Annotated in this window: 52 protein-coding genes and 4 pseudogenes (1 of these 56 running past the window's edge); 26 read left to right on the forward strand and 30 right to left on the reverse strand. The window is 62.6% G+C overall.

Translation table 11 applies throughout. The annotated features are described in order from the left end of the window. Entirely contained in the window at positions 1 to 1,071 is a 1,071-nt protein-coding gene (locus tag CCZ27_RS22470) for a tyrosine-type recombinase/integrase (protein WP_096452941.1), read from the forward strand. A gap of 635 nt (positions 1,072 to 1,706) precedes the next feature. On the opposite strand, the gene CCZ27_RS22475 is transcribed toward CCZ27_RS22470, so the two are convergent. The 6 genes from CCZ27_RS22475 to CCZ27_RS22500 all read right to left on the reverse strand — a co-directional run bounded on the left by CCZ27_RS22475 (position 1,707) and on the right by CCZ27_RS22500 (position 6,197). Further along, positions 1,707 to 2,486, reverse strand: coding sequence for a uracil-DNA glycosylase family protein (locus CCZ27_RS22475; protein WP_096452943.1), 780 nt, complete (start codon positions 2,484 to 2,486; stop codon positions 1,707 to 1,709). 53 nt (positions 2,487 to 2,539) lie between these two features. Continuing rightward, positions 2,540 to 2,812, reverse strand: a complete 273-nt coding sequence (locus tag CCZ27_RS22480) for a hypothetical protein (RefSeq protein ID WP_096452945.1) — start codon at positions 2,810 to 2,812, stop codon at positions 2,540 to 2,542. Beyond that, a complete protein-coding gene (locus CCZ27_RS22485; RefSeq protein WP_096452947.1) occupies positions 2,809 to 3,129 on the reverse strand; it encodes a helix-turn-helix domain-containing protein in 321 nt (106 codons plus the stop codon). The genes CCZ27_RS22480 and CCZ27_RS22485 overlap by 4 nt, the downstream gene beginning before the upstream one ends. After that, positions 3,126 to 3,875, reverse strand: coding sequence for a hypothetical protein (locus CCZ27_RS22490; protein ID WP_096452949.1), 750 nt, complete (start codon positions 3,873 to 3,875; stop codon positions 3,126 to 3,128). Before CCZ27_RS22490 ends, CCZ27_RS22485 begins: the two co-directional genes overlap by 4 nt. Positions 3,876 to 4,522: 647 nt before the next feature. After that, positions 4,523 to 5,155, reverse strand: a complete 633-nt coding sequence (locus CCZ27_RS22495) for a tyrosine-type recombinase/integrase (protein ID WP_096448561.1) — start codon at positions 5,153 to 5,155, stop codon at positions 4,523 to 4,525. Positions 5,156 to 5,300: 145 nt separating this feature from the next. After that, positions 5,301 to 6,197, reverse strand: a complete 897-nt coding sequence (locus CCZ27_RS22500; protein ID WP_096448559.1) for a LysR family transcriptional regulator — start codon at positions 6,195 to 6,197, stop codon at positions 5,301 to 5,303. Positions 6,198 to 6,301: 104 nt separating this feature from the next. On the opposite strand from CCZ27_RS22500, the gene CCZ27_RS22505 reads away from it, so the two are divergent. Then, positions 6,302 to 7,372 carry an alkene reductase gene (locus tag CCZ27_RS22505; protein WP_096452501.1) on the forward strand — a complete coding sequence of 357 codons (1,071 nt, stop codon included), beginning with the start codon at positions 6,302 to 6,304 and terminating at the stop codon, positions 7,370 to 7,372. Between the two features lie 65 nt (positions 7,373 to 7,437). Here the strand turns inward: CCZ27_RS22505 and CCZ27_RS22515 are convergent. Beyond that, positions 7,438 to 7,677: pseudogene (locus CCZ27_RS22515) on the reverse strand (Tn3 family transposase); the annotation flags it as partial. Between the two features lie 143 nt (positions 7,678 to 7,820). After that, positions 7,821 to 10,736, reverse strand: a complete 2,916-nt coding sequence (locus CCZ27_RS22520) for a Tn3-like element IS1071 family transposase (RefSeq protein WP_003049965.1) — start codon at positions 10,734 to 10,736, stop codon at positions 7,821 to 7,823. A 139-nt stretch (positions 10,737 to 10,875) separates the two neighbouring features. Between CCZ27_RS22520 and CCZ27_RS22525 the strand changes: the two are divergent. The 4 genes and pseudogenes from CCZ27_RS22525 to CCZ27_RS22540 form a co-directional block, all read left to right on the forward strand. Then, a pseudogene (locus CCZ27_RS22525) lies at positions 10,876 to 11,208 on the forward strand (MerR family DNA-binding protein); the annotation flags it as partial. A gap of 44 nt (positions 11,209 to 11,252) precedes the next feature. Further along, positions 11,253 to 12,053, forward strand: coding sequence for a pirin family protein (locus CCZ27_RS22530; RefSeq protein ID WP_096448556.1), 801 nt, complete (start codon positions 11,253 to 11,255; stop codon positions 12,051 to 12,053). Between the two features lie 69 nt (positions 12,054 to 12,122). Next, complete coding sequence (locus tag CCZ27_RS22535) at positions 12,123 to 12,707, forward strand: isochorismatase family protein (protein WP_096448554.1); 585 nt, start codon at positions 12,123 to 12,125, stop codon at positions 12,705 to 12,707. Positions 12,708 to 12,734: 27 nt separating this feature from the next. Continuing rightward, a complete protein-coding gene (locus tag CCZ27_RS22540; RefSeq protein WP_096448552.1) occupies positions 12,735 to 13,340 on the forward strand; it encodes an antibiotic biosynthesis monooxygenase in 606 nt (201 codons plus the stop codon). 354 nt (positions 13,341 to 13,694) lie between these two features. Here CCZ27_RS22540 and CCZ27_RS24455 read toward each other — a convergent pair whose 3' ends face one another. The 6 genes from CCZ27_RS24455 to traJ form a co-directional block, all read right to left on the reverse strand. Then, entirely contained in the window at positions 13,695 to 17,501 is a 3,807-nt protein-coding gene (locus CCZ27_RS24455) for a zincin-like metallopeptidase domain-containing protein (RefSeq protein WP_232516695.1), read from the reverse strand. Between the two features lie 4 nt (positions 17,502 to 17,505). Continuing rightward, on the reverse strand, positions 17,506 to 17,787 hold the full coding sequence (locus tag CCZ27_RS24460; protein ID WP_232516696.1) for a hypothetical protein: 282 nt from the start codon (positions 17,785 to 17,787) through the stop codon (positions 17,506 to 17,508). 105 nt (positions 17,788 to 17,892) lie between these two features. Continuing rightward, a complete protein-coding gene (gene traF / locus CCZ27_RS22560) occupies positions 17,893 to 18,417 on the reverse strand; it encodes a conjugative transfer signal peptidase TraF (protein WP_228111453.1) in 525 nt (174 codons plus the stop codon). Positions 18,418 to 18,476: 59 nt separating this feature from the next. After that, a complete protein-coding gene (locus tag CCZ27_RS22565; protein WP_096452953.1) occupies positions 18,477 to 20,381 on the reverse strand; it encodes a type IV secretory system conjugative DNA transfer family protein in 1,905 nt (634 codons plus the stop codon). Next, positions 20,378 to 22,711: a TraI/MobA(P) family conjugative relaxase gene (gene traI / locus CCZ27_RS22570; RefSeq protein WP_096452955.1), complete on the reverse strand. Its 2,334-nt coding sequence runs from the start codon at positions 22,709 to 22,711 to the stop codon at positions 20,378 to 20,380. The genes CCZ27_RS22565 and traI overlap by 4 nt, the downstream gene beginning before the upstream one ends. A gap of 18 nt (positions 22,712 to 22,729) precedes the next feature. Beyond that, on the reverse strand, positions 22,730 to 23,179 hold the full coding sequence (traJ, locus tag CCZ27_RS22575) for a conjugal transfer transcriptional regulator TraJ (RefSeq protein ID WP_269769102.1): 450 nt from the start codon (positions 23,177 to 23,179) through the stop codon (positions 22,730 to 22,732). 405 nt (positions 23,180 to 23,584) lie between these two features. Here traJ and CCZ27_RS22580 point away from each other — a divergent pair, with 405 nt between their 5' ends. From CCZ27_RS22580 to traM, 3 genes are read left to right on the forward strand one after another with little or no spacing between them, the layout of a single operon-like run. Further along, the gene (locus CCZ27_RS22580) at positions 23,585 to 23,962 is read left to right on the forward strand and encodes a TraK family protein (RefSeq protein WP_096452959.1); all 378 of its coding nucleotides are present in this window, start codon (positions 23,585 to 23,587) and stop codon (positions 23,960 to 23,962) included. Further along, positions 23,962 to 24,687, forward strand: a complete 726-nt coding sequence (locus tag CCZ27_RS22585) for a PRK13886 family protein (protein WP_096452961.1) — start codon at positions 23,962 to 23,964, stop codon at positions 24,685 to 24,687. Before CCZ27_RS22580 ends, CCZ27_RS22585 begins: the two co-directional genes overlap by 1 nt. Continuing rightward, positions 24,684 to 25,121 carry a conjugal transfer transcriptional regulator TraM gene (gene traM, locus CCZ27_RS22590; protein WP_096452963.1) on the forward strand — a complete coding sequence of 146 codons (438 nt, stop codon included), beginning with the start codon at positions 24,684 to 24,686 and terminating at the stop codon, positions 25,119 to 25,121. The genes CCZ27_RS22585 and traM overlap by 4 nt, the downstream gene beginning before the upstream one ends. A gap of 447 nt (positions 25,122 to 25,568) precedes the next feature. On the opposite strand, the gene CCZ27_RS22595 is transcribed toward traM, so the two are convergent. Both CCZ27_RS22595 and CCZ27_RS22600 read right to left on the reverse strand, forming a co-directional pair. Further along, positions 25,569 to 25,922 (reverse strand): KfrB domain-containing protein, encoded by a 354-nt coding sequence (locus tag CCZ27_RS22595; RefSeq protein WP_096452965.1) that lies wholly within the window; start codon positions 25,920 to 25,922, stop codon positions 25,569 to 25,571. 393 nt (positions 25,923 to 26,315) lie between these two features. After that, positions 26,316 to 26,885, reverse strand: coding sequence for a JAB domain-containing protein (locus CCZ27_RS22600; RefSeq protein ID WP_096452967.1), 570 nt, complete (start codon positions 26,883 to 26,885; stop codon positions 26,316 to 26,318). Positions 26,886 to 27,680: 795 nt separating this feature from the next. Between CCZ27_RS22600 and CCZ27_RS22605 the strand changes: the two genes are divergently transcribed. After that, complete coding sequence (locus CCZ27_RS22605) at positions 27,681 to 28,217, forward strand: phasin family protein (protein ID WP_096452969.1); 537 nt, start codon at positions 27,681 to 27,683, stop codon at positions 28,215 to 28,217. 137 nt (positions 28,218 to 28,354) lie between these two features. On the opposite strand, the gene CCZ27_RS22610 is transcribed toward CCZ27_RS22605, so the two are convergent. Then, positions 28,355 to 28,645 carry a hypothetical protein gene (locus CCZ27_RS22610; RefSeq protein WP_157748692.1) on the reverse strand — a complete coding sequence of 97 codons (291 nt, stop codon included), beginning with the start codon at positions 28,643 to 28,645 and terminating at the stop codon, positions 28,355 to 28,357. Positions 28,646 to 29,004: 359 nt separating this feature from the next. Here CCZ27_RS22610 and CCZ27_RS24810 point away from each other — a divergent pair, with 359 nt between their 5' ends. The 5 genes from CCZ27_RS24810 to CCZ27_RS23830 all read left to right on the forward strand — a co-directional run bounded on the left by CCZ27_RS24810 (position 29,005) and on the right by CCZ27_RS23830 (position 32,056). Further along, positions 29,005 to 29,433, forward strand: a complete 429-nt coding sequence (locus tag CCZ27_RS24810) for an SUMF1/EgtB/PvdO family nonheme iron enzyme (protein WP_157748693.1) — start codon at positions 29,005 to 29,007, stop codon at positions 29,431 to 29,433. 84 nt (positions 29,434 to 29,517) lie between these two features. Beyond that, entirely contained in the window at positions 29,518 to 29,790 is a 273-nt protein-coding gene (locus CCZ27_RS22615) for a CopG family ribbon-helix-helix protein (RefSeq protein WP_096452973.1), read from the forward strand. Then, positions 29,778 to 30,071 (forward strand): type II toxin-antitoxin system RelE/ParE family toxin, encoded by a 294-nt coding sequence (locus CCZ27_RS22620; RefSeq protein WP_096452975.1) that lies wholly within the window; start codon positions 29,778 to 29,780, stop codon positions 30,069 to 30,071. Before CCZ27_RS22615 ends, CCZ27_RS22620 begins: the two co-directional genes overlap by 13 nt. Positions 30,072 to 30,176: 105 nt before the next feature. Next, entirely contained in the window at positions 30,177 to 31,784 is a 1,608-nt protein-coding gene (locus CCZ27_RS22625; RefSeq protein WP_096452977.1) for a type I restriction-modification system subunit M, read from the forward strand. Then, on the forward strand, positions 31,781 to 32,056 hold the full coding sequence (locus CCZ27_RS23830; protein WP_157748694.1) for a hypothetical protein: 276 nt from the start codon (positions 31,781 to 31,783) through the stop codon (positions 32,054 to 32,056). The genes CCZ27_RS22625 and CCZ27_RS23830 overlap by 4 nt, the downstream gene beginning before the upstream one ends. 128 nt (positions 32,057 to 32,184) lie before the next feature. Here CCZ27_RS23830 and istB read toward each other — a convergent pair whose 3' ends face one another. Together istB and istA are read right to left on the reverse strand one after the other, a co-directional pair. Next, complete coding sequence (istB, locus tag CCZ27_RS22630; RefSeq protein ID WP_096452979.1) at positions 32,185 to 32,937, reverse strand: IS21-like element helper ATPase IstB; 753 nt, start codon at positions 32,935 to 32,937, stop codon at positions 32,185 to 32,187. Beyond that, the gene (gene istA, locus CCZ27_RS22635; protein WP_096452981.1) at positions 32,934 to 34,475 is read right to left on the reverse strand and encodes an IS21 family transposase; all 1,542 of its coding nucleotides are present in this window, start codon (positions 34,473 to 34,475) and stop codon (positions 32,934 to 32,936) included. The genes istB and istA overlap by 4 nt, the downstream gene beginning before the upstream one ends. 724 nt (positions 34,476 to 35,199) lie before the next feature. Between istA and CCZ27_RS22645 the strand changes: the two genes are divergently transcribed. Next, complete coding sequence (locus tag CCZ27_RS22645) at positions 35,200 to 35,850, forward strand: hypothetical protein (protein WP_002943440.1); 651 nt, start codon at positions 35,200 to 35,202, stop codon at positions 35,848 to 35,850. A 425-nt stretch (positions 35,851 to 36,275) separates the two neighbouring features. Here CCZ27_RS22645 and CCZ27_RS22650 read toward each other — a convergent pair whose 3' ends face one another. The 8 genes from CCZ27_RS22650 to CCZ27_RS22680 are packed head-to-tail and all read right to left on the reverse strand — an operon-like array spanning position 36,276 to position 40,526. Continuing rightward, entirely contained in the window at positions 36,276 to 37,691 is a 1,416-nt protein-coding gene (locus tag CCZ27_RS22650; protein WP_096452983.1) for an ISL3 family transposase, read from the reverse strand. 2 nt (positions 37,692 to 37,693) lie between these two features. Further along, the gene (locus CCZ27_RS23835; protein WP_157748695.1) at positions 37,694 to 38,059 is read right to left on the reverse strand and encodes a hypothetical protein; all 366 of its coding nucleotides are present in this window, start codon (positions 38,057 to 38,059) and stop codon (positions 37,694 to 37,696) included. A gap of 2 nt (positions 38,060 to 38,061) precedes the next feature. Beyond that, entirely contained in the window at positions 38,062 to 38,256 is a 195-nt protein-coding gene (locus CCZ27_RS22655; protein ID WP_096452985.1) for a hypothetical protein, read from the reverse strand. Continuing rightward, positions 38,253 to 38,573, reverse strand: a complete 321-nt coding sequence (locus tag CCZ27_RS22660; protein WP_096452987.1) for a hypothetical protein — start codon at positions 38,571 to 38,573, stop codon at positions 38,253 to 38,255. Before CCZ27_RS22660 ends, CCZ27_RS22655 begins: the two co-directional genes overlap by 4 nt. Then, complete coding sequence (locus CCZ27_RS22665; protein WP_157748696.1) at positions 38,570 to 38,914, reverse strand: hypothetical protein; 345 nt, start codon at positions 38,912 to 38,914, stop codon at positions 38,570 to 38,572. Before CCZ27_RS22665 ends, CCZ27_RS22660 begins: the two co-directional genes overlap by 4 nt. After that, complete coding sequence (locus tag CCZ27_RS22670; RefSeq protein ID WP_157748697.1) at positions 38,904 to 39,164, reverse strand: hypothetical protein; 261 nt, start codon at positions 39,162 to 39,164, stop codon at positions 38,904 to 38,906. The genes CCZ27_RS22665 and CCZ27_RS22670 overlap by 11 nt, the downstream gene beginning before the upstream one ends. Further along, the gene (locus CCZ27_RS22675; RefSeq protein ID WP_096452993.1) at positions 39,157 to 39,723 is read right to left on the reverse strand and encodes a DUF551 domain-containing protein; all 567 of its coding nucleotides are present in this window, start codon (positions 39,721 to 39,723) and stop codon (positions 39,157 to 39,159) included. The genes CCZ27_RS22670 and CCZ27_RS22675 overlap by 8 nt, the downstream gene beginning before the upstream one ends. A 2-nt stretch (positions 39,724 to 39,725) precedes the next feature. Beyond that, the gene (locus CCZ27_RS22680; protein ID WP_096453144.1) at positions 39,726 to 40,526 is read right to left on the reverse strand and encodes a Fic family protein; all 801 of its coding nucleotides are present in this window, start codon (positions 40,524 to 40,526) and stop codon (positions 39,726 to 39,728) included. A 178-nt stretch (positions 40,527 to 40,704) separates the two neighbouring features. Here CCZ27_RS22680 and CCZ27_RS22685 point away from each other — a divergent pair, with 178 nt between their 5' ends. Beyond that, positions 40,705 to 41,742 (forward strand): IS5 family transposase, encoded by a 1,038-nt coding sequence (locus CCZ27_RS22685; protein ID WP_096452995.1) that lies wholly within the window; start codon positions 40,705 to 40,707, stop codon positions 41,740 to 41,742. 133 nt (positions 41,743 to 41,875) lie between these two features. Here CCZ27_RS22685 and CCZ27_RS24595 read toward each other — a convergent pair whose 3' ends face one another. Further along, entirely contained in the window at positions 41,876 to 42,241 is a 366-nt protein-coding gene (locus tag CCZ27_RS24595) for a substrate-binding domain-containing protein (RefSeq protein WP_096452997.1), read from the reverse strand. A 794-nt stretch (positions 42,242 to 43,035) separates the two neighbouring features. On the opposite strand from CCZ27_RS24595, the gene CCZ27_RS22695 reads away from it, so the two are divergent. From CCZ27_RS22695 to CCZ27_RS22705, 3 genes are all read left to right on the forward strand, one after another. Further along, complete coding sequence (locus tag CCZ27_RS22695; RefSeq protein ID WP_157748698.1) at positions 43,036 to 44,055, forward strand: GGDEF domain-containing protein; 1,020 nt, start codon at positions 43,036 to 43,038, stop codon at positions 44,053 to 44,055. Positions 44,056 to 44,073: 18 nt separating this feature from the next. Further along, positions 44,074 to 46,026: a GGDEF domain-containing response regulator gene (locus CCZ27_RS22700; RefSeq protein WP_096453001.1), complete on the forward strand. Its 1,953-nt coding sequence runs from the start codon at positions 44,074 to 44,076 to the stop codon at positions 46,024 to 46,026. 291 nt (positions 46,027 to 46,317) lie between these two features. Further along, positions 46,318 to 47,115 carry a flagellar brake protein gene (locus tag CCZ27_RS22705; protein ID WP_096453003.1) on the forward strand — a complete coding sequence of 266 codons (798 nt, stop codon included), beginning with the start codon at positions 46,318 to 46,320 and terminating at the stop codon, positions 47,113 to 47,115. A gap of 563 nt (positions 47,116 to 47,678) precedes the next feature. Here CCZ27_RS22705 and CCZ27_RS24470 read toward each other — a convergent pair. Next, positions 47,679 to 47,780 (reverse strand): annotated as a pseudogene (locus CCZ27_RS24470) (tyrosine-type recombinase/integrase); the annotation flags it as partial. Positions 47,781 to 47,941: 161 nt separating this feature from the next. On the opposite strand from CCZ27_RS24470, the gene CCZ27_RS22710 reads away from it, so the two are divergent. From CCZ27_RS22710 to CCZ27_RS22735, 6 genes and pseudogenes are all read left to right on the forward strand, one after another. Beyond that, entirely contained in the window at positions 47,942 to 48,943 is a 1,002-nt protein-coding gene (locus tag CCZ27_RS22710; RefSeq protein WP_096453005.1) for a restriction endonuclease subunit S, read from the forward strand. A 12-nt stretch (positions 48,944 to 48,955) separates the two neighbouring features. Continuing rightward, a pseudogene (locus tag CCZ27_RS22715) lies at positions 48,956 to 51,798 on the forward strand (type I restriction endonuclease subunit R). A gap of 326 nt (positions 51,799 to 52,124) precedes the next feature. Beyond that, positions 52,125 to 52,421: a type II toxin-antitoxin system RelE/ParE family toxin gene (locus CCZ27_RS22720; protein ID WP_096453007.1), complete on the forward strand. Its 297-nt coding sequence runs from the start codon at positions 52,125 to 52,127 to the stop codon at positions 52,419 to 52,421. Between the two features lie 15 nt (positions 52,422 to 52,436). Beyond that, positions 52,437 to 53,555 (forward strand): HigA family addiction module antitoxin, encoded by a 1,119-nt coding sequence (locus tag CCZ27_RS22725; RefSeq protein WP_096453009.1) that lies wholly within the window; start codon positions 52,437 to 52,439, stop codon positions 53,553 to 53,555. Between the two features lie 88 nt (positions 53,556 to 53,643). Then, a complete protein-coding gene (locus tag CCZ27_RS22730) occupies positions 53,644 to 53,793 on the forward strand; it encodes a hypothetical protein (protein WP_232516698.1) in 150 nt (49 codons plus the stop codon). Between the two features lie 46 nt (positions 53,794 to 53,839). Then, complete coding sequence (locus CCZ27_RS22735) at positions 53,840 to 55,099, forward strand: hypothetical protein (RefSeq protein ID WP_096453011.1); 1,260 nt, start codon at positions 53,840 to 53,842, stop codon at positions 55,097 to 55,099. A 447-nt stretch (positions 55,100 to 55,546) separates the two neighbouring features. Here the strand turns inward: CCZ27_RS22735 and CCZ27_RS22740 are convergent, their stop codons facing one another. Next, positions 55,547 to 56,120 carry the 3' portion of a tetratricopeptide repeat protein gene (locus CCZ27_RS22740; protein ID WP_096453013.1) on the reverse strand. Its footprint extends 2,192 nt past the window's final position, so the window shows 574 of its 2,766 coding nt (coding positions 2,193-2,766); its start codon lies beyond the right edge, outside the window — the gene reads right to left on this strand; the stop codon is at positions 55,547 to 55,549.

Consider the following 56,120-nt stretch of genomic DNA (forward strand, 5'->3'; position numbering starts at 1 on the left):
ATGGAACCCGCTGACACTGCGCACCGCACAACCTATGCAATTAAGCGTCAGTCGACCCAACGCGACGCCACCCCCGCCCCCGATCTCTTCGACAGCCTCGAGCGCTGGCTCAACACACCTGACCTCGCCTATGCCTCCTGGCTCAATCACCAGAGGCTGCGTGCCTCCACGAAGACGGTCTACACGGCCATGTTCGGCCGCTTCTGCCAATGGCTCCAGGCCCAGGGCCGCCGTCTGGACACGCTCGACGCCGACGACATCCGGCGCTTTCTCGACAGCGCGGGCAGCGCGCCGCGCCAGCGGGCCCAGCGCGGGCGGCAGCGCCAGCAGTACGTGCGCCAGCTCGAGCGCGTGTTCGCGCATCTGGGCGCGCTGGGCTACCGCGGTGACAACGTCGGCAGTCTCGCGGGCGCCGAACAGGTGGGGCAGGGCGACGATCAGCCGGGCCGGTTCCTAAGCGCGGCCGAATGCGAGGCGCTGATTGCGCTGCTGACGACGACACTGGCGGACCTCGCGCAGGAGGGGAAGGGCGCCGAGGCGTGGATCGAGTACCGGGATCTGGCGCTGGTCGCGGTGATGCTGGGGGCAGGGTTGAAGGTGCGGGATCTGGTGGGTCTGACGCTTAATTGCATTGATTTGGTGGAGGAACGCATCGAACTGAGCCGCCCGGGGTGCGCCCACCGTGCCCGCATCCTTGGCTTTGCCGTCGCGCCGATCCGGGCGTGGCTCGCGCTCCAGGACCAGATCCACGGCGCCGCGGACGCGTCGCCCGTGCGCAAGGTGTTCGAGGCGGACCGCTCGGCCGGCTTCGGACGCCTGAGCAAGAAGGTCACGCTCTCCGCCTCCTCGGTCCACCGCCGCACGCAGAAGCTGCTCGAGGAGGCGGGCATCACCGGCGAGCGGGCGTGTGCGCAGACGCTGCGCAACACCTATGTGGGACTGCTCATCGACGGCGGCGCCACCGACGAGCAGTTGATCGACTATCTGGGGCTGCAGGCCTCGATTAGCGCACAACGCTTGCGCGCCAGTTTCGCGCGTGCAAAGGCTTTGCCGGCTGGGAGGCACTGTTGATCCGCCCCCACCTCACCGGCCGCCACTCAAGCATCGTGGGCTCCTCTGATGCTGAGTGGCGGGACGCAGCGCTGCAGGCGGCCACGTGACAAACCAGCGCCGCCGGCTGGCGAACCGGGAAGGTTGACGACTGCTCTCGTGCCGCGACTACGATGGCCCCTGGCACGCAAGCAGCACGCTGCAAACGTCCAGGTCAGGCGGCACCGATCATCACAACGTTGTCACTTCGACGCACATCGTTGCTTGCCACCGTCACCAGGAATCGGTCAAGTCGACGACCGCTACGGTCATCCAGGGTGCCGCGACATTATCCGAATGGGATGACGGCTTACGCCTGTCGTGCCCTCCCGTAATCGACCGAGACCGGGCATCCGGATTTCCCCGAAGCCGCCGGTGAGGCACGGTGGCCTTCTGTGAGTTTCGCTGCCACGAAGCTGCCGTTCGTGACCTCACGACTACGGCCAGGAGCCGCCGTGCGGCCTGCATGCCGCGCTATCGCTCGAACGGCTGGCTCCACTTAGACTGCTGCCGTTCGGTCGGTGCGCGGTCCTTCTTGGTCAAAGGACGCCGAGAAGCTCGGGCTCGAAGCCGCAGCGACGCTGAAAGACCCTGCCTCCTCATCAGTGCGAACCATGTCAGGCCATGGCGCTGACACGCTGAATCATTGCCGCGCGTGCCTGGTCTAGCTTGTCCGCGTTGGTCTTGACCGAGAGCGCGCTGCGACTCTTGTTGCCGAGAAAGTAGGCGATCCGTTCAGCGTTAGCCCCGGACGGATGGGGTAGCCCGTCGAGGATGCGGTTCCGGTCCATCATCCCACGGTCGGCCAGGAAGTGCAGTGCTTCGGTGACCTTGTCGCCGAGCGGCACAAAGAGAGCGCTCGGCAGCGCCTTCGCATCCTCGCCGAAGTGGGTAATGAGCTGTTCGCGCAGAAGGGGCTGACGAGTCATGTTCGGCGTGCCGTTGTAGTTCTCGCCGCGTATGAAGACTGGGTTGCGTAGGACAGATGTGGTCTGCACAAGGTGGGCGGCCGAGCCGAACAGCGCGTCGCAGGTCGGAATCTTCAGCAGGCGATTGAGACCGATGCGGTCCAGCAGGTTGACCAGATTCGGCCGCATGGCCCCAGAGAACGCACCGGTCTGCTTGGCAGCGACCAAGGTGGTGACGAGGTCGCTGCCGCGATCCAGCTGCTTCCGTGCCTCCCTGAGTGCGTTCAGCATCTGAGTGCGCCCCGGTGTGATGCCGACGATTACTACGCGCGCCTGCGGATTAATGTACTCGAAGGGTGCGTAGCAGATCTCGATGTCGCCATCCCGCGCCAGGCGCAGCTTGTCATTCAGGCCTTGAGCACCGTCGAGTTCAGCGGCGGAGAGCGTGCGGATGACCGGGGCGAAGCGTTCGATGAGTTGTTTTTGCATGATGGGCTGGTGGGCTCCGAAAGTTGTATAGCGGGCAGGTTCAGTGTTTTGGGTCAGTGGCGGCGGATACGCTCGATACGGTGGGCAGTGGTGATGACCGTGTTGTCGGCTCCGACCACGGCGTACACGTCGAGGTAGTCATCGATGACGGCGGCGAGCGGGCCGGCGTAGCTCTTGACCCGGCGGCGAGCGCGCTTGTCGAAGAAGATCTTCGAGGCTCCGTCGCCGGCCGGTTCTTCCGACCCGAACTTGAGCAGAAGGTCAATGACGAGCGGTGCAATGCCCCGCTGCTGGCTGCGGATCTTGGCGTGCTGGCTGGTGGTCATGGCAGTACCTCCTCACTGGATCGTCTTGGGCGTTCGCTTGCGGTCATGGCGGATTCAAGACAGGGGGCAATTGCCTTCCAAGTGTTTGGGTAGTACTCCTCCATGCACATCGAAAAGAGGGCGATCGGATCGATTCCGAGTGCCTGCGCCATTGACCCGATCTTGTCGATTGGAAGGCGGCTCCTGCCCTGCTTGACCATCGTGATCATGTTCGGCCTCTCAAAGCCGACCTTCTCTGCGATGTCCTTCTGAAGCTGGCCGCTGGCTTCGATGCGGCTGGCGATATACGTGGCGACGTTAGATCCGTGAGTACTCATTGAACGTCCTCTGTTGCTTCCGGTTGAACATCCCCCTCTGGAAATCGCGTGGGAATGAACCGGCGCCTACGCCTCAGCCATTCCTTCGCATCTTCAGGTCTGACATACGTCCGGCCGCCTACCTTTATGGTCTTGAGGCGTTCGTCTTCCGCACGGGTGCGATGCGTGTAGTTGCGGACGCTTCGTTCCTGGATGTCGGCCAGGATCGCAATCTCCGAGAGGGAGAGTAGGTCGTAATCGATGCGCTCGAACATATGGCCCCAAAAGCGCACATCGTCGGCGTCGTCCGATCCATTGCCAGGAACATCGAGCTTCCATCGGGCCATGAATCCGCAAAGCAACGTTTCCAGCGCCTTGCCTGTAACAATCATGCCGCCGTACCGCGAGTTCGGATTCGCTTTTGCCGATGCAATATCGATGCCGTGAAACTCGTTTGCATAGACCAGTTCCATCCGGAACGAGATCGCCATCCGAAGATAGTCATCAAGAACCGAGCAGTCTGGCGGGAAAACACCGTCATTGGCGTAGTCGTAGATGACGCTGTAGGCCTTCCAGATTGGCATCTCGTCGAGCGCCTCCCCGAAGACACGCATCAGCGTCTCATCGTCCTCCGGGTCAGTCCCGACATACGTCTCGAGCATCTTGACGTGCGCTACAACACCGCCGAGGACGATGCTCCGGATGTCCTCTTTGTCGAAACGGAGGATCTCAGGGGTGTCGTCGTAGAAGGTTACGCTGAGCTTCATAACTAAGTTCCAATGTGTTTGGATGTTTGAATGTTGAGCTACTTCTTACGAGAGGTCAACATCTAATTCCAAATCATATGAAACTTTGAGTGTGGGAATGTGCTGATCGGGCCGGATCTATTCAGCACAAACGACGGATTTCATCCGTACGCCACGCGTGGTCGGATTGGCCGCTATCCGCCCAGCTAAAGGCTAAGGTCGCCTTCTTCTGGACACTGCGCATGGCCAAAGGAATCCGAGGATCCAAACACACGTTGCGCGAGACGCTGGACGGTCGAGGTCATGCTGTCCAATGGCTGGGCCGTCGAACATCCGTTGAGTCTGCCTTCGGTGGAGAAGGAACTCCCGAACGGCTAGTTCGTCCGGGAAGAAGCCCCCTAAAATTTGCCTGAGCGACCGTCAGCTCAGGGTCGGGATGCGACTGACGTCTCTTCGAGTTCACCGCCGGAAAGCGGCCGCTGAAGTTTCACTTCCCGGAAGCAGCCGTTCGTAGCCGAGTGCTGACGACCCACAAGAGACGTTCGTCATCTCGGTGGCCCTGCGGCAGGTTTCAAAGCTGACCGGTCGGTCGTTCGCGAACTTCGGTCTGTAGCGTCTGGCGGGTGAGCGACCGCCGGCTTGGCGGCCGTCACTCACCCATTACCGGATCACACCTCGGTGCGCTCCGCCATTTCCAGCGCGTCATCGACCTCGATCCCGAGGTATCGCACGGTACTCTCAATCTTCGTGTGACCAAGTAGCAACTGGACCGCACGGAGGTTCCCCGTGCGACGGTAGATCAACGAAGCCTTCGTCCGCCGCATCGAGTGGGTCCCGTAGGCGCTCGGGTCCAGACCGATTGACGTGACCCAGCCGTTGACGATTCTTCCGTACTGGCGGGTCGACAGATGTTCGGACTTATGCAGCCGGCTCGGAAACAGGAAGCTCTCGGAACGAAGCTTCGCCGCGCCGATCCAGTTCTTCAGCGCGCCTCGCGTCTGCTCGGTGATCTCGAACTGCACAGGACGCTGGGTCTTCTGCTGCATAACCATTGCCCGCGAGGCAACCTGCTCGCCATGAGCGACATCACGTACCCGCAGTTTGACCAGATCGCAGCCGCGCAGCTTGCTGTCGATTGCCAGGTCGAAGAGCGCGAGGTCGCGCAGGTTCTCTGACAGTTGCAGGCGGACGCGGATCGCCCAGATCTCCTTGAGCTTCAAGGGCGCCTTCTGGCCAACGAGCTTGCCCCGGTTCCAGGGTTCACGCGTCGCAGCCGGCGGTGTGTTCGTCGTGGTGTTCATGATGAACTCCTCTTCTCGGTTGAAGGGAGTTCCAGTGTGGAACGTAGAGCTTCTCCAGGAGAGTAGTCCGGTGTTGGTCGAGCGGTTGCTGAAAGACCCATAGCTGCCTGATGACCTTTCCTTGTGCGAAGGCGGCTTTCCGACCCTAACGCTGCCGCCCGTCAGAATCAGTCAGGCGTTCTCGCAGAAAATCGATGAAGCGTTGTGTCTTTGCCGGTATCAGGCGCGTTTCGGTCATCGCATAGACCGGGGTTGCCGGCCCCTCCCAATCTGGAAGAACGCGACGTAGCCGCCCCTGAGCCAGGTCCTCCGCAACGATTTCAGCGGGCAGGAGGGCGACTCCTTGATCAAGCGTGCTCAGCCGCCGGATCAAGCCAACGCTATTGAGTTGAAACCGTCCGCCGACAGCAATCTCCATCGACTGATCTGCCTTGTGCAAGGCCCACACATTGCCCTTAGCCGTGCGGAAACCGAGGCATTCGTGCTGCGCCAAGTCGGCAGGATCGGAGGGTTCGCCAAATTGCTCCAGATAGCGTGGCGAGGCGTAGAGGTAGCACGCCAAATTGGCTAACTGCCGCGCAATCAAATTCGAATTCGGTGGGTTACCCATCCGGATGGCAACATCGAAGGGCTCAGACACCAAATCGACCAGGCGCGGCGTTAGGTCAAGATCGAAGCTGATGCCGGGATAGCGACGCGCGAATTCCGCGATCAGGGGCGCCAGATAGATATTCGCAAAATCCACCGGCAATGAAGCGCGCAACACGCCACTCGGTTGCGCCAGCAACTCCCCAAGTTGCTCATGCGCCAATTTGGCCTCATCGACGATGCGTTTGCAGCGCTGGAAATAGATCTGGCCCGCCTCCGTCAGCTCGATCTTGCGCGTTGTCCGGTGCAGCAAACGCAGTCCGATGGCCTTTTCCAGCGAACTGATGCGGCGTGACACCGTGGAATTGGGTATCCCGACCGCCTCGGCCGCACGGCGGAAACCCCGCGCCTTGACCACTTCGACGAACAAGGCCATGTCATTCAAGAGTTCCATTCCAAGTGCTCCACCAATGGATCAATAATTTCCATCTTAGCGGCTTTATCTCGAATTCACGTTGGAAGAAGATGCTTGCACACCAAACCACCGAGGATCGCACCATGAGCCAACTCTTCACGCCCGTTCAAATCGGCCGCTACACCTTGCCCAATCGCCTGGTGATGGCGCCGATGACCCGTTCGCGCTCCGACGACGACGGCGTCCCGAGCGACCTCGTTGTCACCTACTACGCCCAGCGCGCCGGCGCCGGTCTGATCATCAGCGAAGGGGTCTTCCCGTCGGCGATGGGCAAGGGCTATGTGCGCACGCCGGGGATCGCGACCGATGCCCAGGTTGCCGTCTGGAAGAAGGTCACCGAGGCCGTCCATGCCAAGGGCGGCCGGATCTTTATGCAGGTCATGCACTGCGGTCGCATCTCGCATCCGTCGCTGCTGCCGAATGAAGCGCAACCGGTTGCTCCTTCCGCCATCAAGCCGGCCGGGCAGACGTGGACCGGCAGCGGCATGCAGGCGTTCGTCACGCCCCGCGCACTCAGCCTCGACGAGATCGCAGGCGTGATCGACGACTACCGTATGGCTACCCGCCGTGCCCTGGAAGCCGGTTTTGACGGCGTGGAACTGCACGCCGCCTCGGGTTATCTGCCGGAACAGTTCCTGTCCTCCGCCAGCAACCAGCGCCAGGATCAATATGGTGGCTCGGTGGAGAATCGCGCCCGCTTCGTATTGGAGGTGCTGGCAGCGATGGTTGCCGAGGCCGGCGGGGATCGTGTCGGGATCAAGATTTCCCCGGAAATGAACTTCAACGACATCGTCGATGCGAATCCGCAAGAAACCTACAGCTACCTGGTCGAGCAGTTGCATGGCTTCAATCTGGCTTATCTGCACGTCGCGCTGTTCGGCGCCAAGGTGGACTACCACGCGCTATTGCGCCCGCGTTTCAACGGTGCCTACCTGATGGGGAGCGGCCTTGACCAGCAGAGTGCCGAGGCTGCGCTGGCCAATGGTCGGGCCGATGCGACGGTATTCGGCGGCGCCTTCCTGGCCAACCCCGATCTGCCGGAACGTTTCCGCCAAGGTAGCCCGCTCAATACCCCGGACAAGAACACCTTCTATTCGCCGGGTCCCCAGGGCTATACCGACTATCCGTTGTTGAGCGGCCTGAGCGCCAACTGAGGTATAGAGTCATGAGCGATATCGCCCAGTTAGGGGTCGCCTCAGAAAACGGAAAATAAAGCACGCTAAGCCGGTTGCAGCGGTCGTAGCGGCCTGAACTTGCCCGCGCCGATCTTGGCGCTGCTGCGCCAGAGGTAATCGCCGGTGAGGTTGATGTGCTCCCAACCGAGCGGCGACAGGTACTGCAACAGCGCGTCATCAACGGCATGGCCGTTGCCACGCAGCGCGTGCGCAGCCCGTTCCAGATAGACCGTGTTCCACAACACGACGGCAGCCGTTACCAGATTGAGGCCGCTAGCCCGGTAGGGGTCTCCTCGTTTTCAGTGCAATAAGTGACGGTACGAAAAGCTAGCACTGGCGCGGAGGTGGTGTTGGTAGATCGTTGATTTCATTGACTTTCCTGTTCACTTTCAAATCTGCGATTCGTGGCGTCAAACCGTGGTCGGTTTCATCCATTGGTGCCAGTTATCGATGCATTTGGCCGCGAAGGCAGGATTTGGTCAGCATAGCGGTCAACCGGGAAGCGAAACACACCCCGCAAGTTGATGCTCTCCAGCCTGGTGGGCGCAATCTTCCCGATCAGTTCCGGTGGAATGACCTGGCGGCGGTTCGACCAGCGATCCAGGACCGCCTGCATCTGTGAGGTATTCCACGCCATCACGATGTTGGCCATCAGGCTCAACGCATCGGCCACAGCCTGCATTTCATCGACACGTTTGGCCTGCGCCGGGCTGATCCGGCCGGTATAAATGGCGCGCTTGAGGGCGTTAACAGCCTCGCCCCGATTGAGCACCCGGCGCAACTCGTTCCTGAAAGCGTCCTTGACAAAGTAGTCAGCCAAAAACGCCGTACGCAGCAACCGCCCCAATTGCACGCCAGCCTCATAGATTGGATCGCCCTGGGCGGCAGAACCGAACCGCGCAAGAGCTGCCACCGCACTGGCATGTCCGCTCATGACCGAGGCTGCCAGGTGCACCAGACTATCCCAATGCTTTTCGATCAAAGCGACGTCGACATTGGCTTCGCACACCGCAGCGATTTCTGCGGGCACTTTGGTGCCGCGTGGCACAAAGAGGTGGCGCTGTTTGAGTTCCTTCAACCGCGGGCAAAGATCAAAACCAAGCAAACGGGCATGTGACATGGCAAAGTCGGTGTAGCCATGGGTATCCACAGCAAGCTGGCTGGTCTCCAGCTTTTCTTGGCGGATGACACCTTCAATGGCCACGCCCGCCTGGCGCTCATTGAGCACAAAGGGCTGCGCATGGAAGATGCCCCACCGGTCTTTTACATGGGAGTAGATTCCAATGGAAGGTGTGTTGCGCCGAGGATCAAGCCGGGCTTGCCACACCCGTTTGGTGGTCTCCATGCTCATCATGTCAGAAGATGCCAAATCGGACCGCCCCCAGGTGGCGGCAATCGGGTGTCGCTGCATGAATTCCAGCACAGCCTGGCAGGCCTGGCTCAGACGCCGTTCGTCCCGCGCCCAGCGCATGGCCTGGCGAATGCTGGTGGCAGACAATTGCGGAATCATGCGCGCGCATTCGACCGCAGTCAGACTGGTGCCGTGGGCCATGATGCCGGCATAGACCATCAGCAGCTCGTCGGTAGAGCGCGGCTCACGTCCGAGCATGATCCAGCTAAAGCGCACCTGGGCGTCAACGGCCAGAATCACTTCCGGCAATTGAACCTCACCGATGCGGTGATCCAAAGCCGCGCGCAGCTTGGTCACTTCTGGGTCTTCGTCCTCTGCGGGCAATGGCGACAAATGGAGTTCATCATCCACGCGCAGTACGCCACTGCGGGCTGCAGCGGCCACCGCATCGACACCGGCAGTTACTCTGGCCAGCAAAGGCTTCAAGAAAGTGGCAGCCTTGCTGGGTAACGATAGACGGGCATAGTGTTTCTTGGACTCTGCCTGCCAACGCTCGTCCGTGAAGAACAAGCGCGCACGACCCCGAAAGCTCAGGCTGTGCTCAATCCAGACCGAGCCATTGCGCACCGCGCGGCGCAGGGCAAACAGGGTGGCCACCTCCAACGCCTGAAACGCCCGTTCCCGGTCTGGGCTGGAGATCGAAACCTGCCAGATCATTCCCAGACTTGGTGCCACCACTTCAACTGGCAGCTTTCTGGATCCTTTGAGATATAAAGCTTGCAGCTTGGCAAGGTACTCGATGGCAGGATGCTCGCCGGTGGCCTGCCAGGGCAGCTTTGCAATGGCGACGAGCAACGACCGCACGGGGCGAATTCCATCAATCAATCCCTCGCGGACCAGGGAGGCCCTGCTCGGTGGTTTGCGTTTCTGGGTTTCGGTGATCAAGGCTTCAAGACGGGCACGCAACTCAGCATCTGGCACCGCACCTTGCGCGCTCAAGGCAACAAGTTCGCCGAGCAGCGTTTTGTACATTGCGGCCCAATTGACGGTAGCGGGGACATCGGCGGCAGCCTGACGCCACAGATCGGCGATCCGGCGCTGCACCATAAGGATCAACTGGTCTGTGGTGGTGAACAGGCAATACCGAAGAAAGCATGCGACCTCCACGGTGCGCGCTGGCTCTTTGATCTTGGCTCCGGCTGAGGGCGGCCTGGAGACAAGTCGGCGCGCGTAGCGGCGCAAGATGAGATCGGGGATGTCTGCCAGGTGCTTATGAACGTCCAGCGTGTAAAGCAGGTCGATGCGCTCCAGTACCTCGCTGATTTGGCGGGTTGAGTGTTTCGCCGGTGCAGCCCATAGCCAACTCTGCTGGGTTTGTCCATCTGGGCGCAGCTCTGAAACTGAGGCTCGCCAGCGATCAAGTGTTGCTGGATCAACGCTGGCGGCGATGGCGGTGCCTGTTTCAACTTCAAGCTGGGCAAGTGCCGCCGCAATCAGTGTCCGAATTGCCCGCTCGTGCACGATCACCAGCTTGTTCTTGTACAGCCATTGACGCGCCCGCACGAGTAGCTGATCGCGGTCGGCGCAGCGCGCCACTTCGTCGCGCAGTTCACGTACCAGTGAGCGGCGCTGGTGCTCGCTCATCCACTGGAATCCAAGGACCGTGCAGGCTACTTGTTGGTGATCGAATAGCGTGCGCCCGCGTTCATACATGGCTCTCAGCGAGGCGACTTCTGGTGCTGCAATGCCAAGCTCGTTGCCAAGGTGGCGCCACAAGGCTACTGGAATTACCCGAAAGGCACCGAGCAAACGCCCACTCATGCGCAGGAAACCAATATGGAGCGCCAGACCAAGCTTGTGGGAATCACCTCGGCGTGCATTGATTGCGTCGCGCTCGGCACCATCGAAGGTGAAAAATGCCTTCATCTCGAAGTCGCTGATATCGCGGGGGAGCCCACGCATCCCCAAAAACGTTGTGTGCCAACCCTGCATCGTGAACCTCAAAAGTGGGAGGCCACCATACCCGTTTACAAAGCGAACAGGAAAGTCAATGAAATCAACGGTCTACCCAGACCACCCCCGCGCCAGTGCTAGCTTTGCGTACCGTCACTTATTGCACTGAAAACGAGGAGACCCCGACAAGCCCTATGGCAGCATCCGCCGCTATGGCGAGGCGGATGTAACGCGGGTGCGCTTCGTGAAATCAGCCCAGCGGCTGGGCTTCAGCCTGGATGAGATCGCCGAGCTGCTGCGGCTGGAGGATGGCACCCATTGCGAGGAAGCCAGCAGTCTGGCCGAGCACAAGCTCAAGGACGTGCGCGAGAAAATGGCTGACCTGGCGCGCATGGAGGCCGTGCTGTCTGAGTTGGTGTGCGCCTGCCATGCGCGAAGGGGGAACGTTTCCTGCCCGCTGATCGCGTCACTACAGGGTGGAGCAAGCTTGGCAGGTTCGGCTATGCCTTAGCGTGCTTTATTTTCCGTTTTCTGAGACGACCCCAGTTACACCGCATGAACATCGGCAGCGGCTTTCGCGCGTACTCCCTGCGGGGTGGCGAGATGGCCGCACCGATCGATCCTTTCCTCGGTGTCGATCATGCCTGGATGAGTGCGGCGACCTTCCCGACGCATCCGCATGCCGGGTTCTCGGCGGTGTCCTATCTCTTTCTCGATTCGGAAAGCGGCGTCAACAACCGGGATTCTCTCGGTACGCGCAACCTTATCCAGCCCGGGGGCCTGCACTGGACAGCTGCCGGTCGGGGCGTCGTGCACAGCGAGGTGCCGGCCGAAAGCGGCAAGACCGTGCATATGCTGCAAATCTTCGTGAATCTGGCGGTTGAACGGCAGGGTGCTGAAGCTTTTGCGCTCAGCCTTGAACCGCAGGATGTGCCGGTGGTGCATCTGCCGGGGATTAAGGTTCGCGTTCCCCTCGGCGCTTTTGGTGAAGCACGCTCCCCGCTGCGTCCGCCGACGGAGGTTTGCCTGCTCGATATCTCGCTGGATGAGGGCGCCAGTCTGTCCGTGCCGATTCCTGACGGTCACAGCGTTTTCATCATGCCGATCTTTGGCACGCTGGTGATTGATGGTCAAAGCTTTGCTGCCAATGAACCACGCTTGCCCGTGTTCCCGGCACAGGCCACGTTGCGTGAAATTGCGCTCCAGGCGAAGGACGGCAATGCCAAGGTGGTCGTATTTTCCGGAACGCCGCTACGTCAGCCGGTGCATTGGCAAGGGCCGATGGCGCTGGCGTCCGCTGAAACTCTCGCTGACCGGATTGCCGCTTACCAACGCGGTGAATTTGGCTCGATTTAAGTCATTGGGACTGCTTGCCAGTCCCGGTTGAAGGGGCGTACTGCCTCTAATTTCCCCAAGGAGAAAGCAATGAGCTACGAAAAATTTAGTGCCGACAACGCCGCCATGCTGCTGATCGATCATCAGGTTGGCACCATGAGCTGGGTCCATTCGATTTCGTTCGACGACATGAAAATGAATGCCTTGATGCTGGCGCAATCGGCCCGCATCCTGAAAATGCCGGTCGTGCTGACCTCCAGCATGGAAGAGTACGCCCAGGGGCCGTTGCTGAGCGAACTGGAAAGCATCCTGCCCGCTGAATTTGCTGCGCGCATCAAGCGCTTCGGCATTGTGAACGCCATGGACGACGGGAACTTCGCTGCAGCAGTCAAGGCGACTGGTCGCAAGAAGCTGATCATCGCGGGCGTCACCAATGACGTATGTACGGTCTATCCGGCACTGAGCCTGGTGCGTGATGGTTTCGAGGTGCAGGTCGTTGCCGATGCGGGCGGATCTCCCACCAAAATGGCTGACGATATCGCTTTGCGCCGAATGGAGCGCGCAGGCGTCACGCTGACCACGACCAACCAATTGATCGCCGAGCTTGCCGGTAGCTGGACAACGCCTGAAGGTGAGCAACTGATTCAGGTGCTGATACCTTCGCTCAAAGCTTGAATGCGCCAAGCCGAATAGATTTCGATCATGAGCGAACCGCAAACCCACCCCGTTCTGCTGCTGGTCAGCCGCCGTGCGAAACCCGGGCATGAGGCCGAGTTTGAATGGCTGATGGCCGAGTTCATTACTGCGGCAAAGGTCTTTCCCGGCTGCCTCGGCGCCCAACTGGTACACCCAGGCGACGACGAGGCGGTGGAGGATACGCTGTACCACGCCCTGATGGCGTTCAAGGACGCCGGCAGTCTTGAAGCTTGGCAGCAATCGGCTGAGCGGGCCGCCGGCACCGCCAGCATTGCCCCCTATATCGATGGCCCGGCAGTGGTGCGCGGCATTTCAGGACTGGCGCACTGGTTTCAGCCTCAGCCCGGCCCCAAACAGGGCCAGCCGCCGCGCTGGAAAGTGGCGGTCGTCACCTGGTTGGGAATATTTCCGACGGTGTATCTGCTCTTTCTGCTGCTAGGGGAAGTGCTCGCGCCCTGGTCTCTATTCGCCCGAATTTTTCTCTTGACGGTGCTGGTCGTGATCATCATGACTTGGGGGGTTGCGCCACAGTTGACCCGCTTGCTCAGGCCTTGGCTTTTTCCTTCAGCGACGCCCAAACTCAAAGGCGCTTCGGTTAACCGATCTCCTTAGAGTGTTTCAGCGTCTGCAATCTGCGCGGCACCCATCATTCAATTGAACCAGCATCATCGGCAGTTCAGACCGCGTTGTGTGAATTGCCCCTACGGCAGGTTTCGGAGTGCAGCCGCCGTTTCAATGGAAGCTATCTGTACGTGGTGAGTTTCCGCTCCTGGCCGGGTTGAGCCAACGCGAGCTCCGAGTTGGCCTCCGTAAACCGGTCATCCAGGATAAGCCGACGAGGGAAGTCCTGACAGGGAAGCGGTGATGCAGACGACGGCCCGAGCGCTTCGATGTGGGCCTGCGTGGTGCTCTTCAGCGCTTCGTCGATCAGCTCGCCCGATCGCAGTTGCCGACGAGCCCGCCGGGTCAAGCGATCCGCGCCACACGCCTGGGCTGCAGCGGCGCGTGGATGTTGTGCTCCTTCTCCGGTTCCGGTGTGTGCTCGCGCTTCAGTTCGTCCTCGTGGATCACGCGGCTGACTTTAGCCTTCAACTGACGTTCAACGCCTTCGCGACCGAGCACGCTCCGTGTCGCCAGGTCATTGAAGTCGGTGTGCGCCTTCATGTGCTCGAGGGCCGCCATCTGCAGGTCGCTGAGCAGAGCGCCTTTCAGCTCCGCCACCTGCTGGCCGGTGAGCTTCACGCTCTCAGACGCCCCCTCAGACGCCTTCTGCGCATCCTCCAGCGCTTTGGTGGCGCGAAGGTGCGCCCGGTAGCGCTGCGGCGTAATGGGGGGCAACTCGGCGGGATAGGCGTTCTCGCCCGGTGCGAAGATCGGCAGCAGCGCCTTGCCCCCCACGGCCTTCGCGGCTTCCTCGGCTTTCACCCGACCGGCATTGGTGCCCTGCGTGAGTTCCAGTTGCCGGTCGTCGTCCCCCAGGATGAGGACGGGCTTGTCGGGAAACGTCTCGTGCAACGCCCGGGCGACTGCAGCCAGGTTCCCCGAGTCGAACGCTGCGACCGTCGCAAAGCCCAGCACCTCGGCGTTGGTGGCCGCCGTCGCGTACCCCTCGGAGATGACGAGCGCCGGGGCACGGGCGAGCGCCTCCAGGCCGCCGACCGCATGAAAGCACCCGTCCTTGCGGCTGTCCTTCGCAAAACGCTTGGTGCCATCCTCCTGGATGTACTGCATCGTCCACTGCTTGCCATGCACATCGTAGGCGGGGATGCAGGTGGTCTTCCCCTCCTTGTCGGTGAAGACCCCGGGGTGGACCTGGATTCCCTTGCTCCGGATATACGGGGTCGGCGCCACCACCGGCGCCAGATCGGCCAGCTGCTTCACCACGCGCTGCGCCGCCGCTTCGTGCGCGCGCTCCTGCTCGCGGGCGCGGGCGGCGAGCTTGCCCGCCGCCTCGGCCGCCCACCGGGCCTTCTCCTGGTCGTCGAGGACGTAGCCTTTCGACTTCCAGGTCATCGCGACCCCGGTGCGGTTGTTCTTGATGTAGCCGGCCGGGTGGCCGTCCAGGTGCGCGACATAGAACCCCGCCTGCTCACCCTTGCGGTCGCCCTCGACGCCGATCCGGTGCGTCCTGCCGTCCATGATCGGGTGATCGCCGCTCAGCTCGCACCCCACCGAGCGCAGCGCGTCGGTGAACTCGTCGCGCGGGCTCATCGCCGGCGCCTGCTGCGCCGACACGTTGTCGGGCAGCCAGCGCTGCAGCCGCTCCAGGTCGGCCTTCGGGCCGGCATACCAGGACCGCGCGGCCCTGTCCCACGCGGCGCCAGCAGCCTTCGCCGCGGCCCGCTCGCCATAGGGCACGGCCAGATAGATGCGGTCCTGACCGGCCTGCGGGCCGGCACGGGGGCCCTGGCGGGGCTCTGCGGCCGCCTGCATCCATTTGGCAAAGGGCGCCCCATTGACCCCTGGGGGCAGGTACCACGCCTGTTCCTGCCGGTCCCAGCGTGCCCCGAGCGCCTTGGCCTCGTCCTTGTCCTTGTATGGAACCTGCAGGTAGGTCCGCCCGGCCTGTGCCAGATGCTCGGCGCCGTGGCCTTGCCTATCCGCCGCGGCAAGCGTTGCATCGAGGTCCGCCGCCTTGCGCGCCGCTTCGGCCGCCCGGACGTCCTCGTCCGTGCGGTCCGGATCGCGCCGGACGCGATCCTCGTGCGCACGCGCCAGGATGGCTGCCCGCTCCTGCTCGTCGTCGCTCGAATGGGCGGCAATCACGGTCAGCCGGAACGCCAGATGCTCGGCCTTGCGGGCGCTTCCGAAGTCCTGCACGAACGCGAGACGTCCATCCTCGCGCTGGGCGTAGACGCTCCAGAGCCTGGGCGCCACCCCCACATCAGTCGCCGCCACGACGTGGGTGGCGCCGTTGAACGAGACCTCGGCGCTCGCCTGCACCACGACCTGGCCGTTCCAGTCGTGTGGCAAGGCAATGTCGAAGGCGTCACGCGCCGCGCGATCGAACGCCGCCCGATCGCCGGCCTTGCGCGCCTCGCCCACCATGGCTTCCTCGCGGAGCTGCTCGAGCGGCTCGATCGCCGCCGCGATCTTCGCGTCGAGCGCATCCGGATCCTGCGGCAGTGCATGCCGCGTCCAGAACGCGTTCTGCGTGTTGAGCGGCTGCATCGCGTCGAGGACTTCGGCGACGCGCTCGATCCGGGCGAAGTTCGCGGTCTCGAGGGCGCGCATCAGCGTGCCGTGCTCGAGCTGTTCCAGCGTCCACGTCTCGGCGACCTCCGGGGCCGCCTGTTGCGGTGCCTGCGCCATGTTCGTCTCCTGTCCTTGTTGCAGGGTCTGGAAGAGCTGTTCAGCCTTCAGGGCGAACGCCTGGGCCAGGCCCTTGCGCTCGAGATAGGGCTCGCCCATCCGCGAATCGGCCGGCTCGAGGCCAAACACGGGGGAGAGGCGGTCATGCGCCTTCTCCCGGAATTGACCAGGGTCATGACCGGTGACGTGCCCCACGGTCGTCAGGCCGCGGCTGCGCAAGGCTTCCGGCAGGGAAGCGCCCACAAAGGCCTCGAAGTGGCTGAAGGTCACTTCCGGGTCACCGAGGATTGCGTCGATGTCCACCGCCAACGCCCGGACGACGGCCGCCTCCCGGCGGGCATCCTCGAACGTGGCCGCGTTCAGCGGCGTGAAGGAACGTTCCTCGCCTTCGCGGCCCACATAGAAGAAGGTGGTGTCGCTGCGCGCGAGGCCCTGCCAGTCGGCAGGCAGCGGCTCGGCTGACGCCCAGCGGCGCAGCACGCTGGTGCTGTCGAGGAATGCGTCCGGATGCATCTGCTGTGCGGACGCACGCGCTGCATCGTCGTGCTCCAGACCCTGCACCTGAACCTGCTGCTGCTGCTCGAAGGCCAGCACATAGTCCTTGATCTTCTCGGCCTCGGCCGCCGCCCGGAAAATCTCCAGCGGATCGTCCCGCAGCGCCTTGATCCATGAACCGACGTAGGCGGCGTGCTGCCCCGGATCGTGCCCGATGCCCAGCTCGTCGCCGAGGATCATCGAGGCGATCTCGGCGCGCAGCTCTTCTTTCGCGTACCCCTCGCTGCCGAACGGATGCGCGAGATCACGGGCGAGCCGGGACGCGTGCCCGGTCCAGTGCCCGAGCTCATGCAGGGCCGTCGCATAGTAGGTGTCGGCGCCCGGAAACTGGCTGCGCTCGGGCAGGTGAATCGTGTCGGTCGCGGGCCGATAGAAGGCCCGGTTCTGCTCGCCGTGGCGGATCACCGCCCCCGAGGCGGCCAGGATGTGCTCGGCCCGCTCGAGCGCATCCCACGCCGGCGCCGTGTGCGCCAGCGGCGGCAGACCGTCGATCTGCTCGGCATTGAACACGGTGGCGAAGAAAACGCGCGGGCGCTCGAGCTGGACGGTCTGCTTGACCGGCTCGCCGTCGCCATCAAGCACCGGGCGGCCCGCTTCGTCACGCCGGACCTGCTCTTCGCTGAACTGCCAGTACTGGACGGGCGTCCCTTTTTCGCCCTTGCGCACCTGGGCCCCAACGGCAGCGGCCTGCCGGTAAGTCATCCACCGGTTGTCGGCGCGCCCCTGGCTCATCAGGTGAATCGCGTTAATGCCCTTGTAACGCTTGCCGGTGGTCGGATTGAGCGGCAGGACGGCGCCCGGCTCACCGGGCGCCCACGGCCGCTGCCAGGGCGCGGTGCCGGCTTCGAGTTGGGCGATCAGGCGCTCAGCCACCGTTTCATGGAAGGGTTTCCGGGTCTCGGCCATGATCTCAGCCCTCCCGCGCGCGACCGGGGACGGCCGGCTCGATGCGCTCGAGCTGGCTCTCGAAGGCGTCGGCTTCGCTCAGGGCGTCCTCCACGAAGGCGCCCGCGCGCTCGGCCTCGAACGGATCGAACTCGACCCGGTAGCCGGGCGTCATCGCATCGACGAATTTCGCTGAAATCGCGGCGGCAATCGTGTCGCGGATCGTGCCGGAGGTCGTCCCGCTCGCAAGCTCCCGCGTATCGGCGGCGGTGGCGTCGGGATCGGGAATGGGAATGGGCTCGGTCATGGTCGGGACTCCTCTGCGTGCGGGGGGTGGAACGGTGGCGGGCGCCCTGGCGCGCCGCGTGGCGATGAACAGCGAGACGGCCGGCGCTTTCATACGGGCCTCCCGCTACCAGGTGAGCACCGGGGCCAGCGCCGTCACGATCTGAGCGCGGGGCAGGGGCCCGAAGTAACGCGCATCGAAGGACGTGGCGCTGATCTCCGACATCAGCAGGACCTCCGAGGCCCCGAGCCGGTAAGGACCCGTCCGCCAGCGGGGCAGGGGCCGTCCGCCGACATCGGCCGCCCGCGGCGCCGTGAGCGCCAGCAGCACGCCATTGACCGACACCCCCACATCGGACACCGCGATCTCGTCCCCCTGCGCGGCGACGAGGCGCTTCATCAGGTAGCCGTAACCGCCCGGGCAGAAGCCCGCGCCCAGATAGCCGCGCGCCCGGGCTTCATCGAAGAGCGGGGTGGGCGGGGGACAGACCAGCACATATGCGCCGGGCATCGCGGGCGCACGGCTCACCCGGTAGAGACCGACCGGAATGCTGCGCGTCGTGTTGATGCGCACGCCCGCCGCCTGGGCGAGCGCCGCCCCGGCGAGCACGACGACCCCCGCCAGCGCCAGGCCGGCAGCGATCCGGCCCACGGGCCCTGGCACCCGGTGCCGCCCGCGCCGCCTGCCGGGGGCGAAGGTCCGTGGCGCACTCATAGCCGGATGGCCTCGCCCGTGTCGGCGAAAGAAACCAGGCGATCGGTGACCGCGGGCGCCGGCACCGCAGCCCGGGCGCGGAAAACCGGGTCCTTGAAGTAGAGCGGCTGCTTGCCGTAGATCGCCGGAAACCCGGCCACATACACGACCATGTCGCCCGGAGCCTCGATGTGACCATCGGCGCCCTTGCGCGGACCGGGCATGCGCAGGCACTCGTCCGGCGTCAGCAGCGGCCGCTGCACTTCCTGGAAGGTGCGCGACACCTGGCCGAGCATCGCCGCGGTGCGCCGCCCGCTGGTGGTGACCTGCGCCTTGACCACGGTGGTCTGCCCGGTGAGCCGTGACAGGTGCTCGGCGGTCTCGAGGCGATTGGGCGGATAGGCGTTCTGCACATGGCAGTTGGACGTGATCGTCTCGTCCGGCCCGTAGCCGGTCTCCCGGCTCTTCAACTGGTTGAGGTCCTGGCAGATCAGGTAGCACTTGATGCCGTAACCTGCCACGAAGGCGAGCGCCTCCTGCAGGATCGGCAGCCGCCCGAGGGCGGCGAACTCGTCGAGCATGAGCAGCAGCCGGTGCCGGTAGTGCGCCACCGGCCGGCCGTGCGCGAACGCCATCCGGTCGGCCAGGCGGCGCACCACCATGCTCACCAGGATGCGCACCAGCGGGCGCAGCCGATCCTTGTCGTTGGGCTGGGTGACGATGTAGAGCGTCACCGGATCGTCCGCGTGCATCAGATCGCGGATGCGAAACTCCGAGCGGCTGACGTTGCGCGCCACGACCGGATCGCGGTACAGGGCGAGGTAGGACTTCGCCGTCGAGAGCACCGAGCCGGCTTCCTCTTCCGGGCGATCCATCATGTCGCGTGCCGCGGAGGCGATCGCCGGGTGGGGCTGGCCGTCGAGGTGCCCGGTGGTGGCCATTTCCATCCACAGCTCGCCGACATCGCGGTTCGGATCGGCCAACATTGCATCGACCGCCGGCAGCGTGGCCGAGACCCCATCGGCCTTCGCCTTGTAGAGCGCGTGCAGAATGACGCCCACCAGCAGCGCGAAGGCGGTTTTCTGCCAATGCGATTCGAGCCCCTTTCCGTTCGGATCGACGATCAGCGTCACCAGATTCTGGACGTCGCCCACCGCGTCTTCCGTCTCGAGCCGGATCTCGTCGAGCGGGTTCCAGCACACGCTGCCGCTGGCCGTGGCCGGCTCGAAGCGCAGCACCGTGTTGCGGGCATGCGCCTTGCGCCAGCCGGCGGTGAGCGCCCACAGCTCGCCCTTGAGATCCGTGACCACCGCGCTCGCCCCCCAGGACAGCAGCGTCGGCACCACGAGACCCACACCCTTGCCCGAACGGGTAGGGGCGTAGGTCAGCACATGCTCGGGCCCGTCGTGGCGCAGGTAGTGAAACCGGCCACGCGCATCCTCCCAACCCCCGACATAGACGCCCGCCGAACGGCGGGCCGCCTCGCCGGTGAGGACGTCCCGCAGGGTGCGCGGTCGGGGCAGCAACCCGGCGGCCTCGATGTCCGTCTTCCCGGCCCAGCGCGCCGAGCCGTGCAGCGTGGCATTCGCCCGCGACGAGTTGGACGACACGACTTTCGCCACCGCGACCCCGAAGAGCCCCAATGCCGACACCATCATGCCGACACTGGCCGCCTGCAGGAGCTCGTCCGGATAACGGGCCGACCAGTTCGAGGCCCACTCGAGGATCGCCCACGGCGCATAGACGTGGTGCAGATGTTCGCCCAACTGCGCCGGGTAGCCGAAGCGGTGAGCGAAGAACTGGGTGGCCGACTGCAGGCCACCCGCGAGCGATACCGCGCCGAGCACGGGCAACAGCTTGCCGCCAGGCGCACGCCCGGCGCGCACCTGCGGACCGACCGCGTTGTTCACCTCGAGCTTCATCGACTGTGCCCTCCCGTACGCTGGATCGTGCCGTGCGGCGACACGCTCACCGCATCGCCCCGCGGAACGCGGGACAGGCGCCGCGCCGTGGCCGCATCGACCGGCAGGACCAGCACGACGTCCGCGCCCCGTTCCGCACCCGCATTCCCGCTCGCCCTTACACTCGACGCCGCATCGCCCGGCCTGAGAAGCGCCAGTGACTGACCGTCGACGGTGCGCAGACCGGCAAAGAAAATGACACCGGCACGCCCATCATAGAGGTCATGTTTCGGTATATCAATTCCTTTCTGCCGCTTTTCTTCGCGCTCTGCAATGTAGCGGCCGGCCGCGGCACGCTGCGCCGGTGTCATCCGGCCTGCGCGCAGTCCGCCGGCGCCGGCAACGCCCCGTCGCAGTGGGTGATCTGGTGCGGCTCCGCGCTGCTCCAGGTGATGAGGAACATCACCCGGCAGTAACACTTCACCTCCGCCGGCGAAGCGAACCACACCGAGTTCGGACAGGCCTCGCAGACGGTGCCGGGATGCGGGCGGCGGGACGCCTCCAGCGCGGCCAGGGTGGGGCTTTCCGGCGGCACGGGCGTGTGCGTCGACACCGGCGCCGGCGCGGTTCTCATCCGGTCGGTCACCGGATCGCTCGTCGGATCGACTGCCGTATCGATTGGCTCGGGCCCCAGCACCGCGAGGGCGGCCTCGATCAGCGCGTCCTCGCTCGGGATGTTCAGTGGATTCATGAGCCGTCTCCTGGGTGAAGAGCCGTTGCCGCCGCCCTTCCAGGGCGGGGTCGGCGAAGGTGAGGGGAAACCGGGCGTCCACCGCCACCCGGATGACCAGGGCCTTGAATTCGGGCGTGCCGCAGACGGTGATCTCGCCGCCATAGCGTGCCATCGCCAGGCCCAGCGCGACCTTGACGCCCTCGCGCGTGAGCGTGCGGGACACCTGCAGCCGGTCGCCGTCATCCCGCACCGCCGAGGATCCGGCCCGAAAGAGGATCGTGCCCTTCTTCGTGACGGTGTCCTGAACGGGGTCCGGGCCCGGCCCCAACGGATCCACATTCGCGCCCGCTCCTGTTCCCGCGCCCGCGAGGGTGTTGCCCGTGAGCCCCTGCGCGGCCTCGCGGGCGCGCAGCGCCGCGAGCGCCTCGGCGTTGCCCTGCAGCGCTTCGTGCTTCAACCAGTCGGCCCACGTCCGCCGCCGGAAACCGTCGTAGAGCACGGCCCGCTCCCTGGCGTACGCCGTGTGGATCTGCGCGAGCCGCTCGCGCAGCGCGCGGCTCGCCTGCGCATACAGCAGCCTCTTGTCGATGCCCTTGCCGTCGGCCACCCTGATCGTCGCCCGCCACAGCCGGTTCGCCCGCCGGGCGTCGTCGACGGCGCGCAGCTTGCGCCGCCGGGCGCTCGCCAGCGCCTCACTGCGCTGCGCCGATGAGCGCTGCTGCTCAGCCTGGTAGCGCACATGCAGCGCGGTGGTATCGATGCGCAGGCGGACCGGCGCCTTGCTGTAGTGCGGGCCAACGGCGGGGGAGGGGGAGGGCGGCCCGTCGGACGCCCCATCGGCGAGCACCTCGGTCGGCGCCTCGAACGGTCCCAGCCGCGCCTCCAGCGCCGGTTTCGACAGTTCGCGGGCCAGCGTGCTGGCTTTCACCCGCGTCCCGTCACGCGATTCAACGATGAGCCCGTTCCCGCGCGGGCGCAGCACGAGTCCGTTGTCCGACAGGACCTGGTGCAGTTGGGCCCAGGAATGCGCCCCCAGGAGATCCTCGAGGCACACCCGCCGCACCCAGCCGAGGAGCGACTCGACGCCGGCGTGGCGCTCCATGTCGGCCGCGCGCCCCTCGGCCACCGAACGGCGCGAGACATGGTTGTCCGTCTGCAGGCCGTACTCGCGCTCGAGCGTCGTACACAGATCCGCGAGCGTGCGGTACGACTGGAACGGCTCGTGCAGCGTGCGCCGCTCCGGATGGATCTTGTTGATGGCGATGTGAAGGTGCACGTTGTCGGTGTCGTGATGCACCGCGCTCACGCGCTGGTGCTCCGCAAAACCCAGCCCGGCAGCGAGGCGCGCCTCGATCGCCTGCAGCGTCGCCGCCTCCGGTGCCTCGCCCGGCCGAAAGCTCACCAGCAGGTGAAACGTCTTGTCGCCCGCCGCGCGGGTGTTCTGCCGCTGGGTGGCCAGCACCTCGCCGATCACCGCCGGCAGCGTGGCGGCCGCGCAGTTCGTCACGCGGATATCCCCAAGCCGCTCGGTCTTGTCCTGGGCGTCGGTCAGGTACGACACCAGCTCGGCGAAGTTGCTCCTGGCGAGCGTGCGCATCGGCACGTGCTTGGCGATCACAGGCGCGCCTTCGTCTCTTTAGCCGCTAAAAGGCTCGCGCCCGGCCCGAGGCTGGACGACCTTCATCATCACTTCGCCCATCTGCTCCTGCGTGGCCTCGATGCGCGCGAGCACCGCGCGCAGCGTCGCCTCGCCGAACTGCGCGGTGCGCTCGTCGTTGGTGAGCCACAGCTTCAGGAGCCCGCCGAGGCGCCCCAGATCGCCATTGATCCGCGCGAGCTCGCGCACCTGCTCGTAATCGACCACCCCGCCGATGCGATAGCCCTGTCCGACCTCGCGCAGGAAACGGGCGACGCTCATGCCCGCGCGCTGCGCCTGCGCTTCGATCAGCGCCCTCTCGTCAGGCAATACCGGCACGCGCAGGTGATGGGCGCGCCGGGCGGCACCTTGCGGGGCGGCACCTTGCGGGGCGGCGCCCGGCGCCGCGCTTGCTGCTTCGGCCGCCGCCGGTCGGGCAGCGCGTTTCACCGTCCCATCCATCCTCACACCTCGCTGTGAATGCCGGCGGGAGCCGGCTGGGCCTCGCAGAGCAGGATTCCGTTGAGCGCCCCCGGCGCGAATAAGGCCAAAGCGAAGGGGGATGACCGGCTTGCCGGTTAGCCAACTTCGCCCATCCTGCCCGCCGTTCAGACCTCATGACGCCAGAAAGGGAACGCATCGCGGAACCGCATTTATCCGCATTCCTGCGCTAAACCATGACCGCATACTAGACGGATATAGCGAAATTGTGCAAGCTCATCCATAATCCCGTTGTCGTAGCGGCGGAATGCGCAGGAATTGCGCCTTTTTGCGCAGGGATTGCAGGTCGTAGCGCGCAGGAGTGCACGGAAATACGCGGAGTCGCGGACAGGCGGCCCGAAAGGAGGGATCAGGATGACGACACGCTACACCGAGGAACTGGCCGGCTGGGTGAGCCGGCGCGCCGCACCACGGCCGCGCCAGGACCGCAACATCGTCGCCTTCCTGGCCGTGAAGGAGGATGTCAGGGCGGCGCTCGAGGCCGGCTATGCCATGAAAACCATCTGGGCGCACCTCACCGCCACCGGACGCCTCGCCTGCCGCTACGAGACCTTCACCCAGCACGTCAAGCGCTACCTGCGCACGGCGCCCGCTGCCACAGGCTCACCGTCCCCGCCCGCACCGCCGGCGCCCACCCCACCGCCCGCACCGGGCGAACCCCGCAAGACGCCCCCACCCTCGGTGGGCGGCTTCACGTTCAATGCCACCCCGAAGACGGAGGACCTGTTCTGATGGCAACGATCCACATGGTTCTGCAAGGCAAGGGCGGCGTCGGCAAGTCGATGATCGCGGCCGTCCTCGCCCAGTACAAGGCCGGCAAGGGACGGGCGCCGCTGTGCCTCGACACCGATCCGGTCAACGCCACGTTCGCAGGCTACGGGGCGCTCGGTGTGCAGCGCGTAAACATCCTCGAAGGCGACGAGATCAACACCCGGCACTTCGATGCGCTCATCGAGCAGATCGCCGCCGCCGAGGGCGATGTCATCATTGACAACGGCGCGAGCGCCTTCGTGCCGCTGTCGCACTACCTCATCAGCAACCAAGTGCCGGCCCTGCTGCACGACATGGGACACGCGCTCATCGTGCACACCGTGATCACCGGCGGGCAGGCCCTGCCCGATACGGTCAGCGGCTTCGCCCAGCTCGCCGGCCAGTTCCCCGCCCAGTGTCAGTTCGTCGCCTGGTTGAACCCGTACTGGGGGCCCATCGCGCACGAGGGCAAGGGCTTCGAGCAGATGAAGGCGTACCTGAGCCACAAGGCGCGGGTGTCCGCCCTCATCCAGATCCCGCCGCTCAAGGAAGAGACCTACGGCCGCGACTTCGCCCAGATGCTGCAGGCACGGCTCACCTTCGACGAGGCGCTCGCCCTCAACACGCTGACGATCATGACGCGCCAGCGACTCAAGATCGTGAAGGGACAGCTCTTCGCCCAGCTCGACACGGCGGCGGTGCTGTGAAACCGGACTCGATCGACACCCTGATCCGGGACATTGCGGTCCGGCACGGCATCGCCGTCGGCCGCGACGACCCGATCATGATCCTGCAGACGATGAACGCGCATCTGATGCGCGAGCACGCGGCCGCCCAGCAGGCAGCCCTCGATCGCTTCAGCGAAGAGCTCGAGGGCATCGCCCACCGCTGGGGCGAGGACGCCCGCAGCAAGGCCGAGCGCACGCTCAACGCCGCCCTCGACGCGAGCACGGACGCCATGAAAAGCGGCATGGAGGCGGGCGCGAAGGCCGCCGCCACCGCCGCTCGCCACGAGCTCGATGCGGCGCTGGCGCAGCTTGCCGGCCCGATCCGCGAGGGCCGGCGCATTGCCACCCTGAACCTGATCGCCGCCGGCATGGCCGTGTTCGCGGCCGCGCTGGCGCTGCTATCAACACTGTGAGGCGGCCCACCGCAGCGGACGAAGGGCGGAGAAAGGGGAGGGTGGAGGCGGAGGGGTCCGGCCGGTAGCGAAGCTGCCGGCAGGTTCCGGGGAGGCCAAGCGCAGCGCGGCGGGGTGGGCGCAGCCGACCCCAGGAGGCAAGCGCAGCGCGCAGCGAAGGCGCCGGGCGCGGGCGGGCAGGGCGCAAGCCTTGCCCGAGGGCGCGCGCCGCGTGAGCGGGAACTCGAGCGCCCGGACCGCGCCCGGTGCCGCAGCGAAGTCCACCTCCCGGCCCGCGGGCCGGCCGATCAGTTCCCGCAGCGAACCCGCGACCGCGCGCTGCCCCTTGCCGCCACTGTCTGAGCCCGCAGAGGTGCCGCCAGACCGATGCGTGCATCGCTGAACCTTTCCGGACACAGCGCCCGCGCCTTTTCCGGCCCGGTTCCCGCCGGTTGAGCGCTTTAGCCGCTAAAGCGAGCGGGAGCGCCCGCGGCTGAGCTGGACCGTTTCAGCGGCCAGGCTGGCCCGGCCCTGCGCATCGTAGCCGATGCGCATCAGGCTGCCGATCTCGGGAGCCTTGTCGAAATCGGCGCGCGCATGCACAACATAGGTCTTGCCGGTCTGCTGGAACACGCCGTCCTTGTCGACGTGAACGATCATGCCGGTGCAGGTTGCGGTCTTGTCGGCCGGGCGGGCCAAATACAAGTTGTAGATGCCAGGCTTCAGGGCGCCGGCCTTGTCGACCTTCTCGTTGCGCCATTGGCCCTCCTGCTCGCTTTGAACGATCCGGGAGCCATTCATTATAAGAAGCCGCTGCTTCATTAAGTCCTCACAGTCCAGTGCACCGGGCGATTTCGATCGGAAAGTCGCGAAGTGTGCCGCAATGGAATGCGATGTGCAGCGGTGAAGCAGCGCGCAGGTGCCCTATGTGGCAGCGCCTGAAGCGCACCGTGTCGCCGTTTCGAGCGCGAGTGCGAGCGACAACAAGCGAACGCCTCTTGGCACCGGGCCCCGGCGTCAAAGACGTGCAATCGTGCTTCGACGGGCACGAAGCCGTCGGCGGTTTCTCGGGAATGCCAATCTTCAGCGCCGCGGGCAGGGCATCGCCCTGCCCGCGGCCGCGCCCATGGGATTTTCTCGTGTAGGCCTCTCCCACCCCACCGCGGGGCACCGAGAGGGCGTCGGCCGGACACGCGCGTGCCCGGCCGACGGGGATCAAAGCAGTCCGCGTTCCGCGAAACTGGTGGGCTTCGCCGTTCCGGCGACGATGAAGTGATCGCACACGCGCACATCGATCATGGCCAGAGCGTCCTTCAGGCTTTGGGTGAGCCGCTCGTCGGCCAGACTCGGCTCACCGCTGCCGCTCGGATGGTTGTGATACACGATGCACGCCGCAGCGTTTTTCAGCACCGCAGCCTTGACCAGTTCGCGCGGGTAGACGCTGGTCTGCGTCAAGGTGCCGCGAAACATGCGTTCATCCTCGATCAGTGCGTGCCGTGCATCGAGCCAAAGTACGCCGAACACTTCATGCGGCAATTCGGCGCAATGCATCATCAGGTAGTCGCGCACGACCGACGGCGAATCGAGAACGGTCTCCGCCTGACGCAGCCGGCGGGCAAGAATGTCCCGCGCACGATCCAGAATCTCATCGTCGGACATCACCACTTTCAGGGCGAACTCCAGTTGAAGTCCTCCGCCTGCCTGTGGGTGAGCCTCGGGGGAGTTCGAGGGGGAACGCCTCGCATCGTTTGCCGGGGTGGGGTGGGTGAGCGTTGCTGCAGCCATGCCTGCCTCCTTTCGTCGTGGTTTCTGCCCATCGGAGCCGCCTCGCTGCCCCCGGAGCGGGGCGCACAAGGGCACCCGTCAAGGCCGCGCTCCGCGCGCCCCGAAGGGGTCGCCTTGACGCGTGACCGCGCCCGGCTACGGTGCAGCGAACAAAGGCGGCCCCGATGGGCAGTCACGACGAAAGGAAGATCGGCAGCAGGCAACGCGCCTTCACCCACCTCAGCTCGGCACGCGGGGCGCGAGCCCCGCCCTCCGTTCGCCCAGGGCGAACGCAAGCTGCCGCCCACCGGGCGGTGGTGGGACCGGGCCCGCGACGCAGCCGCCGACGATGGGGCGCGTCAGGAAGAACGAGGCGAGGGGTCGGACAAAGGCGCCACCCCCCTGTCGGAAATTCGCGGGGCAGGCAGGGCTCCGGGCGTGCCGCTGGATGCAAACCGGCGAACCTCGAGGAGCGCGACAGGCCAACGATCACCAACCTGCGCTGCACGTGTCTGCCCCAGCAGATGTTCCCGATTCGCGACGTACTGCGTCACGAATCGGGCTGAACCCATTGCCGCACGGTGCTGCGCGTCAGCGACACCAGTGCCAGGCATGGGTACGCCATCGAGGCTGCACCTTCTGCGACCGGCGGGCATCGCGCGCCGGGGGCTTGCAGCGCACGAGTTGATTGGGGCGCAGACCCGGGGTGAATACAATGTCTGAAATGTTGCATTGCAATACTGCGCAAGCGACAACGCTCCATTGCCGCTCGGAGTCTCAACCCACGTTCGTTGCGCCCATGGAAGGAAGACCGTCATGACCCCGTTCATCACCCCCGAGCGGTTCGCGAACCTCAACAAGACCCACCTGGAGAATCTCGTTGCCATCGCCAACAGCATGTTCTCCCGTGCCGACCACCTGAACGCCCTGAACGTCAACACCGCCTGCGCCATGATGGAAGACGGCGTTGCGGCGACGAGGACCCTGATGGCGTTGCGGGACGCGCAGAACCTCCCCGATCTGCAGGTCAAGCTGGCTGAGCCGATGATCGACAAGACGGTGGGCTACACGCGCGGCGTCTATGAGATCGCCGCCCATGGGCAGCAGGATTTCAACAGACTGTTCGAAAGCCAGTTCGACGAACTGAACAAGGCCTTCATGGTCGCGCTTGAGCAGGTTGCCAAGTCGGCGCCGGCGGGTTCCGACGCCGTGTTCGCCACGATCAGGTCTTCGGTCGAGACCGCCAACGAACTGATCGGCAATGCCTCCCAAGCCGCCAGGCAGGCCGCCGAAGCCGGAGTCCCTGCGCTGACCACGAGGGTTAAGGGCCCGTCCGACAAGTCGGATGCTTAATACCGCAACGTGCGAGGGGCTGAAGCGCCGTCTCCTGGCCTGATGCGAGGCCGTGCGGATGATCCGGACGGCCTCACGTCGTATTGGAGGAAGGGAACCCGACGCTCTCGACGCGGCTCCACAAGCACGGCGAATCGCTACAACTGCTGCGCCACATGCAGGCGGAGGCCGAGGCCTGGCAGGCCGATTCGGGCACGCCCTTGCACCAGCCCTGGCCTGCCGAGGCACAGACGCTCGCCTATCAGGCGCTGACCCGGCTCGGCCGCACCTGGGACAACGAGACAGACCCCTTGCGCAGCTTCCTGCGACCCGAGGCGCTGCGGCTCATCGACGAACTCGACAACGACGAGCTTGATCATTCTCGACGGGCCAAGATCGGCGAACGCCTGGCCACCATTGGAGACCCCCGATCGGGCATCGGCGTGCATGACGGCACACCGGACATTGTCTGGCACGACATCGCCGAGGACCGTCAGGCGATGGCGCGCCTCGCCGTCGCGCCCTTCCGCATTGCGCGTTACCCGGTGACCTGGCGGCAGTTCCAGGCCCCCTCGATGCGGACGACGGTTACGATGATCCGCGTTGGTGGTCCGACTAGGTGCCGGCCGCCATTCCCCCCAGAATCGCTACCCTCAATTCTCCAACCGCCCGGCCAGGCGCGTGTCATGGTTCTACGCGTTCGCCTTCAGCCGCTGGCTGTCGGTCCGCCTTGCGATAGAACGACCGGCCGGATGGGAGATCCGCCTGCCGCTGGAGTGGGAATGACAACTGGCGGCCAGCGGCGGCGATGCGTCCTGCGACTACCCATGGGGCATCTGGTCGGAAAACCGCGCCGGGCATCGCCGAGGGCGACCTCGGGCGCATCATCGGCGTCGGCCATTATCCGCGCGGCACCTGGCACGTCAGTGCCGGACACGACCCCCTCGACATGGCCAGCGAAGTTCTGGAGTGGTGCGCGAACCAGCACAATCTCGCAGGGGACATGCCGGGGCGCCAAGGTGAAGAGTCGCAACGTGCGCTGCGCGGAGGCTCCGGGCACATTGACCGAGACCTGGCCCGGTGTACGGCACGGCTTGGCGATCATCCACGCGGCCGTTACCCGAGCGTGGGCTTTCGTCAGTGCCATTGCCCGCCCTCTTGTCCGCTATCCCGTCCGTCTACCTTGTTGTCCGCGAACGCGTTGATCAAGCACGTTATCGGACATTGTCCAGCTTGACGGTCTAATGATCGTTTGACGGACAGGGCAGAGCAGGAGGAACCGGAGTATCCTTCGGTATTACTTCGCGATAAGAGAAGAGTCATGGCAACCTCGCTCAAGATTGACGACGCGTTGAAAGGTCGCGTCCAGCAACTCGCCGGTCAGCGCCGCCGCTCGGCACACTGGATCATGCTTGAAGCGATCCAGCAGTACGTCGAGCGTGAGGAAGCCCGTGAACGCTTCAAACAGGAAGCCTTGGCATCGTGGGTGGCCTATCAAGAAACAGGCCAGCACCTGACAGGGCAGGAAGTTCGCACCTGGTTGAACACCTGGGGCACCGAAGACGAGACGACGGTGCCTGCGTGCCACACGTAATCGTTACCGCAGGCGCAGCGGAAGGCTTGGAGCGATGCCGCGAGTTCCTGGCCACCAAAGCACCTGAAGCCGCTCGGCGGGCGGGTCAGGCGATCGAGCGGCAATTGCGGCTGCTGGAAACAGCTCCCGACATTGGCAGACCGTTTCCTGACATGCCTGAACTGCGCGAGTTAGTGATTGCCTTCGGGGACTCCGGCTATCTCGCACTGTATCGGCATGAACCGACCGTTGATGCGGTGTATGTCTTGGCATTCCGGCATCAGAAAGAGGCCGGGTACTAGCTCTCCGGGGATCACAAGCTGGCCTCTGCCTCTGCCCGGACGCTTTCCAACACCGATAGGGTCGGGCTGCAGCCCGACCTCATTTACCTTTTCGTACGAGCGACAATGTCAGAAGAACAACGCCGGCAACTCCAGCAGCAGCTCTGGAACATCGCCAACGCCCTCCGGGGGAAGATGAACGCCGACGAGTTCCGGGACTACATCCTGGGGTTCATCTTCTACAAATACCTTTCCGAGAAGATCGCCAGGTTTGGGGACGAAGTTCTCGAGGCGGACAAACTGAAGTTCACGGACCTCGACGAGGCGACCGAGGAAGGTCTTGCCATGGTCGAGGCCGTCCGCGAAGCGGCCGTGCAGGAGCTCGGGTACTTCCTGAAGCCGTCGGAGCTCTTCCATTCGCTCGCCCAGCGCGGAACCAACCGGCTCGACGCCGGCGGGAATGGCGAGAGCTTCAATTTCATCCTCGGCGACCTCGCCAGGATCCTGAAGAACATCGAACAGAGCACCCTAGGCACCGACAGCGCCGACGACTTCAGCAACCTGTTCGAGGACCTCGACCTCACCTCCTCGAAGCTTGGCGCCACCGAGAAGGCCAAGAACGACCTGGTCGCGAAGGTCCTCTCCCACCTCGACAAGATCGACTTCAACCTCTCCGACACGAACGCCGACGTGCTCGGCGACGCCTACGAGTACCTGATCGGCGAATTCGCCGCTGGCGCCGGGAAGAAGGCCGGGGAGTTCTACACCCCGCAACCCGTTTCCACCCTGCTCGCGAAGCTCGTGACGATCGGGAGGACGAAGCTGAAAAGCGCGTACGACCCGACGTGCGGCAGCGGATCGTTGCTGCTGCGCGTGAAACGTGAGGCCCACGGCGTCGACAAGATCTACGGCCAAGAACTGAACCGCACCACGTACAACTTGGCGCGGATGAACATGATCCTCCACGGGGTCCACTACAGCGACTTCGACATCAGGCAGGAGGACACCCTGGAACACCCGCAGCACCTCGGGCTCCAGTTCCAGGCGATCGTCGCCAATCCCCCGTTCTCGGCCCATTGGAGCGCGAGCCCGCTCTTCATGAACGACGACCGGTTCAGCCAGTATGGGAGGCTCGCGCCGGCGAAGAAGGCGGATTTCGCCTTCGTTCAGCACATGCTGTCGCACTTGGCGGATGACGGCACCATGGCTGTAGTCCTCCCCCACGGCGTGCTTTTCCGCGGCGCGGCCGAGGGCGTGATCCGGCGTTACCTGATCGAGAAGATGAACTGCCTCGACGCAGTCATCGGCCTGCCGGCGAATATCTTCTACGGCACGGGCATTCCGACGTGCGTACTCGTCTTCAAACGCTGCCGGAAGAATCCCGATGATGTGCTCTTCGTCGACGCGAGCCAGCACTTCGACAAAGTGAAGACGCAAAACGTCATGCGTCCCGAACATATCAAGAAGATCATCGCGGCGTATAAGGCGCGCAAGGACGAGGAAAAGTACAGCCGGGTCGCCAGCCTGAAGGAGATCGCGGAGAACGACTACAACCTCAACATTCCACGCTACGTGGAGACCTTCGAGGCAGAGGAGCCGATCGACCTCGAGGCGGTCGCTGCCGAACTGACCAAGCTCGAAGAGGAAAGCCGCAAGACGGACGAGACGATCGCCGCCTTCTGCCGCGAGCTCGGCATCACCCCCCGTTCAAGGCGTAGGAGGACGATCGGATGAGGAAGCCGAAGCTCCGGTTCGCCGGGTTCGAGGATGAATGGAAGCCGTTCCAGATAAAAAACGTTCTGCGCAAAGTATCGCGGCCTGTCGACGTCGTATCTTCCGGCGAATACCGCCAGATTGGCATTCGTTCCCACGGGAAAGGGATATTCCATAAGGCGCCGGTAACTGGAGCGTCGCTCGGAGACAAGCGAGTTTTCTGGGTTGAACCGAACGCGCTGGTCGTGAATATCGTGTTCGCTTGGGAGCATGCGTATTCCGATCGTTCGTGACCGGTCAGTCCAGTTCGACGTGATCACCAGTTCCGATTCGTACTGATCAGTCGTCCCGGTGCTCGTGAGCACCAGGACGGCACCGTGACCGCTAAGCTGACGTCACGCTCATCGTTCCAGCGACATGATCACGCGGGGGGCATCTTCCGCTTTGCCTGAAGCTTGCGCATGGATTCACCCTTGAGCGTAATCCGGTGCGCCTGATGCACCACGCGGTCAAGGATTGCGTCTGCCAAGGTCGGATCGGGGAAGAACCCATGCCACTGGTCTGTTGTGAACTGGCTTGTGATCAGCAAGGATCCGGTACGCATCCGCCGATCCACCACATCCAGCAACACCTGCGCAGCTTGCGAAGAAATCTCGCTCAGACCGAAGTCGTCGATGATAAGCAAACTCGGTTTAATCAGACCGGCCTTGAGCTTAGGCAACGAACCGTCATGGCTGGCAACTGCGATCTCTTGATAAAGATCGCTCGCCCGGAAGAACGTAGCGGGTAAACGCTGTCGGCAAGCCTGAGAACCGAAGGCACATGCAAGCCATGTCTTTCCGACCCCCGTTGCGCCAAGGACGATCAAGTTAAGCTGCTGTCGAATCCATTCGCAACTGGCCAGCGAGGCGATGAACCCTTTGTCGATATCTCGCGAAGCTCGGTAATCGGCGTCTTCGAGCGATGCGGATTCAGGGAATCCTGCACTCCGCACGAGCCGCTTCAATTTCTTCGAGTCACGTTCAGAGGCTTCATGCTCGACAAGCAACCCGAATCGGTCATCGAAAGAGAGTTGGTGAAGCTTCGGCTGCTGCAACTGGACCGAATACGCTTCGGCCATCGACGTCAATCGCAATTCACGTAGGCGGGAGATGGTTTGATGGACGCCGCTCATGTGTTTTCTCCAAAGTAGCTCGCACCCCGCACATTGTCGTGGGCTGGCCTCGGCGCCGTGCCGCTGACAGAGTGGGCGCGTTTGTCGGGTGCCTGCTTGAGAATGGAATCGAGGCTGCGCAATGCCGTAATGTTGAGCGATAGCGCATATGCACACGCCTCTTCGAAGCGTTGGTCGCCGTGGATACGAGCCAGATCGCGCATCCGCCGGGCTGCTTTCAGACCATTGACGGCATCGGATCGGTTTTCCAGGTGATGGCGAATCATTGCCGCCGAGCCTTCCCCTACCGACTCGGCCCATAGCATGAGTGCCCTCGGTTCGCCCTCAAGCACGCGGACATGCGCTATCGGACGATGCTCAGGCAACGTCTGGACTGTGCCTTCGCATTGTGCCAATGCGTGCAAGGCAACGCGCTGGCCGCGATGCATGACCTCGAGCATCGATCCGGTGTAACGCAGATCGACACGCTGTCCGCGCAACTCCGACGGCACGGAGTAGAAGCTCCGCGCATGTTCGACATGGTAATCGTCGCCAGCCCGCACCCCATATCGCCAATCGCATAACTCGAAGGGAATGGGCGGCAGGCGCTTCAAAGTCGAACGCTCGGTTTTCTCAAATCGTTCGATGCGGGAGCCTGACATCTTCTTGAAGGGATGAGCGTTCAGCGTTACCACGAGCCTCCTGAGGGCGTCATTCAGTTCATCGAGGCTAAAGAATGTTCGGTCGCGAAGTGCGAACAACACCCAACGCTGTGCGATCTGCACACCGACCTCGGCCTTCGCCTTGTCTTTCGCCTTCCTGACACGAGCTGGTAGTGCAGCGGTGTTGTAGTGCTGCAGGCACTCCCGGTAGGCCGGGTTGATAACGACGCGATCCTTCTCACGCCGCCAGACAGCCGCCTTCAGGTTGTCCGGCACAACCCAGGCCGGCACGCCCCCCATTGCCGCAAAGCAATCGACATGGCATCTCACCCAATCAGGGGTTTTCTGCGAGGCGACTGCCTGCAGGTAGGTCAGGTTCGAGTAGCCAAGCACGGCAACGAAGATTTGCGCATAGATCGAGGGACCGCCGCTTCGATCCCTGATCTCGACTGTACGGCCGGCGAAATCGACGAACAACTTCTCACCCGGGCGATGGGCCTGACGCATCACGATATGTTGTCGCTTCGCCCACGCCCGGTAACCGGCAGTGAATTGCGAGTAGGCGATTCCCTCCGGGCACTGACTGCGCCACTCCCGCCACAGCTGCTCGAGTGTGGCGTCGGGGCGCTGCATCTCGGCGTGCACCCAATCCCAATCTGGCGCTCTCTTGCGTTGCGCGATGCTCTTGTTGCCAGTACCCAGAACCGCGTACCAGGCGTCGTCATCCAATGAATGAAGATCGGCACCAAAGGTGTCGCTTTTTCTGAGAATTCGGCGCATTTCGCGCACGGTGTTTGCGGAAACACCAACTGACCGTGCGATGGCTCGGTTGGACTGTGAGGTATCGTAGAAGTGCAAACGCGCGATCTCGCGCTGTAGGTGGATAGGCAGACGCAAGGGGGTAACTCCTCATGGGATGGCACCGGCGGTGCTGACCGGGCCAGACAAAATCACCCCGTCCGCGCAAGTTCGTCGCATGATTGACGAACGTGAACGCGCAGCTCATACTGATCGGACAAGATCCCACTTGTACCGGCAGCGATGCTGGCGCGACGCCCGAGGCAGCCCCCTCGGGCGTTCGCGTCTACGAGGTGGAGAATCGAGTTAACTGGGAGAGATTCGTCCTCCTGCGGATGCGCCCATTCGGGTCGCAGAAAGCCAATCCGCGACATCCAGCGTCAAGGCAAACCACCCTCGGCGATTGGGTACAGTGAAGAGCGGCACCATTACTTGACCACGTCGCCGTGCCTGTCTAAGTGATGCAACGCTTCGATGTCCTAGTGCCGCCGCGAGGGGCTCGCCGCCCAGCAGAGGACCGTGAAGGCGCAGGAGTGTCTCGCGCAATTCCTTGCGCAAGTGGGCCAGTGCTTCGGTCTGTTCAGGCAGCGAGTTCATCGAATACCTCAATGCGTTTGTCACGCAGTGTTCGTGACTGTCCACATTTTCTCCACCCGAACCGATAATTCGATTTTCTGTACTCCAGATAAGCCTTGTGCACACAATCATCAGACCAAAGGGGCGCGGTCGCCCGACCACCCAGCCTGTCGATCGCCTTCGGACACGACTTTGGTTTCGCGCGCTGCGGGACATATCTGGCCTGTCGTCCGCATACGCCATTGAGATGGCGCTCGACGGGGACCGCGTCCGCAAACGCGACACAGACGTCGCTCGCCCCAGGAAGTGGGACGCTTACGAGAAAGGGACACGGGTCCCCAATGACCGGCCCGGACCGCGCAACGCTGTCGAGCAGGCGCAAGCCCGATTCCCGGGCACGTCGCGCTGGTTCCGTAGCCCGTTGTGGCGCTACCTGAAGAAGGAGCCGCTCGATGCAATGCAGTTTGAGGAGGCGCTACGCACCCTCGAACCGCCGGTTACGGCATTACTGTTTGAGGCGGAGCCGCGCGAACACGAGCAAGTGCCCCGTCAGCGTCCCTTTGACGATGAAAGTGCTCGACAACTCATCGCGCTCGGTAGCTTCGATGCGCTAGTTGCAGCTGTGCTGATGGCAGGTCTGTCGGAAGTCATCGCCTCGCCCGATCTTCGAGAACGGGCGTTGCACGTTTACGTTGGGATTCAGGCGAAGCTGCGAGAAACGCCCCTCTTGGAAGGCATCTATCCTGAGCTGTTCTCGCTGATCGACTCGCGTTGCAAGCACTGGATCTACTTAGCGCCCAATCAGCGAATGGATGTCGTGATCTTCTGGCAGGGAGTCGAGGCGGAGGATGAACAGAGGATCTTTGGCGACGTCGGTGAGGATGGGATTGACTATTAAAACGGCTATCAGTCCTGACTAGCTGTTCGCGCCACTAAAAGTTCAACGGCAGCTTGCCGATTTGGCGAATTCACACTTCCGACCCAATCCGGCCAGTCAGCTCGCTCCCGAGCGGCCGCTCAGCCAAATCCCGTCTCTGCGAACTGGAACTCTACAAAGCGGCCGTTGGTGACCTCACCCAATCGGCCACGAGCCGTCACTGGCCACCCAATCCGGATAGCGGCCATCCGGGCGAGGCGGTATGCTAGCGGTCTGTATGCGAAGTCGGTCGCCTCGACTCGGGAAGCTGTCGGCTGCTTCTGCCTCGTTATTCTGTGTTTCGCGTAATCTCTGCTTATAAACAGTATCTTATGGGCGCCTCGAAAAACCTCTGCTCCGCCCGCCCTTGGTAAAATGGCTATCCGATTTTCGTGATTGAAACGGGTTCATAGCTCACCGTTTTCGATCATGCGGATCAGTGTTGAAATATCGACGCCGTAGTTCTTTTCCGGCTTTTCCGAATCGGTTGATTTTGGGATATAGGGCTTCGGCTCGGGAGCCGGTTTCGGCACCATGCGAGCCAATGATTCCCCTATCTCGAAGTTCTTGAAGTTACCGGGTAGTCCGTACATCATGACCGGCTCCGGTTCCACCTGCCGGCGCTCCTTGCGCTCGAACTTTGGCCGCGACAGCTTGTGTTTATGAGCGCCCTCGGCGAACAGAATCTTGGCTCGAAGCGCCTCGAACGAGTAACCACGGCCAAGACGATTCATGACGCGAATCAGGCTGTTTAGACTCTCGGTGTAGGCGTTCGTAACGGGATGATTGAAGTAATTGAGGATCGGCATTGTCCAGTTACCCCACGCCCGCTCGATGTCAGCGAAGGCGTCTGCAATCTCGGATGGAATGCTCTTCTGCCACTGGATGAACTTGGCTTGTGCCTCGTCTGGTGACGCGGCATCGTAGATGCCGAAGAATTGCTCCTTGAGTCGGTAGGCTTCACCAAGCTCCGGGTAGTTCTTCGTCCAGCCGTCAAGGTTCAACCGTTCCTTGTCGTTCAGGTCGCGCTCGCGCTTGAGCAACACGAAGCGGTCGTGCATCAACCCGCGACGTTGTTTTGGCGTCAAGGACTCGCGCAAGCTCTTTCTGACACGCTCCATCGCATCATTCGCCATACGGACGACGTGGAACTTGTCCACCACGATCTCGGCCTGCGGAATGACCGCTCGGACAGCATCGCGGTACGGCGTCCACATATCCATGGCGACGTACTGGATGCGCTCCTTGCCTTCCAAGTGGTGCAGGAAGTGCACCACGGTATCCTTGTTGCGGTTCGGCAGTAGCTCGACGATGGTGTTGTTCTGGATGTTGGCGATCACGCCACGCGGCTTGATGAGATGGATTTCATCGATGCCCATCCACTTCGGCGTCTCGAATCGGATCGTCTTTTCCAACTCGTTCACATAGTCGCTGAACACGGATCGGACGGTGAACTCCGTGCAACCGACCTCTTCTGCGATGCTGGCAAAGGTGCGCTTAATGGCCTGCTTGCCCATCCACTGGGCAAGCCGCTTGGTCATCAAGCGTTTCTCGTCGATCTCGGGCAGCACCTCATAGAAGGTCTTGCCGCAACCCCGGCACTGATAGCGTCGGGTGTCGATGTATAGACCGACCCGCCGCCCGTGCATAGGCAAGTCTTTGACCATTTGCTCCCGGCGACCAAAGCCTACGAGGTTGCTCGACTGGCAGTGCGGGCAGGACGTTGGCGCGTGCAGCGTTTCAACGTCGATGTGGTAATCATGCTCGTTCTCTTGGATGCTCAATACCTTATAGCAGGGAAGATTGAGGATGTTCGCTGGCATGGTCAGGCTTTTCCATCAATCGCTTTGTTGCGATACTCTGCATATCCCAATTGGAAATGCTCTGCCAATGCCTCGCCATATGATCGTCTCGCGTCGGCGACCGCTTCGTTTTCAGGAATGTTTCGGCGCGCAGCTTCGTAGCCATTGCAATACGCGCCACTTGCGTCGATGAGACGGTCCATCACCTCTGCTACAAGCGGCCCCGGTTCCAGGCAAACAGCATTTCCGGCTACCTTATCAAGATCGACAGTGACAGAAACGTAACGATCTTCTTCCACGTCACCGAACAATGCCACGTCATCAGGTATGCCGCTGAGCGCTTCGCGGAGTTCGCCTACTGTCTGACAGGTGGAGTATCGTTTGGTCATGGTTATTCCCAGTGCTGTTGTACAGGCGGTTCAGCCAGCAGGATGGATGCCGTTGCAGCAACCGAATCGCCTTCCTGATATGCCTGAATCAGTCGCCGCGTGCGCGGACTGATGAAGTCGGCTACCTGAATCTCCGTCCATTCCTGTTCTTGCATCAAGTGCGCCTCAACCAGATCGCTGAAATCATCGAAGCTCACGATGTCACCTCACCGTGGCGAATCCACTTGGGCTGAATATTCTTGATTGCCTCATTCAGCACGCCGTAGGCTCCGCTGGAGTGCGGGGCAAGCAACAGCGCCGCCGTCATCGCCGCAAACATCTCATCCGATACTTCTTGTAGCCGCTCGATTTCATCGCCGCGCAAATACCATTCACGCTCGAAGCGCTCTGCCTGTTCATTCGCATTAGCGAGGGCTTCCGCAAGCCGTTTGTTCTCCCGCTCAAGCTCGATCACGCGATCAATTCCATTGCGAGCGATCATCGCCACGTCCTGAATGGTCTGCTCGGTGGTCATGCCTTGCCCTCCGTGGCCGCCGTGTAACCCCAACCAAGATCACGAAACATCTTCATGCCGCGCTCCGAAACCCGCCAGCCGCGTTTCTTGGCGCGAGGCTCATATTCCTCGACAAAAAACTCCGGCACCGGCCCCCAGTGGCCGAGCGGGATCGTGCTGTACTCAGTCTTACCGATCAGTTCATCCGAGAAGAATTCGACCAGCATTTCGCCGCCCTTGCGACTGACGATCTTGCCCACACGGCCAGCGTCCAGGTGTTTGCTGTCAGGATGCAAGACCACGAAGCAGCCCGGCTGGAACATCGCTTCTTGCTCTTTTGTCAGTTTGGCATCAGTCGTCATATTGACACTCGCATTCACAAGGGCGCCATTCGCAACGCGGGCAGAACCCCATCGCCATGACGGCCTGCTTGAGTTCAAAATGACATTCAGGGCTTTCGGGATGGTTCAATACGCTGAATGCCGCGAGCGCCATCCGCTCCACCGACTTGTTTTCGTGTTGCCAACGATCGGCGTTGTTCTTTTCCATCAAGCGCAGGCGGTCGATTTCCTTCTGCTGCTCGGCGATGACACGCTCCAATGCTTCACTCATCGCCGTCTCTCCGCTTGGCCGATCCGTTGGCAATGACCCACTGGGCGCAGCGCAGATCATCCGGGTTGTCGGCCATCAAAAATGCCTTAACCGCGCCCGCCTTCTTGCCGTTCACCTCTGGCCGAAACACGGTCATGGACGTTTGCGTTCCGGTAGGCAGGGCATCCATGAGTGAGCGCAAGGCATCGGTTGCTTTTTGCTCGGCGGTCAGATCGCCCCAACCAATCAAGGCGCGCTCGATGCGAGCACGAATATCCTGCGGCAGATCGAGGGAAAGATTCTGGGCGTCAAGGCGCTTGATGTCTGCCAGCAGCGCCAGCAAATCGTCTTGCTGCCTTGTCGGATGCAGTCCCGCGTCACGAGGGTGCACAGCCCAATGCGTGGCATGCTTGCACACCTCTGGTTGATCCTCGGGGTCGGCATAGAAACACTCGTTCAATGTTTCCGCCTTCACATCGAATACCTGCTCTCCATTGAAGTCAGAGCCTTCGGTGTAGATCAACACCCGATCATGCTCATCGAGGTTCGGCATCCTGTCGGTCAACTTGATCCATTGCATGGTTACGGCTCCATTCCGCTGTCGTGATCTCGATCCTCTTCTGGTGGAGGAAGAATTGCCTCTGCATCCGGGTGGCACCCGGCGAGGAAATCCATCATCTCCGTGGCGTCCTTCGAGAGATAGAAGCGCACCATCTTCTCGTTGAACTCCTGCGCCTTGGCAGCGGGCACGCTGATGGCGTCGATGCCGTGAGACATGAGGACGCCGTTCATCATGAAGCGCGACGTGCGCTTGTTGCCGTCGAAGAAGAATTGCTGCAACGCGCCGAACAGAAAGAAAGCCGTTGCACGTTCAAATGGTTCGCACTCTTGCAGTGCTGACACGCCTTCGCTGAACACTCGGTTCAGTTCCGGTGCGCCGGGGAGTGTCGGCAGCGGTGTATAGCGTCCACGCTCGCCGAGGCCAACATCCGGGGTGTAGTTTGTCTCTTGACCTTCGCCACGAAACAATCCCCATTCCAAGGCTTCCTTGCGAGCGACAATGCCGTTCAGTTCGATGAACACGGTCTTGGTGAGGGAAAACTGACCACTCTTGACCATCGACAGCAGGCGCTTGGAGCTTTCCGCGAGGTTCAGAATTTGCTCTTGATCTGAAATCTTCCGTCCGCCGATAGTCACACCATCCAGCAGGGTCTTGACCTCGGGGAAGGTGAAGGGATTGCCTTCAAGCACCGAAGCATCCCAGACGAACTCGGGCAGCATTTTGTGGAAGCGGAAACAGACCCGCTCAAGCGAGTGAGCCGGAACGGAAGTCGGTACTGCCGATCTGTCCCATCGGAAACCAAGCGCATCAAAAAGGGGCATGTCGCCGCACTCCATCAATCATTGAAAACGGTTTTATGATAGCAATACATAGCAGTCGCGTCAATCGCAAAACACGGATTGCAGGTGTAATTACATCGAGAGCTTAGGCAGGAAAATCAATCACGGAAAACGGATACCCGGTAAAATTACGACGTCCTGAACCCCGCAGCCTGCACCGATGAAATCGCGTAGCGCTATCAAGACTGACCTGTTCGCTGACGAGCATCACCGCAAGAAGATCGACGCGCTGGGCGACCCACTGGCCGACATCGAGTCGCACATCGACTTTGCGTCGTTGGCGGCCGAGGTGGATGAGGTGGCGCCGCGCCCGGTGAGCGCGCAGGGCGGGCGTCCGCCGTACCCGACCGAGACGATGGTGCGGATCCTGGTGCTCAAGCGTCTGTACAACCTGTCCGACGAGCAGATGGAGTACCAGTTGCTCGACCGGATGAGCTACAAGCGCTTCTGCGGACTGGCGAACGCGACCCACGTCCCGGACCGCACCACGGTGTGGACCTTCGAGAACCGGATCGGTGAAGCTGGGGCGAAGGCTCTGTTCGATGGCGTCTCGGAGCAGTTGCTCAGGAAGGGTTTCATCGCGCGCGGCGGTCAGATCATCGACGCCACTTTGGTCCCCGCCCCCAAGCAGCACAACAGCCGAGGCGAGAAGGCGCTGATCGAGCACGGTGCGATGCCCGCCGACTGGAAGCCTGCGAAGCGCCGCCAGAAGGACCTCGACGCGACCTGGACCAAGAAGCACGGCACGAGCCACTTCGGCTACAAGCTCTCGATCAACGTCGACAAGAAATACAAGATCATTCGCCGAATCGAGACCGACACGGCCAGTACGCACGACAGCCAGCACTTCGACGACGTCTTCGATGCGGGCAACACAAGTCGGGACGTCTATGCCGACCGGGGCTACCCGTCCGAGGCGCGTGAAGCCTGGCTCAAAGAGAACGGCTTCCGTAACCAGATCCAGAGGAAGGGCAAACGCAACAAGCCGCTGACCGAGTGCCAGCAGCGGCGTAACCAGCGCATCGCCAAAACGCGCGCCCGGGTCGAGCATGTCTTTGCCGCCATCGAGCAGATGGGCGGCAAGTTGCTGCGTACCATCGGCCAGGCGCGGGCGAACTTTGCGATGACGATGATGGCTGCCTGCTACAACTTGAAGCGGCTGGTCTACTTCCGGAAGGCCGGAATCGAGGCCTTCTGACGCCCGAAATGGGCCGAATCGCCGATACCCGGGGCGATTCGAGGCAAAAACGGGGCAACGTCGCCGAGAAACGCGGTGGTTTGCCAAAGGAATTGGACCGAATTCGGTCGCGGTCATCATTGCGCGGCGGGATTTACTGAAAACCTCGGGTTATTCGAGGTGCCCGATAGGCACTCGCAGGGGCGATCACGAGCGCATCGACCCGTTTGTTGTGAACAAGATCCTCGACGATCACAACCTGTTGCTCGAATGAAGTTTCCTGTGCTGCCGTTTTAACGATCAGTTCAATACCGAGTTCGATCTCCGCCTTTCGCGCACCCTTTTCCATTTCGATGAAAAACGGATTGGTCAGGGTTTTCATGACTAGCGCCACCCGCAATTTGGCAACGGGGGGCGGGGATGTGGGGATTGCTACCTCGGGTTCTCGATCGACACGCTCACCACACCCAGCAAGGACGAAAGACAGGACCAGGAAGGGAAGGCATCGGATCGGCCGCATGAGCGTCACTCTGAGAAAGGTAACAAATGTACCAGCTTCTTTCCGACCGGCCGAGTAGCTTGACTGCGGTCACGATCTCGACCACTTCGGCGGCCTGTCTCTTGGAGGCAATCAGGGTGGCCAGCAGCAACTGAAGTCAATATTGTGGATCGGGCATGGACGTGCCATCGTGGCGGTCAATCCATCACTACGTCATTGCCTAGCAATGTTCGTTTACGAGGGCACGTCTTAGTAGCTAATGATACCCGCTCTCGTGCGTCACACCGGCTGGGGCTTCTTCAACGCCACGAGCCGCGCTAATCAAGGTGATCATCGTCACGAACCACGCGCATACAGCCTTTCGAGCAGCATTTGCACAAGCTTAGTCGTGGAAGCGTCTATCGAGCGAACTGCACCTGGACGAATATCGCCCCTCGATTTGAACGCGAGCCGGCTTCTGGCGCGCTTGGGCAGCGAGTGCGACTGTGGCGCCGGCAGTCGTCCTGGTGCTGAACCTGCGGGACATCGGCGATTTTGAGGCGCCGACATTGGAGCCGATCGCCCACCTGGATGCAGAGTCCGACGCCGCTGCATTATTGCGCACATTATCTTCCCGCGGACCACCGGTTGGTGCTTGGTGCCTGCCGGCCGGGGCAAACGGCGCTGGGCGGTAAATCGTCCCCGATGTAGTGCCGGGCATCCGGATGGACCGCGTCGAATTACGGGTCTATAATCGCGCGCCAGCCGCGTTGTGCAAGGGCGCCTGCGAATCAATCTGCCCTCGCAACGGGCCCGACCCGAGCTCCGAAATTAGCATGAACCTATCACAAACCAACGAAACCGCAGCCGCGGATCCCGGAGCACGCGCCCTCGGGTTTCTGGCTGAACACCGGCTCGCGCCCACTCCGGTCAATTACTGGGTTGCGCACGACTACCTCGGGGGCGATAACGCCGGGCTTGGCAGTGCCATTGACGAGGCGCTCGCGTCAGTCGTGGCGCTTGATGATTTCGTCGTGCGCGAGCTTTACGAGCAGCATGTGGCGGGCGAATCTTTTCGCCGCTTTCGTGGCATGGGCGAGGATATCGACAAATTGCTCGGCGTCCTGCTCGACAATGTGCGCAACGCGGACCGCAACACGTCCGGCTTCCAGGCGTCGCTCACCGAAAATATCACCCGGCTCGACAAGTCGCAGGACCCGGTAGGCCTGCGCACGGTGGCGCAGAACCTGCTTCAGGCGACCGCGGCGGCCAATGCGAGCAATGCGGCCCTTCAGAAAGACCTCGAGGCCACCGAGCTGGAGGCACAACTGCTGCGCAGCGAACTCGACAAGCACCGCCGCGAGGCGATGACCGACCCGCTCACCGGCCTCCTCAACCGCCGCGGCATGGAGATCGAGACCGCACGCATGATCGACTCCGCGCCCGATTCCGATGCGGCGATGCTGGTCATGGACATCGACCACTTCAAGAAGATCAACGACACCTACGGCCACGCTGTCGGTGACGTCGTGATCCGCAAGGTCGCCGAGACGATAGCCGAAGTGGCCCCGGGCGAAGCGGTGACAGCCCGCTTCGGCGGTGAGGAGTTCGTCATCGTGCTGCCCGGTGCTTCGTGCGATACGGCCCGCACACTGGCCGAGAAGGTTCGCACCGCCATCGCGCGGCTGCGTCTTGTCCGGCGTCAAGACAAGCTTGCGATCGCGCCCTTCACAGTCTCGGTCGGCGTCGCCATGCGAGCGCCCGAGGAGCCGGTCGCGGCGCTCTTCGATCGCGCAGACAAGGCGTTGTACGAGGCCAAGCACGGTGGCCGCAACCGCGTCGTGACCGCCGCCTGAGGTCGCGGACCGACCGCCATGCCGCGATTCGAAGAGATCAAGCTTGCCGGGCAGTTGCCCAGCCCCAAGGGGGTCGCGCTGGCCATCATGAACCTGTGCGGCCGAGACGATACCACCATCGACGACATTGCCCGCCTGGTCCAGACCGACCCCGCCTTGTCGGGGCGCCTGTTGCGGCTGGCCAACACTAGCGGCGGCGGGCATCGGCCAATAGCGGCCGTCAACGAGGCGCTGCTGCGCATCGGCATGAAGGCGGTCGGTCAGCTCGCGATGGGGTTCTCGCTCGTCGACCAGTTCAAGGAGGGGCCGTGCAAGGCGTTCGACTATCGCAGCTTTTGGTCGCACTCCCTGCTCATGGCGCTGGCCGCGCGCGAACTCGGCCGCCTGACCCGTGTCGCCGCACCAGAAGATTTGTTCGCGTGCGGTCTGATGGCGAATATCGGTTCGCTGGCATTGGCGACCGCCTTTCCGGTCGAGTACTCGGCGCTGCTCGAGTCCGGCTCGCATGATCCGCTCGCGGCAGAGCGCGAGACCTTCGGTATCGATCGGCGCGAATGCACCCTCGCGATGCTCGAGGACTTCGGCATTCCCAAGGCGCTCGCCGAGCCGGTCTTTTACCACCTCGCGCCCGACGAGTCCCAGTTTTCTGACGCTTCGAGACCGAGCAGACTGACCTGGCTGTTCCACACCGCGCACCACCTCGCTGATCTCGGCGTCGCCGCGGAGGCGACACGAAGCCAGCTTGCAGGTTCCCTGATACGACTCGGCGGGCGCTTCGAAATCGACGCCGACGGTACCGCGACGATGTTCGACCGTATCGTTGCCGAGTGGGACCAGTGGGCCAGATTGCTGGAGATCCCGGCGACCTCGCTGCCCTCGTTCGAACGGATGTCGGAGACGCCACCGGTCGCCGCGGAGCCCGACGGCGCCGCATCTTCGGTGCGCGTCCTGATGGTCACCGCATGCCCGACCAGCGTGACCCCGATAAGCACCTTGCTGCAATCGGCCTTCGGCTATCGTACCTATCTGGCCGGGGATGGCGACGAGGGCTTGAGCATGGCGGTCGCCATGCTGCCCCATGTCGTCGTCGTTGACGCTGACACACCGAGCGCGAGCGCCCACGACTTCTGCCGCCGATTGCGTGCGACCGACTGGGGTAAGTCGGTATATCTGATCGTGATGACCGCCACCGTGGACGAACGCAATTTCGTCGCCGCGTTCGAAAGTGGTGCCGACACCTGCCTGTGCAAATCTCTCGGTGACGCCAGACTGCGCGCGGCCATGCGTGCGGCGCACCGCTACCTTGGCCTGCTCGACGCGTGGCAAACCGATCGCGTCCAGCTCAAGCAGATTGCCTCCGAGCTGGCGGTCAGCAATCGCAAACTCGAGCAGGTCGCGCGAACCGATCTGCTCACCGGATTGCCGAATCGCCGTGGCGGCATGGAGGCGCTGGCCCGGGCCTGGAGTGCATCGAACCGCTCGGGGGAGGCGTTGTGCGTAATGATGCTTGACATCGACTGGTTCAAACGCATCAATGACCGATACGGGCATGCCTTCGGCGACCGCGTGCTTGAGCAGGTGGGCGCCGGCCTGCGTAGCGAGGCGCGCAGCAGTGACACGCTGTGCCGCATAGGCGGTGAAGAATTCCTGGTCGTATGCTCAGGCTCCGACCTGCGCTCGACGATGACGGCAGCCGAACGGCTGCGGCGTGCGATCGCAACGCTGGGTCTCGTTGCCGGTGAGGGCGAGCAGGTCGAGCTCAGCATCAGCGTCGGCATCGCGCAAAAGGAAGCGGGCACCAGCAGCACGGATGTGCTGCTCGGAAACGCCGACAAAGCCCTGTACGCGGCCAAGCACGCCGGGCGCAACCGCATCTGCGTGATGGCTCATGGCAAGCTACATCATGGCGGCGCCCCGGTGTCCGGCGAGGATCTCACACGAGGAAGTGGCGCGGCGCGGCCCAAGAAATGATAAAAATGTGAAAACCGTGGCTTTTCACGCTGGCGCCGATCGAGGCCTCCTTCCCGGCGGCAAGAGTGAAGTGCGCTTGCATCAGGACACCACTTCGGCTCTGGCGTGCCCAGCGCGAACAAGTACGTCAGTTCCTCCTCGCCGACGTCACCCGACACGACGATCACCGGTGCCTCGGGTGCCCTCGCGCGGATCTCGGCAAGGAACGTTGCGGCCGTTGTCGCCCGGCCGGCGATCCTTCAGGGTTTGCAAAAAGCTGTAATTGCGATTGGTAGAGGGAGATGTAAGGCGATGAGCCAAAACGTGCGTGGAAGCAACTCGAATGACGACGTGGATGCTGATTCCTTGGTGAGTTCGTCGCCGCAAGCCGGCATTCCGATCGGAAAACCACCGAGCACCGAACCGGCCATCTTCGGCTTCGACGACATGCATTTGGTCGTTGGAGACTGGTTGCAGGTCGAGTGTCCTGCGCCCTCGGGAATCGGACGCGTCTTCGTTCGTGTAGTGGGGTATGTGGAGGGCATCAGCCTGATCGTCACTGCGTCCTCCAAGAACGGCAAGCGGCTTAACATCCTGGAGAACGAGATCCTTACAATCCGCGTTTTTTCGCGGCAAAGCGCGTTTGCATTCCGGAGCTCCGTTCTCAGAGCATGCCAGGTGCCCTTTGATTACCTGCACCTGTCGTTTCCCGAAGTCGTGCATGGGCGCATGATTCGCAAATCCACTCGGGTGCGCATCGAGCTTGCCGTCACGGCCTTTGTACCCGCGGAAGGCCAAGGAGAAGGTGAATCTGCCCTTATCGAGAACATGAGCTCTACGGGGGCGCTGCTCGTAGCCAGCAAAGCGTTGGGCGCGACGGGCGATGCACTTCGTCTGGACTTCGAGGCGACGCTCCACGATGTGGACACGCCCCTGAGCGTCGAAGCCCTGTTGTTGAATGTGGTGCGAAGTGACGATCTGAACCGGGAGGGAACCGAAGAGATGTTTCGACACGGAATGGAGTTTCGAAACCTCAAGGCAAGCGACCGCATGATTATCAAGAGCCTCGTCTACCAGCAGATCATCGAGAATCCGAACAGCATCGTTTAGTTACCCCGCATTTCTTACACCCCGGTGACTTGTCTCAAAAAGGCGCGCGATTTCGTTTAGATCCGCTTGGCGATGGCGTCTGGAGGTCGGTTGCGACACTTTCGTCCTTGATCGAGGTGCTGTCTTAGTACCTTCCGTCGGGATCGACAGCTTCGCAAAGCGTTTTCTGTCGTTCGTCGTCAGTTGGTTTTCAGCCACCCAGCGACCGAAACTGACCGAGTACTTACCTCGCCAAACACCTCTGCAATGGCCGGAGGCACCAGGAAAGGCTGCCCCTCGTCCGCGAAAACCGGCATCGGTAGGCGAATGGCTGCTCACTGGTGCATAGTCCAGATCAGGGGCGGCTTTTGGGAAAAATCGCCACCGGCAGGTCCTGGCCGGGTCGAGCCAAGACAGGGTTCAGGTTGGTTGCCGTAAACCGGTCATCTACGACCATCCAGCGAGGGAAATCCTGGCTGGATCTCCAACGGCTGGTGATGGCCGATACGACCCTTCCAGCATCCCGCCGGAAAGCAGCCGCCCGTCGCGTTGAAGGCTTTCTTCGGGCAGCCGCCGGGACACGATCAGATTTCGATCTGCTCAGAGATCTCCAAGGCATCGTCGACCTCGATACCGAGGTACCGGACTGTCGATTCCAGCCTATGCCCGAGAAGAGTTCCCACGATTCCCCGGAGCAGTCGCCGAGCAAGTCACATCAAGGGGGGTGCGATGTGGTAACGCTGCTTCGGGCTACGCCCTTCGCAGCGTTACCACATCGCACATCAGGGATCAGACTATTTTGCCAAGAACTCAGCGAACCCAAGCGCACCCCTCAAAGCCGCTGATCATGACCATCAATCAGCGAGATCATGTCGTTGGACTGCTTGATCATGAAGAATGGAATCTGCAGGAGCAGGCTGTAGCCGTCACGACCGACCGCGAGGAAGGGATGGTAGCCTCGCACCGGTTCCCGATGTACGTGGCCAAAGATTTCTTGGCAGAGCCGGAATTCATCCTCCGGCTTTTTCTGACCCACAAAGGCAAGAAGCTTCTCGAGCTCGCTTCCCCAGGCGGGGCCGGTCGCAACAAGACCCTCGGACAGAAGGAATTTGAGAGCCTCAAGATCGCCCTCCCCTCTCCTCCAGAACAAAGAAAAGTCGCCACCTTCCTGTTGGCCGTCGACGAGCGCATCGCCCAACTCAGAGCCCGTTACGAGTGGCTGACCAAGTACAAGAAGGGCGTCATCCGGAAGCTCTTCGCCCAGGATGTTCGCTTCAAGGACGCCGCGGGGTGTGAGTTTCCCGATTGGCAGGAGTCATCTTTTGGCGAGGTGGCGGAACTGCGGAACTGGAAGTACGACCCAGATACTTCGGCCGAGGCGTTACGCTGCGTCGAACTCGAACACGTCTCACAGGAGACGGGGCGGCTGTTGGGCTACGTCGATTCAAAGCTACAGAGAAGCGTCAAGAACCGGTTCGCCGCTGGAGACGTGTTGTTCGGAAAGCTCCGGCCGTACCTCCGGAAGTATCTGAAGGCACCCTTCGATGGCGCATGCTCCACCGAGATATGGGTGCTGAACGGCAAGAAGGTGACGAACGATTTCTTGTTCTACCTCGTTCAATCCGAGAGCTTCATGACGACCGCGCAGATCTCGTCTGGATCGAAGATGCCGAGGGCCGACTGGGGAGTGGTTTCATCCGGCGAGGTAGCGTATCCGTGCCCCGAAGAACAGACCAAGATCGCCGGCTTCCTCTTCGCCCTGGACGCCCAGATCGCCTGCGCCGAGTCCCAGCTCGAATCTGCGAAGCGGTACAAGCAAGGTATCCTCAGGAATATGTTCATCCAATAAGAAAAACCGTCCATGACGACCCAGTCCGAATACCTCCTGGAAGAACGCCTCCTCAAGCAGCTCGAAGGCTTCGAGTACGAGCGCATCGCGGTCGACAACGAACCCGCCATGCTCGCGAATCTCAAGCGCCAGCTCGAGAAGCACAACGGCGGCGTGTCTTTCACGGCGGAGGAGTTCGAGCGGATCCTGAGCCACCTGAACACGGGCACGGTCGTCGAAAGGGCGAAGATCCTCCGGGACAAGTTCGTCTTGAAGCGCGACGGCGGGGAAACCCTGTACGTCAGCTTCCTGAACTGCGACGAATGGTGCATGAACGAGTTCCAGGTCACGCACCAGGTCAGCGCCGAGGGGAAACGGAAGAACCGTTACGACGTCACGATACTGATCAACGGCCTGCCACTCGTCCAGATCGAGCTGAAGCGGCGCGGGGCGGAACTCAAGCTCGCGTTCCACCAGATCAACCGCTACCAGCACGAGTCGTACGACGCCGGCCACGGCCTTTTCCAGTACGTGCAGATCTTCGTGATCAGCAACGGCGTCAACACCAAGTACTTCTCGAACAACAAGCACCAGGCGTTCCAGCAGACGTTCTACTGGACCGACGCCGAAAACAAGCGGATTTCCGACCTGTCTGAGTTCGCTGGCACGTTCCTGAAGCCCTGCCACGTCGCGAAGATGATCACGCACTACGTCGTGATTACCGAGAGCGGCGTCCTCAAGGTGCTCCGCCCGTACCAGTTCTACGCGGTGGAGGGCCTCGTCGACCGGATCAAGAACAGCGATGAAGACGCGTACGTCTGGCACACGACCGGGTCGGGCAAGACGCTCACCTCGTTCAAGGCCAGCCAGATCATCCAGCGCCTCCCGAAGGTCAGCAAGGTCCTCTTCGTGGTCGACCGGAAGGACCTCGACTACCAGACCGCCCGGGAATTCAACGGTTTCTCCAAGGGCAGCGTCGACAGCACGGCGAACACCCGCCACCTGGTCGAACAGCTCAACGACGACTCGTGCAAGCTCATCGTCACGACGATCCAGAAGCTCAACAACGCTGTCCTGAAGGAACGCTACCTCGGGAAGATAGGGCACCTGAAGGACAGCAAGGTCGTCTTCATTTTCGACGAGTGCCACCGGAGTCAGTTCGGCGAGACTCACCAGAACATCCGGAGGTTCTTCACCAAGGCCCAGATGTTCGGCTTCACCGGCACGCCGATCTTCGCCGACAACGCCAACGTCACGGCCGGGCTCACGAGGACGACGGCGGACCTGTTTGGGAAGTGCCTGCACAAGTACGTCATCGTCGACGCCATCAGGGACGAGAACGTCCTCCGGTTCTCAGTCGAGTACGTCGGCAAGTACCAGAAGAAGGAAGGCGCAAACGCGTTGGACATCGAGGTCGAGGACATCGACCGCAAGGAGATCCTCGAGAGCCCGCAGCGGATCGGGAAGATCGTCGACTACGTCCTGGCGCACCACGCGCAGAAGACGAAACGCCCGGACTTCACGGCCATGTTCTGCGTGGGGAGCGTCGAGGTTCTGTGCAAATACTACGAGGCGTTCAAGGAGAAGCAGAAGGACGTGGCCAACCCTCTGCGGGTCGCGACAATCTTCAGCTACGCTGCCAACGAGGAGAACCCGCTGGCCAACGGCCTGCTGCCGGAGGAAAGCCCGGACGTCCCGACCGGCGCCAAGATCGATCAGAGCAGCCGCGACAAGCTCGACGCCTACATTGCTGACTACAACGCGGCCTTCGGGACCCAGTACTCCACGAACGACAGCCAGTCGTTCTACGGCTACTACCAGGACATCGCCAAGCGCGTACGCGAAGGAAAGATCGATGTCCTCCTCGTGGTGAACATGTTCCTCACCGGCTTCGACAGCCCCCGCCTGAACACCCTCTACGTCGACAAGAACCTGAGGTTCCACGGCCTCGTCCAGGCCTTCTCACGGACCAACCGGATCCTGAACGATCGGAAATCGCAAGGCAACATCGTCTGCTTCCGGAACCTGAAGAAGGCCACCGACGAGGCGATCGCGCTCTTCTCGAACAAGGACGCCAAGGAAACGGTGCTCGTCGAGCCGTACGAGGACTACGTCGCCAAGTTCAACAAGGCGTCGATCGAGCTGCTCACCATCGCCCCGACCGTCGGCAGCGTGGACGACCTTCCGGACGAGGACGCCCAGCTCGCGTTCGTCACCAAGTTCCGGGAGCTGATGCGCCTGAAGAACGTGCTCACGACCTTCGCCGAGTTCAAGGACGCCGACCTGACGCTCGAACCGCAGAAGTTCGAGGACTACAAGAGCAAGTACCTCGACCTCCACGACGCGGTGAAGAAGTCGAAGGACCCGGAGAAGACGTCCGTCCTCGAGGACGTCGACTTCGAGCTGAGCCTCATCCACCGTGACGAGATCAACGTCGCCTACATCCTCAACCTCCTCGTCTCGCTGAAGAAGCTCTCCCCGAGGAGGCGACCAAGCGGAAGAAGGAGATCCTCGAAGTCCTCGCCGGCGACGTGAATCTCCGCAGCAAGAAGGAACTCATCCAAGCGTTCATCGAGGAGAACTTGCCGAAGCTGAAGCCCGAAGAGGACGTCATCGGGGCGTTCGAGGGATTCTGGGACGGCAAGCAGAAGGAGGCGTTCGGGAAGCTCTGCCAGGAGGAGAACATCGACCCGGACGGTCTCCAGAAGATCCTGGGGACCTACGCGTTTGCAAACCGGCTCCCGCGTGAGCAGGAGATCGTCGGGACGCTGACCTACAAGCCGAAGATCCTCGAGCGGAAGTCGATCCTCCAGCGCGTCGCGGAGAAAATCCGGGCGTTCATCGACACGTTCATCGAAGGCATGGGCGGAGTCTGAGAGACGTATCAACTAACCCCCAACCATGTCCACGCACCAGAAAATCGCGGTGGCGACCGCCGCCGCCGGAGCGCGCCTCGTCTGATCAGCGACTTACGCGCTCATCTACGGACCGTCCGAACCTATCGCTGGTACCAACCCGGTGCTCGGCATCTTTCACGACCTGGTCGGGCGGTCGCTAAACGTGGCCTGCGACCCTCTTCCCTGGAGGTAGGGGCGTTCCGGACCTCCCCGCGGCCCCTGAAATAATAAATGCCTTTGTCCATCTTTACACCATGTGTAATCATGGAATTGACTTTTATAATTCAAGGGATAAACTCCACACTATGGAAGTTGAGTTCGACGACGACGACCTTGACAGGCTCGAAACCGACGCCCAGTTCACCGCCGGGCACCCTCAGGAAATCGTGAGCGCCTACCGGAGGCGGATGCAGCAGATCCGCGCGTTCCGAGACGAGCGCGACTTCTACGCGCTGAAAGCCTTGCACTTCGAGAAGCTCAAAGGGGACAGGGAGGGACAGCACTCGATCCGACTTAACAAACAGTGGAGGCTCGTCCTGGAGATCAGGGGCGAACACCCCTGCAAGGTCGTCGGCATCGTTGAAATCGTCGATTATCACTAATAGGTGGGGGAAATCATGAACGCACGAGTACCCGCGGAAGTATTCCCGCCAGGAGAGTTCCTGCGCGAGGAGTTGGAGGCGCGGGACTGGAGCCAGCAGGAGCTCGCGGAAATCATGGGGCGCCCCCCGCGCCTCATCAGCGAGCTCATTTCCGGAAAGCGCGCTGTCACCCCGGAAACCGCTAAGGGGCTGGCCGAAGCTTTCGGGACGTCGCCCGACTACTGGATGTCCTTGGAAAGCCAGTACCAGCTCTCCAAGGTGAAGACGGAGGACGGCATCGTCGCCAGGAAAGCCGCCCTGTACGGCAGGTTCCCCGTCAGGGAAATGATCCGGCGGGGCTGGGTCCAGGCCAGCGAGAGCGTCGAAGTCCTGGAGGCTCGTTTCTGCGATTTTTTCCGGATTCCGGACGTCAGCGTCCAGCCCGAGCTTGTCCATAACGCGAAGAAGACGCACGCGCACCTCGAGGCCACGCCCCTGCAGATGGCTTGGCTGTTCCGCGTCCGGACTTTGGCCGAGAAACAGGTCGTCCCCGCGTATTCCAGGGAGAAGCTGGCCGCTGCCGTCGAAAAGCTGAAAGCCCTCCTCCTCGCACCGGAAGAGGCGCGCCACGCACCGCGGATCCTGGCGGAGGCTGGCGTCCGGCTGGTTTTCGTAGAAGCCATGCCGGGGTCGAAGATCGACGGGGCCACATTCTGGCTCGACGACGAGAAGCCCGTCATCGGTATGACTCTCAGGTTCGATCGCATCGACAACTTCTGGTTCGTGCTCCGACACGAGATCGAACACGTGCTCCGTGAAGACGGGAAGGCTGACGCGGACGTGCTCATCGACTCGGACCTCGGCAGCGAAACGGACGGGATCGCCGAGTGCGAGGGACGAGCGAACGAAGCAGGGGCCGACTTCTGCGTACAGAAAGGACAGCTCGACGATTTCGTCGCCCGCGTCCAGCCGTACTTCTCCGAAAAGAAGGTCTTGCTCTTCGCGCAGCGTATCAACGTGCATCCCGGCCTCGTCGTAGGCCAGCTCCAGCGCCGTCTCAAGCGGCACGATTTTCTAAGGAAACACCAGGTGAAGGTTCGGGACTTCGCGCTCCAAGCCGCCGACTCGGACGGATGGGGTTCCTTTTCGGAATAGGATGAAGGAGGAAGAATGTCCGCTTACGCCAACGAAGTTAAGGCCTATCTCGAGCGATACCAGAAGGAAGTCGACGGGAGCGGCCTGCTTGATCCGCACGCAGTCGCGGAATGGGCATACGGACGTCGACGTTTACAACGACAAGAACCCTGCGCAGGCGCCGATCCAAATTCCCTTGGATTTCACTCTCGACGTCGAAGAACTCCAGCTTCCGTACAAAGGGAAAAAGGCGGCCTGAAGACGGAGCGCGATTCCTTTCTTACGACATCACCACAACCGGTTTCATGTTCAGATACGCCGACAAGTCCTCCGGACTCCTCTTCTCCTCCCAAGGCCTCAGCGACCTGACGGCAAAACTCGCGAAGAGGCTCCGGGACGAGGTCGAGTCAATCGACGCGAACCGGCTCCTCAACACGGCGCCGGCCGATCTCGCCGCCTACCTGGCGGAGAAGTACCGCCTCGACCCACCGGCCCTCCGCCGGGACGAATGGAGCGCGGAAGAGTCCGAAACAAAAATCGACGTCAGCGGGGATCAGAACCGCTGGATCAGCGACCGGAGCCGGCCCTTCTACGTCCCCGGCCAGAGGATCGACGTCGAAGTGCCGTTCGACGGGGATCCGGAGCTCTTCTACATCCGTCCGAGCCAGTTCTCGCTCTCCCCTCCCCGGGCCGCCGTCCGGGGACGGTCGCTTCTCCTTTCGTTCGAGATTCCGCATGAACAAGAGCGGGACGTCCGGTCGGAAACTGACCGTTCCCTCGCCGAAATCGAGCAGAACCTCTCCCGGATCCGCGGCGAAGCGGACCAATACAACCGGAGCCTCCCCTACGAGGCGGAGACGGCGGTCTCGAACCGCCGTGCCCGGCTGCTCGCCAACCAGGGCCGCGTCGCGGCGCTCGGGATCCCGCTCAAGAAAAGGGCGGGAGCCCCTTCGACGTATGCCATACCGGACGTGCGGAGGAGGATCGTCCCGACCCTGCCCCCGGCGGCCTCCGTCCCGTACGAGCCGGAGCCGGTCCTCGACGCCGAACACTACGAGCACGTGCTTTCGGTCGTACAGAACATGGTTCAAGTCATGGAACGGAGCCCGTCCTCGTTCGCCCATATGGGCGAAGAGGCTCTCCGCGACCACTTCCTCGTCCAGCTCAACGGGCAGTTCGAGGGGCGAGCGACCGGCGAGACCTTCAACGCCGGCGGGAAGACGGACGTCCTCCTGCGCGAGACCGGTCGGAACGTGTTCATCGCCGAGTGCAAGTTCTGGAAGGGGCCGAAGCACTACGCGGAAACCATCGACCAACTCCTCGGCTACTCGTCCTGGCGGGACGCGAAAACCGCGATCCTGGTATTCAACCGCGGGACGTCGACGTCGACCGTCCTCGACGGGGTAAGGGAACGGACTGAAGCGCACCAGTACTGGAAAAGGACCGTCGATTGGAAGCACGAGAGCGGCTTCCGGTACGTCTTCCACCACCCGGGCGACCGGAACCGGGAGCTCACCGTCACGGTGCTCGTGTTCGACGTTCCGTCGCCTTCTTCAACTGGCTAATTAAATAAACTCCAGTAGGGTTCGTCTCAGAAAACGGAAAACAAAGCACGTTAAGGCGATTGCATTTTTTGCAGCGCCCTGAGCTGTGCGCCGGGGGTAGATGACCGCGGTGACAGGCGGACGACGGGTACGAGCATGGGTGCTCAACCTGGGCGATTCGGGAGCGAAGAAGCCGCCTCACCCGCAGGCACTGGGTAGAAAGTTTAAACGCTTAAACGGCGGTGCCGGTGTGGGACGCCGCCGCGTGCGCGCGGATCGGCAGCGACCTGCGCGGAGTGCGAGACTGGAGACGGACGCCCTGTCCGCGCGAGCGCCGCATCGTTGTCCTGTGTGCAAACCGCGTACGGGCGGCTGGCGGAACGGTGGCACCAGTCCGCATTGGACACAACGGCACGGACTGTCCAATAACAGCTATCAGCATGCAACGACATCGGGCAGCCGGCGCCGCTATGGCAACGGCAGCGTCGCCAGCGCGGCATCGAACATTGCAACATGGTCCTGATTGGGATGCAGCCGTCCCTCCCGGTTGAGTTCCTGCAGAATCTCGCGGCCCCGCAGTAGAAGCTCACGCCGCTCCGCAACGGGTAACGCTTTATGGTTGCTGAGCTTCCCGCACGCTACAGCAACATCGACCTGCCACTGTGTGTTGGCCGGATCCCGCGTGGCTATCGCCTCGTGGATCTCCAGACTCTTTTGGAATGCCGCCAGCGCCTGCGCCCCGTCGCCTTGAGCCATCAGCACATCGCCGGTCCTCTGGTGTAGGACCGCCGTGTCACGCTTCCACTGCATGTTGGCCGGATCGACACCGGTGAGCGCCTCAGCGATTTCGAGGCTCTTGCGGAACGCTGCCAGAGCCCCCGCCCTATCGCACCGCATAACCTGTACATCGCCGATTCTCTGGTGACTGGCTGCCAAGGCGCGATGCCACTCCATGTTTGCCGGTTCACCTCGGGCCTGCGCCTCAGCGATCACCAAGGCCATTTGGTACGACGCCAGCGCCCCTCCGCTGTCGCCTTGTGCA

The sequence above is a fragment of the Thauera sp. K11 genome (assembly GCF_002354895.1).
In the GTDB taxonomy this organism is placed as follows: Bacteria; Pseudomonadota; Gammaproteobacteria; order Burkholderiales; family Rhodocyclaceae; genus Thauera; species Thauera sinica.

What these genes read in the sequence shown, in the direction of transcription:
- CCZ27_RS22470 (WP_096452941.1), top strand. Translation starts at nt 1, where the DNA reads ATGGAACCCGCTGACACTGCGCACCGCACAACCTATGCAATTAAGCGT.
- CCZ27_RS22475 (WP_096452943.1), bottom strand. Translation starts at nt 2,486, where the DNA reads ATGCAAAAACAACTCATCGAACGCTTCGCCCCGGTCATCCGCACGCTC.
- CCZ27_RS22480 (WP_096452945.1), bottom strand. Translation starts at nt 2,812, where the DNA reads ATGACCACCAGCCAGCACGCCAAGATCCGCAGCCAGCAGCGGGGCATT.
- CCZ27_RS22485 (WP_096452947.1), bottom strand. Translation starts at nt 3,129, where the DNA reads ATGAGTACTCACGGATCTAACGTCGCCACGTATATCGCCAGCCGCATC.
- CCZ27_RS22490 (WP_096452949.1), bottom strand. Translation starts at nt 3,875, where the DNA reads ATGAAGCTCAGCGTAACCTTCTACGACGACACCCCTGAGATCCTCCGT.
- CCZ27_RS22495 (WP_096448561.1), bottom strand. Translation starts at nt 5,155, where the DNA reads ATGAACACCACGACGAACACACCGCCGGCTGCGACGCGTGAACCCTGG.
- CCZ27_RS22500 (WP_096448559.1), bottom strand. Translation starts at nt 6,197, where the DNA reads ATGGAACTCTTGAATGACATGGCCTTGTTCGTCGAAGTGGTCAAGGCG.
- CCZ27_RS22505 (WP_096452501.1), top strand. Translation starts at nt 6,302, where the DNA reads ATGAGCCAACTCTTCACGCCCGTTCAAATCGGCCGCTACACCTTGCCC.
- CCZ27_RS22520 (WP_003049965.1), bottom strand. Translation starts at nt 10,736, where the DNA reads ATGCAGGGTTGGCACACAACGTTTTTGGGGATGCGTGGGCTCCCCCGC.
- CCZ27_RS22530 (WP_096448556.1), top strand. Translation starts at nt 11,253, where the DNA reads ATGAACATCGGCAGCGGCTTTCGCGCGTACTCCCTGCGGGGTGGCGAG.
- CCZ27_RS22535 (WP_096448554.1), top strand. Translation starts at nt 12,123, where the DNA reads ATGAGCTACGAAAAATTTAGTGCCGACAACGCCGCCATGCTGCTGATC.
- CCZ27_RS22540 (WP_096448552.1), top strand. Translation starts at nt 12,735, where the DNA reads ATGAGCGAACCGCAAACCCACCCCGTTCTGCTGCTGGTCAGCCGCCGT.
- CCZ27_RS24455 (WP_232516695.1), bottom strand. Translation starts at nt 17,501, where the DNA reads ATGGCCGAGACCCGGAAACCCTTCCATGAAACGGTGGCTGAGCGCCTG.
- CCZ27_RS24460 (WP_232516696.1), bottom strand. Translation starts at nt 17,787, where the DNA reads ATGACCGAGCCCATTCCCATTCCCGATCCCGACGCCACCGCCGCCGAT.
- CCZ27_RS22565 (WP_096452953.1), bottom strand. Translation starts at nt 20,381, where the DNA reads ATGAAGCTCGAGGTGAACAACGCGGTCGGTCCGCAGGTGCGCGCCGGG.
- CCZ27_RS22580 (WP_096452959.1), top strand. Translation starts at nt 23,585, where the DNA reads ATGACGACACGCTACACCGAGGAACTGGCCGGCTGGGTGAGCCGGCGC.
- CCZ27_RS22585 (WP_096452961.1), top strand. Translation starts at nt 23,962, where the DNA reads ATGGCAACGATCCACATGGTTCTGCAAGGCAAGGGCGGCGTCGGCAAG.
- CCZ27_RS22595 (WP_096452965.1), bottom strand. Translation starts at nt 25,922, where the DNA reads ATGAAGCAGCGGCTTCTTATAATGAATGGCTCCCGGATCGTTCAAAGC.
- CCZ27_RS22600 (WP_096452967.1), bottom strand. Translation starts at nt 26,885, where the DNA reads ATGGCTGCAGCAACGCTCACCCACCCCACCCCGGCAAACGATGCGAGG.
- CCZ27_RS22605 (WP_096452969.1), top strand. Translation starts at nt 27,681, where the DNA reads ATGACCCCGTTCATCACCCCCGAGCGGTTCGCGAACCTCAACAAGACC.
- CCZ27_RS22610 (WP_157748692.1), bottom strand. Translation starts at nt 28,645, where the DNA reads ATGCACGCCGATGCCCGATCGGGGGTCTCCAATGGTGGCCAGGCGTTC.
- CCZ27_RS24810 (WP_157748693.1), top strand. Translation starts at nt 29,005, where the DNA reads ATGCGTCCTGCGACTACCCATGGGGCATCTGGTCGGAAAACCGCGCCG.
- CCZ27_RS22615 (WP_096452973.1), top strand. Translation starts at nt 29,518, where the DNA reads ATGGCAACCTCGCTCAAGATTGACGACGCGTTGAAAGGTCGCGTCCAG.
- CCZ27_RS22625 (WP_096452977.1), top strand. Translation starts at nt 30,177, where the DNA reads ATGTCAGAAGAACAACGCCGGCAACTCCAGCAGCAGCTCTGGAACATC.
- CCZ27_RS23830 (WP_157748694.1), top strand. Translation starts at nt 31,781, where the DNA reads ATGAGGAAGCCGAAGCTCCGGTTCGCCGGGTTCGAGGATGAATGGAAG.
- istB (WP_096452979.1), bottom strand. Translation starts at nt 32,937, where the DNA reads ATGAGCGGCGTCCATCAAACCATCTCCCGCCTACGTGAATTGCGATTG.
- CCZ27_RS22645 (WP_002943440.1), top strand. Translation starts at nt 35,200, where the DNA reads ATGGCGCTCGACGGGGACCGCGTCCGCAAACGCGACACAGACGTCGCT.
- CCZ27_RS22650 (WP_096452983.1), bottom strand. Translation starts at nt 37,691, where the DNA reads ATGCCAGCGAACATCCTCAATCTTCCCTGCTATAAGGTATTGAGCATC.
- CCZ27_RS23835 (WP_157748695.1), bottom strand. Translation starts at nt 38,059, where the DNA reads ATGACCAAACGATACTCCACCTGTCAGACAGTAGGCGAACTCCGCGAA.
- CCZ27_RS22660 (WP_096452987.1), bottom strand. Translation starts at nt 38,573, where the DNA reads ATGACCACCGAGCAGACCATTCAGGACGTGGCGATGATCGCTCGCAAT.
- CCZ27_RS22665 (WP_157748696.1), bottom strand. Translation starts at nt 38,914, where the DNA reads ATGACGACTGATGCCAAACTGACAAAAGAGCAAGAAGCGATGTTCCAG.
- CCZ27_RS22670 (WP_157748697.1), bottom strand. Translation starts at nt 39,164, where the DNA reads ATGAGTGAAGCATTGGAGCGTGTCATCGCCGAGCAGCAGAAGGAAATC.
- CCZ27_RS22675 (WP_096452993.1), bottom strand. Translation starts at nt 39,723, where the DNA reads ATGCAATGGATCAAGTTGACCGACAGGATGCCGAACCTCGATGAGCAT.
- CCZ27_RS22680 (WP_096453144.1), bottom strand. Translation starts at nt 40,526, where the DNA reads ATGCCCCTTTTTGATGCGCTTGGTTTCCGATGGGACAGATCGGCAGTA.
- CCZ27_RS22685 (WP_096452995.1), top strand. Translation starts at nt 40,705, where the DNA reads ATGAAATCGCGTAGCGCTATCAAGACTGACCTGTTCGCTGACGAGCAT.
- CCZ27_RS24595 (WP_096452997.1), bottom strand. Translation starts at nt 42,241, where the DNA reads ATGCGGCCGATCCGATGCCTTCCCTTCCTGGTCCTGTCTTTCGTCCTT.
- CCZ27_RS22695 (WP_157748698.1), top strand. Translation starts at nt 43,036, where the DNA reads ATGAACCTATCACAAACCAACGAAACCGCAGCCGCGGATCCCGGAGCA.
- CCZ27_RS22700 (WP_096453001.1), top strand. Translation starts at nt 44,074, where the DNA reads ATGCCGCGATTCGAAGAGATCAAGCTTGCCGGGCAGTTGCCCAGCCCC.
- CCZ27_RS22705 (WP_096453003.1), top strand. Translation starts at nt 46,318, where the DNA reads ATGAGCCAAAACGTGCGTGGAAGCAACTCGAATGACGACGTGGATGCT.
- CCZ27_RS22710 (WP_096453005.1), top strand. Translation starts at nt 47,942, where the DNA reads ATGACCATCAATCAGCGAGATCATGTCGTTGGACTGCTTGATCATGAA.
- CCZ27_RS22720 (WP_096453007.1), top strand. Translation starts at nt 52,125, where the DNA reads ATGGAAGTTGAGTTCGACGACGACGACCTTGACAGGCTCGAAACCGAC.
- CCZ27_RS22725 (WP_096453009.1), top strand. Translation starts at nt 52,437, where the DNA reads ATGAACGCACGAGTACCCGCGGAAGTATTCCCGCCAGGAGAGTTCCTG.
- CCZ27_RS22735 (WP_096453011.1), top strand. Translation starts at nt 53,840, where the DNA reads ATGTTCAGATACGCCGACAAGTCCTCCGGACTCCTCTTCTCCTCCCAA.